This is a genomic window from Catellatospora sichuanensis, assembly GCF_007483665.1.
Classification (GTDB): domain Bacteria; phylum Actinomycetota; class Actinomycetes; order Mycobacteriales; family Micromonosporaceae; genus Catellatospora; species Catellatospora sichuanensis.
The window spans coordinates 282,938-340,608 of sequence record NZ_VIQO01000014.1 but is presented as its reverse complement, the minus strand read 5'-3'; the positions used below and the strand labels follow the sequence as shown (position 1 = coordinate 340,608).

The window sequence follows — 57,671 nt, the reverse complement described above, 5'->3', positions numbered from 1 at the left end:
GACAGGCCGCTACGTGCGCCGCAAACTCAGCGACCAGTGCCGCCGCGACCTGGCCGGGTTCGTCAGTGATCCGCGGCTGCGATACGACTTCTGGCCGGCCCAGGTGGCCGGTGCCGACGACTGGGAGCTCGGCGACCACGGGGTGCGCTGCTTCGTCTGGCTCGGCGAACGCACGGTCACCGGCTCGCTGCATCGTTGACGGTCGGCGCTGTCGCTCCGGATCGTCCGCTGGGATCCCGACGGTGATGCGAAGCTCTGCGCTGCGCCGAGTCGTGGCCGTCACGAGGCGAGGTTGTCGCCGCGCGCGGTGCGCAGATGCAGCACCACGCGTCCGTCGCGCTGCGAGCTCACCAGACACGCGGCCCGCAGCACGTTGAGGTGCTGGGACACCGCGGCCGGCGTGACGTCCAGGCGGGCGGCCAGGTCGCCGGTGGTGGCCGGCTGCGCCAGCGCGACCAGCAGCGCTGCCCGGGTGCGGCCGAGCAGGGCCGCGAGCGCGTCCGGAACCGGTTCGGGCTCGTGCCACAGGGCGGCCACCCCGCGGGCGGGGTAGCGCAGCGTGCCGTCGGCGACCGGCCGGGTGCCGACCGCGACCCGCGGCCAGCAGAACACGCTCGGGCACAGCACCAGGCCGTGCCCGCGCAGCGTGAGCGGCTCCGGGGCGTACGGCGGCCGGCGGTGGTGCACCGACAGCTCCCCATCGGACCAGCGCACCTCGTCGTGCAGGTCGGCGAAGAGCCGCTCCGCGCCGCCCGCCGCGAGCAGGCCCGCGCGGTAGGTGATGTCGGCCTCCAGGACCCGCCGCAGCCGCGTCCAGTGCGGCGCGACCAGTTCGGCGTGGCAGGCGCGCAGCGCCTCGACGACGGCACGCAGGCCGCTGCGGGGATCGGCGGCCAGCTGCCGCAGCGGCCCGAGCCGGGCGCGGTGCAGTCCGGCGATCTCCGCCCGGACCCGGGACGACGGTGTGGAGCCGATACGCCGCAGCTCGTGCTCCAGGTCCGGCAGCCGCGCGTCCGGCGGCGGCAGCAGGAACGACGGCTTGACCGTGTCGTCGTGCAGCAGGTCCATGAGCAGACGGAGGTGCGGAACATCCTCCAGCAGCCATTTCGCCTGGTCGACCCACGGCAGGTGCACCGCGTGCACCCCGGGCCGCAGCAGCGTGTCCAGGGCCATGACCGTCTCGTACACGGGTGACAGCGCGAAGCGCACACGCGCCATCTCCGCGCCACCCATCCTGATCACCGTGGCCACCGGGTGAATGTAGCGGTGGCTTAATCGTGGCCCCAACCCGAATACGGCCCCGACGATGCGCGCATGACCTCCACAACCACTGCCGCGCCGCCGCGCCTGGGCCGCGACTGGCGGCTGCTGCTGGGCGCCGGGACCGTCTCCATGCTCGGCGACGGCGCGTTCCTCGCCGCGCTACCGCTGCTCGCCGCCACGATGACCACCGATCCCGGCCTGATCGCCGGGATCACCGTCTGGGGCAGCCTGCCGTGGTTGCTCGCGGCACTGCCGATGGGCGCGTACGCCGACCGGCACGACGCCCGCCGCACCGTCACCGGGGCACAGCTGGTCCAGGCCGCGCTCGTGGCCGGGCTCGCCGCCATGGTGGCCGCGGGGGCGGGCGGCATCACCGTGGTGTACGCGATCGCGTTCGCGGTCGGGCTGGCGGAGACCCTGGCGCACATCGGCCTCCAGAAACTCGTGCCCGCGGTCGTGCCGGCCGCGCAGCTGGAGGCGGCCAACGGCAGGCAGCAGGCGGCGCTGTCCAGCAGCAAGCAGTTCCTTGGCCCACCGCTCGGCGCGCTGCTGTTCACCGTCGCCGTGACGCTGCCGTTCTGGGTCGACGCGCTCACCTTCGCCGCCTCCGCGGCACTGGTCTGGCGGATCCGCGCCACGACCCGCATCGCGCGCCCCGGGTCGTCGCTGCGGACCGGCATCGGCGAGGGCGTGCGCTGGCTGGCCGGAAACCGGCTGCTGCGCACCCTCGCGCTGCTGTCCGGGGTGGCGAACCTCGCCAACTTCCTGGCCATGGCGACGTTCGTGCTGTTCGCGAAGCAGGTGCTGGGCCTCGGCGACGCCGGGTACGGCGTGGTGCTCGGCCTGATGGCGGTCGGCGGCATCACCGGCGCGCTGGTCAGCGGGCGCGTCGTCCGATACGCGGGCGGTCGGCGTACGGTGACTTTCACCCTGTTCGCCACGCCGCTGGCGATGCTCGCGGTGGGACTGTTCGCCCGGGACGTGGTGACGGTGGCGCTGCTCGCGTTCGTCACGTCGTTCGGCGCGGCGCTGTGGAACGTCGCCGCGGGCTCGCTGCGCCAGCGGACCGTCCCAGGCGAACTGCTCGGCCGGGTGAGCAGCGCCGGCCTGATGGTCACGTGGGGCGCGCAGCCGCTGGGGGCGTACCTCGGCGGCCTGACCGCGACCTGGTGGGGGCTGTCCGCGGTGTGGGTCGTCGCCGCACTGCTGCGCCTGACCGCCGCCACCGCGGCGCTGCCCGCGCTGCGCGAGTGGCGGTGAAGCGTCACGGCCGGATCCGCACACCATGGGGCCCGGCAGGGACGTGCGGCCGTTGCTAGCATCGCGGTTCCACGGGGAGAGGAGCGGCATGGGCCGCATGGTGCGTCGTCTGGTCGCGATGGTGATGGGACTGGCCGTCGCCGGGTGTACACAGAGCGGCTCGCCGGTCGAGTTTCCCGGGCCCTCGCCTTCCCTGGCGCGCCTGACGACGCCCGCCGCCGGAACCTGCCTGGAGCACGACTGGTTCTACCCGTCCTACCAGGGCAACACAGGTGTCATCTCCTGCGATGACGACCACTACATCGAGATCGCTGCCGTGCACGCCGGGCGGGCGATCCCGGACGACCCGGCCGCGATCGCGGCAGCCTTCGCGCAGTGCCGACAGGAGGCCGACGGGTACCTGGGCGAGGCGTGGTGGCGGCAGCGCCTGGCCGTGCGAGTCTCGACACCGGGCGAGGAGGAACGGGCCGCCGGGGCGCGGTGGTATCGCTGCGACCTCCTCGAACAGGCACAGCTGCCGACCTACCGGCAAGAGGCCCTGGTGGTGGGCCGCGACGCGCCGCTGTCCACGCCGGCCGGGCCGGACCACCGACGCCTGCAGTGCGTACAGGTCGGTGGTGACGTGCGCAGCCTGATCGTGTCCACCGCGCACGAGATCGAGTGCGCGCAACCGCACAACGCCGAGCTGGCGGCCTTCGTCGTGGCGCCCGCCGTGATGCAGTTCCCCTCATACACGGACCTGGCCGGACGCGAGATCCGCCGGCAGCTCGGCGAGCAGTGTCGCGCCGCCGCGGGTGACTTCGTCAGCGACCGCCGCCTCGCATACCACTTCTGGGTGGTGCCGACCAGCGGCGCGACAGGGTGGAGCGAGGGCGACCGGGGTGTGCGCTGCTTCGTCTGGCTCGACGGCCGGAACGTCACCGGCTCGCTGCACCGGTAGTCCTCGGTCGTCGCGCTGTCGGTCGGGGGACAGCGCCGGGACCGTCCGCATGGGACCCTGGTCGCGATGCGTACGCTCGTGCTGCTCAGAGTCGCGCTGCCCCTGCTCGCCGTGGCGGCGCCCGTTCTCGTGGTGTCACCTGCCCAGGCCGACGTCGGCCGGCTGTCGGTGCACAGTCGCACCGCCGAGTTCGGTCCGGGTACGACGCTGCGGGGGGTCACGGTTCCCTGCGCACCGGACGAACGCCTGGTCAGCGGTGGTTACGAGGGTGGTGATCCGCAGTTGCGGATCGTCGCCAGCCACCCGTCCGACGACCAGGGCACCCCGGCCGGCGACGGCGCCGGGCTCCGGGCGTGGACGGTCGGTGTGGTCAACACCGGCCAGGCCGTCCACACGCTGCGGGTCTTCGCCACCTGCCTGGCGGGCGGCGACAGCACCGCCGGGGTGTACGAGGGTTTCCAGTCCGAGCCGTCCGACAGGTCCGTCGAGGCGGTCTGCCCGCGGGGCACGGTGCGCACCGGCGGCGGCTACTGGGCGGTCTGGTACGCCCGGCTCGGTGCGGCCAGGATCGACGGCAGCCACCCCATCGGTGAGCGGGGCTGGGCCCTCGACCTCACCGTGCCGGCGAACCTGCCTGCCCGTTCCTCGGTGACCGCCCTCGTGGTCTGCCACACCGGCCCGGTGGTCGCCGTCGCCGCCGAGCCCGCCGAGTTCGACCTCCAGTCGGCCTCACCGTCGTGCGTCGTCGGCGCGGCCGCGAACGTGTGCGTGGTGCCGCGCTCCGGGACCGGGGCCGCGCGCTGTCCCGACGGCAGGCTCCTTACTGGAGGCGGCTACCGGATCGTGTCCGGAGGTCCGCTGGCCGGGCAGGCCACCCTGGTGGACGGACCGGCGTCGGCAGGCGCGTGGAGCGTGGGCCTGAGCGGGACCAGTGCGCAGGCCACCCGCGTGCGGGTGCGAGTGGAACCGGTCTGCCTCGGCAGCATCGCCGGGCCGAGCGAGCCGGTCAGTGATCTTCTCCCGGACCGTGGCGCGCGGCTGAACCGGGCGCTGGCGCTCGGCGGCGGCATGCTCGGGCTGCTGCTGCTGATCCTGCTGGTGGCACTGGCTCTGCGCCGGGCGGGCCGCCGGTCCACGCCACGCGTGCCGGGCATCGAGGTCGTGGTCCGGACGACCCGCTTCCGCTACCGCGACGACCTGTACCGGGAGGACGTGTGACCACCGTCCGGGACATCGTCTTCGGGGAGCTCATCCCCGGCGAGGCCGGCCAGGCGGCCGGGGAGGTCGAGGCGGCCGCCGAACGCCTGGCCGGGGTGGGGCTGGTCGCCGACCAGCCGCAGGCGCCCGCGGCCGCGTCGGCACGGGCGGTGATGGCCAGGATCGCCGAGCTGCTGAACATCGAAGTCGCCGAGGTGCTGGTCGGCGCGTGGCGCACCAGGTCGGCGCTGCTGACCGCGGCCAGGGAGACCCACGCGACGCCCGGCCTGCGGCGGGAGGTGAGCATCCGCAACTTCACCATGCCCTGGGAGTACGAGGCCGACGTGGAGGTGGTCGTCGACGGTTCCGTCGTGACCACGCTGACCGCCGCGGTGACGCTGCGACTCACCGTCACCGCTCTGGCGGCCGTGGTCGAGGCGGGCCGCCTCACCGCGCTCACCGCAGGCGCCGCCCTGGCGTACGGGGAGCTGCGGGTGCGCTGCTCGTTGCCAGAGGCGGAGCACCTGGTCGCCGAGCGCGAGCGCCCCGTCGACCTGCAACGCGAGCTGCGGCTCGGCGGTGGCGGAGTGGTGCTCGTCGACGAAGCCCGCGATGGCACGGCACCGGCGCAGGCGTCACCGGCGGACGCACCCGACGCCGAATCGCCGCTCCGCTAGCCGGTGCCGGCGAAGCCCACCCCTGGCTGATGATGGGCTACGGGCGGATGTTCTGGTTGAGGTGGAACAGGTTGTCCGGGTCGTAGGCGCGCTTGACCTCGACGAGCCGGTCGTAGTTGCCGCGGTAGTTGGCCCGGATCCGGTCCTGGTCGTCGCCGGCCATGAAGTTGATGTACCCGCCCTCCTCCGACAGCGGCGCGGTGGCCGCGTAGTAGTCGCGTACCCAGGCGGTGTTGGCCTCGTTCTCGGCCGGATCGGGCCACATCCCGGCGATGACCACGGCGAAGTTCGCGTCCCGGTAGGCGAACGCCGTCGCGTCGGGCGCGACCCGGTGGCAGGCTCCGTTGATCGGGTAGATGTGCATCGTCGAGTTCACGGCGGGCACCTTCGGCCCGTGCGCCAGATGGGCCTCGATCGCGTCGTCGGTCAGCTCCTTGACGAAGCTGGCCTTCCAGTAGTGCTGCAGCCCCGGCGGGACCAGCCCGTCGAACGCGGTGTTCAGCGCCGCGTACGGCATCGGGCCGATCATCTCGGCGACCGGCGGCGCGACCGCGCGGATCCGGTCGATGATGCGCTGGCCGTCCGCCGTCGACCCGGTCCAGCAGTTCACCATCGCGATGAACGGCTCGCCGTGCCGGTCGGCGGGGATGAACGGCAGCGGCGGCGCGATCTGGAACGCGGGGAAGCCGCCGTACTGCTCGGGCGCGTCGGCGATGAAGTCGCGGAAGAAGCCCAGCACGTCGCGTACGTGTGCCAGCTCGAAGAAGATCGGGCCGCCGTAGATCTCGGCGACCGGGCTCAGCGCGAACTCGAACGAGGTCACCGCGCCGAAGTTGCCGCCGCCGCCGCGCAACGCCCAGAACAGGTCCTCGTGCTCCTTCTCGCTGGCCACGACCGCCCGACCGTCGGCGGTGACGACCTCGGCCGACAGCAGGTTGTCGCAGGACAGCCCCAGGCCGCGGGCGAGGTAGCCGATGCCGCCGCCGAGGGTGAGCCCTCCGACGCCGGTGGTGGAGATGATGCCGCCGGTCGCGGCCAGGCCGTGCGCGCCGGTGGCGGTGTTGAAGTCGCCCCAGGTCGCGCCGCCGCCCGCGTGAGCGGTGCGGGCGTGCGGGTCGACGGTGACGGCGCGCATGCCGGACAGGTCGGCCACGATCCCGTCGTCGACCGTGCCGAAGCCGGGCACGCTGTGCCCGCCGCCGCGTACCGCCAGGTCCAGGCCGTTTTCGCGGGCGAAGTCGACCACCGCCTGCACGTCGGCGGTGCTCGCGCAGCGGACCACCGCCTGGGGCCGCCGGTCGAACATGGCGTTGTGCACGGTGCGCGCCTGGTCGTAGTCCGCGTCCGCCGGTGTGATCACCTGCCCGGACACGCGTGCCCGCAACTGTTCGAGAGTCGATCCGGCCATGGCGCTGCCCCCGTTCCATGATCGCGATGAGGCCGCGCGCCGCTCAGCCGGTGAAGGGGCCACACGCTGCCCTGCCCGCGGCCCGGCGGCCGTGCGCGTCGGCGGGTGGCCGGTGGTCCGCGGCCCTCCCGCTCACGCTACCGGCCGCCCCTGCTTGATCAGGTGGAAACAGCGGGGCAGCCCGAGCCCTGACGCCGGAGGTCGGGGTTCATCGGGCCCAGGGCGGGAGCGGCTTGCACACCCATTGCGGCACGATTTTGCGTGATTCACGGCCGTCGTACGCCTCGGCGAGCCACTCGGCCAGGTTCAGCCCCTGCGGCGTGGGGGCGTGGTCGAGGCAGCAGCCGCTCGTGTCCCATCCCCACATCGGGCCGGACGGGTCGCGGAAGTCGATCAGCCACCAGATCGCGCAACCCACGTCGTACACCGGAACCAGGCCCGGCGGATAGTCGTGGGGCGCTTCGCTGAATCCCCGGAACGTGTCGACGATGTCCACGTCGTCGCTGGTCCACGCGTCCGGCCCGACGCCGATGACACCGTCCCAGGGGCCGAAGCCGCCATTGGCGACCTCGAGATAGATCCGGCGCAGCAGTGGCGGGACGGGTAGGCCCATTACCTGCTCGGCCTCGGCGATCGCCGCAGGCGTGGCGCGCCGGACCGGGGTGCCACGCCAGGAGCGAGATGTCGCCAAGCGGGCTCGGATGAGGAAGAGCAGTTCGTCCTCGGTCATGCCGGGGTCCTCCGTGCGTCTGTGTATCGGCCATCGATGCGGTCGAGGGTCGCGTTTCCCGCCGCCGTGTCGGTGTCACGTCGCCAACTGCGGCGGCCCCTCGATCCAGAGCCGGAACTCGTGCAGGGCCTCGCCCAGATTCAGCGGCCCGCAGGCGATCTCGAAGCGGTCGTCGACGACCCACAGGTTGACCCAGTCGTGCTCACTGCGGTGAATCTCGATGTGGTCCAGGATGCGTCCGCTCGCCTCGGTGTCCGCCAGGTCGATCCGGACAGTCCACCCGGGATTGTCCAGCGTGCCGATGGATATACCCGCCCCGTGCTCCCAGTCGCCGTCGCACTGGGTCGCGTACCAGGCCTGCAGCCAGGTGAGAGTGCCCGGCGCGTGATCGTCGAACTGGTCGTACATCGGTAGGTATCGGCGCTGCACCATCCGGCCATCATGCCGGACGGCCGTGATGGCCTCGGGCCTGTTCCCCTTCCGGCGCGCGCTGCGTCATCATGATCAGCGTGACCGAGTTGAATTCGCGACCTGAGACCAGAGTGGGTGCGGTGTTCGTGCCGCAGTTGCCGCCGGAGCGGCTGCGGTCGGTGGCCCTGGCCGCCGAGCAGGCCGGGCTGGACGAACTGTGGCTGTGGGAGGACTGCTTCCTGGAGAGCGGCATCACCACCGCCGTCGCGGCACTGGCCTGGACCGAACGTCTCACTGTCGGGGTCGGGCTGCTGCCGGTGCCGCTGCGCAACGTCGCGATCACCGCGATGGAGCTGGCGACCCTGCACCGGCTGTTCCCCGGCCGGGCCCGGGTCGGGGTCGGCCACGGTGTGCAGGACTGGATGGGCCAGGTCGGTGCGCGGGTCGAGTCGCCGATGGCGCTGCTGCGCGAGCACCTGACCGCGCTGCGGGCGCTGCTGTCCGGCGAGCGGGTCACCGCCGAGGGCCGCTACGTGCGGCTGGACGGGGTGGCCCTGGACTGGCCGCCGCCGCAGCGGCCCGAACTGCTGTCCGGCGCGACCGGCGACCGTACGCTGCGGCTGACCGGTGAGGTCGCCGACGGCACCATCCTCACCGGCGGCACCACCGTCGCGCAGGTGCGCCGGGCGCGGGGGCTGATCGACGAGGGCCGGGCGAAGGCGGGGCGTACCGGGCACCACCAGGTCGTGGTCTACCTGCACGCGGCGACCGGCCCGGACGCGGCGGCGCGGCTGGAGGCGGAGCGGGTGCACTGGGGTTACGACACCATGGACGGCCATGGTGTCGCCGGGGGCGCGGAGGCGGTCGCCGAGGCGGTGCGCGCCTGGGCGGCGGCAGGGGCGGACACGGTGGTGCTGCAGCCCACGCCCGACGACCCCGACCCGGAGGGTTTCATGGCGTTCGCCGCGCAGGAGGTCGCCCCGCTCGTGCGGAACTGACCGCGCCGCGGCCTGATCCGCGCGACGCTGAGGGGATGAGCGAGCGGATCCGGCGGCGTGCACCCGGTGGCGGGGCGGGAGCGCGGCCGCACGCCGTGACGGTGGCCGCGGCCGGGGAGGCGGCCGCGTGAGCTGGTGGCGTGCGCTGTGGTCGCCCGCGGCCGCGATCCGGGCGGTGCGGGCCGCCGTGCTCGTCCCGGCGCTGTTCGCGTTCGCATTGCTGGTGATCAAGTCGCCGCAGGTGGCCACGTTCACGGCGTTCGGCGGCTTCGCGAGCCTGGTGCTGGCGTCGTTCGGCGGCACGCGCCGGGACCGGGCCGTGGCGCACGCCATGCTCACCGCCGTGGGCGCGGTGCTGATCATCATCGGCACCCTGGTCAGCCATTCCGTCGTGGCCGCCGCGATCGCCACCGCCGTGGTCGCGTTCACCTCGTACTTCGCCGCCGTCATCGGGCCCAACGACGCCTCCGGTGCGGCGGCGGCGATGCTGCCGTACATGCTGGCGGCGTCGGCGGCCGCCCCGGCCGGTGTCATCGGCGACCGGGTCGCAGGCTGGGTGCTCGCGACCGGGGTCGGCGGCCTGGCGGTGGTGCTGATGGCGCCCCGTTCGGCGGGTGCGGAGCTGCGCCGGGCCACTGCCACACTGGCCACCGGGCTGGCCGACCTGCTGGAGGCGGGGGCGCGCCGGGCGGCGCTGCCGGAGCTGCGGGCCGCCGTCACCGACGCGACGCACAAGATGATGGCGCTGTTCGTGTCGGCACCGTACCGGCCGAGCGGGCTCGTCATCGCCGACCAGGCCATGGCCGGGGCGGTCAACCAGCTGGAATGGTGCAAGGGCCTGGTCGGCGACGGCATCGACCGGGTCGGCGACCTGCGCGACGCCCCGCTGACGGTGCGGGCCCCGCTGGAGGCGTCGGCGAAGGTGCTGCGGGAGGCTGCCGCGGTGCTGGGCGGCGCACGGCTCGATCCGGACCTGGAGGTGCTGGAGCAGGCCCGCGCCGACAGCGTGGCCCGGCTGACCAGCCCGGGACGGCCCGACGCGGACGGCATGGAGCTGGTCGTCGCCTTCTACGGCCAGACCACGGCCAACTGCGTGCGCGCGTTCGCCACGGACGTGCTCATCGCCACCCGCGGGGCCGATCCGCTGACCGCCGCCAGCAGTGTGCGCCGCTGGTACGGCCTGTCCCGGCCGGACCGGCCGCCGCTGCGCAGGCTGGTGACGCCGGCCGGGGTCGCCGGGATCGTGCTGCGCAACGCGAGCCTGCGCTCGGTGTGGTTCGTCAACGCGCTGCGCGGCGCGCTGGCGCTGTCCGCCGCGGTGGTGATCGTGCAGTCGAGCGGGGTGCGCAGCGGGTTCTGGGTGCTGCTGGGGGCGCTGTCGGTGCTGCGGACCAGCGCAGCGTCGACCGGCACGCAGGCCGTCAAGGCGATCGTCGGCACGGCCGCCGGAGTCGCGGTCGGCGCGGCGCTGCTGCCGCTGCTGGGGCCGTCGCCCTGGGCGAGCTGGGGCGCGCTGGCGGTCGCGGTGTTCGTGGTGGCGTACGGCCCGGGAAAGCTGCCCGACATCGCGAGCCAGGCGGCGTTCACCGTGGTCATCCTGGTGCTCTACAACATCCTCGCCCCGACCGGCTGGACGCTGGGCCTGGTGCGGCTGCAGGACGTCGCCATCGGCTGCCTGGTCAGCCTGGTCGCCGGCCTGCTGGTCTGGCCGCGCGGGGCCGGTGACCTGGTGCGCGACGACGTCGCCGAGATGTTCCGCGACGGCGGCGTGCACCTGACCGAGGCGGTGGCGTGGGCGCTGGGGCGGCGGGCGCAGCCGCCCGATCTGGAGGTCCGCGCGGCCGCGTCGGCGTTCCGGCTGGAGGACGCGCTGCGCGGCTACCTCGCCGAACCCGGTTCGAAGCGGATGGACCGGCAGGACCTGTGGCGGCTGGTCATCTCCGGGGTGCGGCTGCGCCAGACCGCGAACGCGCTCGACGACCTGACCCCGCGCGACGCCTCCCCGGACCCGCGCTGCGACGCGCTGCTGCGCCACGCGGACGCGCTCGCGGCCTTCTACGCGGCGCTCGCCGAGCAGATCGGCAAGCCGTCGGGGCCGGTCCCGCCGCCGCTGGCACCGCCGAGCCCGCCGGACGACGAGATCGTCGGCGCGGGCGGCGAAGGCATGCCCGCGCAGCGGTTGCGCCGCCGCTGGGTCGGTGAGCACCTGCGCCATCTGGAACTGCATCTGGCCGACCTGGTCGCCCCGGCGCACGCGCTGGCCGACCAGCGCCGCCGCCCGTGGTGGCGCTGAGCGGCCCACCCGCGGCCATGATCGCTGTCTCGTGTCAAGATCTGCGGCTCACCCTCAGGTTTTGACACGAGACAGCGATCATCGGCGGTGGGCGGAGTCAGCCGAGGGCGGCGGGGGACTCGGCTCCGTCGAGCAGCTTGGTCGGGGAGCCCGTGCCGTCGGCGGGCGTCGACCAGATCGACGGGGTGCCGTCGGGGGCGCGCAGGGTGTATGCGACGGTGCGCTCGTCGAGCCAGGCGGCCTGGTCGTCGACGCTGTCCGGCTCGGCCAGGTTCGTCACCGCCATGGTGGACAGGTCGAGCACGGACAGCCGCCAGCCGCGTTGCGGGTCGCCGCCGATCGCCTGCTTGAACGCGATCCGGCTGCCGTCGGGTGACAGCGACGGGCATTCCACGTTGTCCGTGAGCGTGCGTACGGTCCGGGCCGCGAAGTCGCCGCGGATCAGGTAGCGCTTGCCGGCGGTGGACATGGTGGCGTAGAACGTGTTGTCGTCGGCGGTGAAGGTGACGCCCCAGAAGTTGACGTCGACGTTGCGGTAGGGCCTGCCCTCGCGGGTGACCCTGAACTCCTCGAGCGTGCCGGCCATCGTGCCGGTGCGGGTGTCCAGGATGCCGGTGCGGGTGGAGAAGCCGCCGGAGCTGTAGGAGTCGCCGCCGACGAAGGTGGTCCAGGCGACCATCCGGCCGCTGGCCGACACCCGGGCGCGGTTGGGCAGGCCGGGCACGGCGAACGTGTGCGTCGGGCGCAGCTGCCGGTCCAGTACCGACAGCTGGTACGACCAGGCGGTGTCGGGGTGGATGCACACCCCGGTGCCGGCGGCGGCGTAGACGCGCACGCACTCCAGGCCGGACACCAGCCGGGGCCCGGACGGGTCGTCACGGGACACGGTGGCGGCTCGGCGGTCGGCGACGACCAGCAGCCGTGGCCCCGGGTCCAGGGCGACCTCCGCGGACGGCGCGGTCTCGGCCGTGGCGGCCTTGCCCTTGGCCAGCTGGATGTAGCCGACGGCGACGGCGGCCAGCAGCACGGTGACGGCGGCCGCGACGGCTACCCGGGCGCGGGTGGTGAGTTCGCTCATCGGCCGGCCTCCGGGTCTCCCGCTGCGCTGTCCGCGCTCGTTCGTGACCTGGGCGGTCCGTCCGGCCGCGCGCCGCCGGCATGGGCCGGGTCGGTCGGGGCGTCGGGCTCGGGGTGGGCGGCGTCGGCGGGAGCCGCCGGGCCGGGCACGGCGGGCGGCGCGGAGCCCGCGGACGCGGCCGAGGCGCGCCCGCGGGGCGCCAGCAGCAGCACCGTGACGGCGACGGCGACGACCACGGCGAGCGCGGCGACGCGGGACGCGGTGGCCGGTCCCCAGGTCTGCCAGGCGAGCCCGAACAGGACCGAGGAGAGCAGGTAGGCCAGGGCCTGGCCGGTCTGGATCAGCGCGATGCCGGTGGTGCGCAGCCGGTCCGGCAGCACCGGCCCGGCCAGCGCCATCAGGATCCCATCGGTCGCGGCGTAGAACAGCCCGTACAGGCCGAGCGTCACCACCAGCAGCGCCGTGCCGCCCAGCGGCCCGAACAGCAGCAGGTACGCGGCGGTCAGCGCGACGTATCCGCCGAGCATCACCGGCAGGCGGCCGATCCGGTCGGCGAGCACGCCCAGCGGGGCGGCCAGCAGCAGGTAGCCGAGGCTGGTCCCGGCGGCCAGCAGCGGGAACCAGACGGTGCTCAGCTCCTCGCGCCGCTGCAGCAGCAGGTAGACGAAGCCGTCGCCGATGGTGGCCAGGCCGAGCAGGCAGGCGGCGAGCACGAGCCGGCGCACCGGGGCGTCGCGCAGCAGCGTGGCGGCTTCGCGTACGGACACCTTCGCCGTGGCGGGCACCGCTTCGCGGCGGTCGCGGACGAACAGCACCAGCACCATCACACCCAGCGCGGCGACGCAGAAGCTGACCACGAAGACGGCGTCGAACGAGTTCGCGGCCAGCGCCAGCACGCCGAGCGCGACCAGCGGGCCGAGGAACGCACCGACGCTGTCCATGGCGCGGTGCACGCCGAACGCGCGACCCAGCGCCTCCGGCGGCGTCGACAGCGTGATCATGGCGTCGCGGGGCGCGGCCCGCAGGCCCTTGCCGGTGCGGTCGGCGGCGATGACCAGCCCGATAGCGGGCACCGAGCGGCCCGCAGCCAGCAGTGCCAGTTTCGCCACCGCGGACAGCGCGTAGCCGAATCCGGCCACGGTCTTGCGGCGACGGGTGCGGTCGGCGACGTACCCGCCGACGAGCCGCAGCAGGGCGGTCGCTCCGGTGTAGACCCCGTCGATCATTCCGTACGCCAGCGGGCTGAGCTGCAGCCCCAGCACCAGATACAGGGGCAGCACGGCGGTGACCATCTCGGACGACACGTCGGTGATCAGGCTGACCGTGCCCAGTGCGAACACGTTCGCGCCGACCTTGGCGAACCGGCGTCGTCCGGATCGCTGCGCCGGGGGTGTGGCGGTCGGACTGGTGACGGTGGACAGGTACACGCGGTGACGCTCCTCCCGCGGCATGGCGTCCGCGACGACGGGTTGGCCGACGCGGACCGCCCGGCGGCCGCCGCGTTCAGGCACGCCGCGGGCACCCCGCGTCGGGCACATCCTGAGCCGCCCGCGGTACGCAGGGCCCTCGCGCACGCCACCACGGGGCGTGCTTGCGATGAACAGACGGTGTCACAGCGGCCGGTCGGCTGTGGACGCTCATCCGACTCACCCATGCCGTTCACCCGAACGTGTGCCGCCGGTTCCCGTGCCTCCCTACATTCCTCGCACGGCTGTGCCGACCGTGCAGCCGTACACCCCCAGAAGGGCTCGAGTCATGGGAATCCGCAAGGGCCGCCTGGCCGTGACGGCAGGTACGGCGTTCGTGCTCACCGCCGCCACGGTCGCGACCGTGCTGACGGTGTCGGCGCAGACCGCCGCCGCCGCGACGACCACGTTCACGCCGGTGGCCGACACCTACGTGCAGGCCGACACGGCGTCGACCAACTACGGCACCTCCGCCCAGATCACCGTCGACAGCTCACCGCAGCGCCAGATGTTCCTGCGCTTCACGGTCAGCGGCGTCAGCGGCGCGGTGACCAGCGCGAAGCTGCGGCTGCGCCACATCAGCGGCAACGACGGCAGCGCCAACGGCGGCGCCTTCCGGGCGATGTCGAATACGTCCTGGTCGGAGACCGGCACGACGTGGAACAACAAGCCCGCCCTCGACGGGGCGACGCTGGGCAGCCTCGGCTCCGTCGTCGCGAACGGGTGGTACGAGGTCGACGTGACCTCGTACGTCACCGGCAACGGCACGTTCAGCATCGGCGCGAGTTCGTCGAGCAGCGACGGCGCCTACTACGACACCCGGGAGACCGGCGCCGACTCGCCGCAGTTGGTGGTCACCACCGGCACGACGCCGTCGCCGAGCCCGTCCACCCCACCGCCGTCGGGTGACCCGGTGCTGGTCGGCGCGGGCGACATCGCCGACTCCGGCTCGGGCGACACCGCTACCGCGGCGCTGCTCGACGGGATCTCCGGCACGGTCTTCACCACCGGCGACAACGTCTACACCAACGGCACCGCGTCGGAGTTCAGCAGCTACTACAACCCGACCTGGGGCCGCCACAAGGCGCGCACCCGCCCCGCACCCGGCAACCACGACTACAACACCTCGGGTGCGACCGGCTACTACAACTACTTCGGCTCGGTCGCCGGCCCGTCGGGCCAGGGCTACTACTCCTATGACCTGGGCAACTGGCACGTCGTGTCGCTGAACTCGAACATCAGCATGTCGGCGGGCTCGGCGCAGGAGACCTGGCTGCGCAACGACCTGGCCACCAGCGGCAAGCCGTGCACGATCGCGTACTGGCACCACCCGCTGTTCACCTCGGGCGCCAACCACGCCCCGTCCACCTCGACCCGCCCGCTGTACCAGGCGCTGTACGACTACAACGCCGACGTCGTGGTGTGGGGCCACAACCACCAGTACGAGCGCTTCGCGCCGATGAACCCCAGCGGCGCGGCGGACGGCTCCCGCGGCCTGCGCTCGTTCGTCGCGGGCATGGGCGGCGCCGGCGCCTACGGCTTCGGCACCATCCAGCCCAACAGCCAGGCCCGCAACACCGGCACCTGGGGCGTCCTCAAGTTCACCCTGCACGCGAACAGCTACGACTGGCAGTTCGTCCCCGTAACCGGCAAAACCTACACCGACACCGGCACCGGCACCTGCCACTGAGTGAAAGGAAGGGCACCTTCACATCGCTATGCGTAGAGGAAGGTGCCCTTCTTAACATCGCACGCCAGCGGATCAGCAGTTGTCCGCGTCCCGGCCGTGCGAGGAGCAGAACGGCCGTTTAGGGTGGCACGATGTCGATTCACCGCAGATCCCTCCTGACCGGACTGATCGCCATCCCCGCCCTGGGCGCGGCCGGCGCCCTGATCGGCGCCGCCCCAGCCGCCGCCGCCCCCGCCTCGATCGACCGGACCGCGTTCAAGCTGCGCCGCCGCGCCGGCTCCTATGCCACGGCGATCGCCGGGCTGGACGCGGCCCTGCCGAACGTGAGCGTCCAGCACGTGCTCGACGACGGCAACCGCGCCGCCACGCGGATCACCGCGGGCGAGGGCGCAGGCCTGGTCACCAACTTCGCCGCCGGATTCCACTTCGAGAGCGGCGACGACAACACCGCCGAATGGATCCCGCAGGGCATCACCACCAGCTCCGACGCGCTCGACGCCGGGGTGTACGAGGACCGCAAGGCCGTGCTCGTCTCCTGGTACTCCACCGGCGTCGACGGCCAGAAGGGCGTGCGGGTCAGCTTCGTCAACCGCACCGACCCGCTCGCCCCGGTGTACCGGCACGTGCTGCTCGTGGAGCCGTACACCTCCGGCGGGGTGCACAGCTACCGCCCCGTCGTCATCCACGCGGGCGGCATCGCCTGGTACGGCCACCACCTCTATGTCGTGGACACCAGCAACGGCCTGCGCATCTTCGACCTGAACCACCTGTGGCAGGTGTCCAGTTCGGTGTCGACGGCGTGCGGCCGCCAGTCCGACGGCAGCTACCAGGCCTTCGGCTACAAGTACGTGCTGCCGCAGTCGCTGGCGTACGACCAGGTCGGCTCGGCAGCCCTGCGCTTCTCGTTCATCTCCCTGGACCGCACCACCACGCCCGACAGCTTCCTGGTGGGGGAGTACGGCAACCCCGGCGCGGGGACCCGGCTGGTCCGCTGGGGCGTGGACTACACCGACCGCGAGCTGGTCCACGACAGCGGCTCGACCACCGACGCGACCGCGAGCTGGGCCTACCGCGTGGACGTGACCTCGATGCAGGGCGCGCTGAGCCTCAACGGCAAGTACTTCCTGTCCACCAGCGACGGCGACGGCAACGACGGCGACCTGGGCACCTGGATCCCCGGCGGCAGCGTCGTCATGCACTACGACACGCTGCCCGTCGGCACCGAGGACTTCACCTACCGCAGCAACACCGACGAGCTCTGGACCGTGTCCGAGTACGCGGGCCGTCGCATGGCCATCTCCGTCAAGGCGGGCGCGTTCTAGCGCTCGAGTGAAGAAGATCTCGCGCGAGCTGCGGGTATGCCCCGGCAGCTCGCGCGAGATCGTGCAAATGTGCGGTGCTTCGGTTACACCGGGTGCCCCGTGTTCCCGGTGTTGGGGTCGCGACGCGTCAGGGGCGCTGGAAGTGCCAGATGACGGCGGCCGGGGTGGCCTCGTAAACGGCCGCGGCGGCGTCGGGGCACCACTGCTTGGCCTGCGGGCCGCCGGCCCAGGGGTTGACGGGCCATCGGGGTTCTTCGCAGCGGACCAGGCGCAGGCCCAGACCGACGGCGGGGTTGAGGTAGTCGCCGGCGAGGTAGCGGCTGGCGGGCATCAGGTCCGGCCGTCCGTCCGGGCCCGCCGCGTGGGCGACCCCGCCCAGGTAGAGCGACATCACGTGGATGTCGGACAGCACCAGGTTCCCGCCCGGTCGCAGCACCCGGGTGAACTCCGCCAGCACCGGCGCCAGGTCCGGGACGTGCGTCAGCGCGAGCGCGCAGACGACGAGGTCGACGGACCCGTCCGGTAGCGGCAGCGCGTGCAGATCACCGGTGTGGAAATCGCCGTCGGGCACCCGCTTGCGGGCCAGGTCGAGCATGTCGGTCGAGCTGTCCACGCCGATGACCTGGTGCCCCCGCGCCGCCAGGTATGCCGCGTGCCGTCCGGTGCCGCAGGCCGCGTCCAGGGCGACCCCGGCGGGCAGCCCGTCGAGGATGCGGCGGACCACCGGCTCCTCGACGTCGATCAGCGGGTTGCCTGGTTCGTCGTAGGTCTGCGACCACATGCGGTAGCCGTCGACGGTGTTCGTCCGTCCGGTCTCGACGCCGTCGCCGAGTTCCGGGGCGGCCTCGTCGAGCAGCCGCCGGACCTCGGCGAACCGGGCCTCGACGAAGACACGGTCGAAGCCCTCGTCGCCGGCGTGCGCCCGCAGCAGCGCGACGCCCTCCAGTCCGAGCAGGAAGGCCAGTGGATGTTGATAGGTCATGAGACGAACGCTAGGACCGCCGCGCAAACCTGTCGATGCGATTTCTCCGTCCGCGGAGCCTCCCGCGGCGCGGCTCGCGGCGTACTCCTATGAGGACGGCACCGAAGCCGGACGACTCCCGCGTTGTGTTACAGGTTCTGTTTCATCTGTGCAGCATTATGTTCCAGCAACCCATTGACACCGGTATGCGACAGGTGTTGGCTGACGGACGCCGTCGTGGCGATGAGGGCACTCGCGGCAGCACGTCCACACCATGCCGCGACGCCTCAGGAAGGCATCATGACCACGACCGTCACCGCCCCGCCGGCCGCGCCCCTGCCGCCGCCGTCCCGCCGCCGCGGCCGCCTGATCGCCGCGGGCCTCGTGCTCCTGCTGGCGGCCGCGGCCGCCGTGTACTGGCTGACCCGCGACACAGACGACGGCGGATACGACCCCGACGCGCCCTATCTCGACGCGTCGCGCCCGGTGGCCGAGCGGGTCGACGACCTGCTCGGCCGGATGACCCTCGACGAGAAGATCGGCCAGATGACGCAGGCCGAGCGCCGCGAGGTGACTGCGGGCGACGTCACCACGTACGCCCTCGGGTCGCTGCTGTCCGGCGGCGGTTCGGTGCCTGTCGACAACACCCCGCAGGGCTGGGCCGACATGTACGACGGCTTCCAGACCGAGGCCGTGGCCACCCGCCTGCGCATCCCGATGATCTACGGCGTGGACGCCGTGCACGGCCACAACAACGTGAACGGGGCGACGATCTTCCCGCACAACATCGGCCTCGGCGCGACCCGCGACCCGCAGCTGGTGCGCAGGATCGGCGAGGCCGTCGCCACCGAGGTCACCGCGACCGGGCTGGACTGGAACTTCGCCCCGTGCCTGTGCGTGGCCCGGGACATCCGCTGGGGCCGCACCTACGAGTCCTTCGGCGAGGACCCCGAGATCGCCTCCTCGATGACCACGATCGTGACCGGACTGCAGGGCGAGAAACTGGGCGGACCGAACTCGGTGCTGGCCACCGCCAAGCACTACGTCGGCGACGGCGCCACCCTGGGCGGCAAGGACCAGGGCGACGCGCAGGTGTCCGAGGAGGAGCTGCGCAAGATCCACCTGCCGCCGTTCCAGGCGGCCGTCAAAGCCGGCGTCGGCTCGGTGATGATCTCCTTCAGCTCGTTCAACGGCGAGAAGCTGCACGGCCACCGGTACCTCGTCACCGACGTGCTCAAGGGCGAGCTGGGCTTCACCGGCTTCGTGGTCTCCGACTGGAACGCCATCGACCAGATCGACGGTATCCGGGACGCGTTCACCCCGGCCGAGGTCAGTGCCGCGATCAACGCGGGTATCGACATGGTGATGGTGCCGGAGCGCTGGCGCGAGTTCATCGGGGTGCTGCGGGACGAGGTCAACGCGGGCACCGTGCCGATGAGCCGGATCGACGACGCCAACCGCCGCATCCTGGCCAAGAAGTTCGAGCTCGGCATGTTCGAGCACCCGATGGCCGACCGCTCGCAGTTCGACAAGGTCGGGTCCGCGGCGCACCGGGAACTGGCCCGCCAGGCCGTACGCCAGTCGCAGGTGCTGCTGAAGAACACCGGCGGTGTGCTGCCTCTGAAGCCGAAGACGGGCAAGGTCTTCGTGGCCGGGCGCAATGCCGATGACATCGGTAACCAGTCCGGCGGCTGGACGATGACCTGGCAGGGCGGCTCGGGGCCGATCACCGAGGGCACCACGATCCTGCAGGGCATCAAGGAGGCCGTCGAGCCCGGCGGCACGGTGACCTACAGCGCCGACGGCTCCGGGGTGAACCGCGGCTACGACGTGGCGATCGCCGTGCTCGGCGAGACGCCGTACGCCGAGTACGAGGGCGACCGCCCGGACGGGGTCAAACTTGACAAGGTCGACCTGGACACCCTCGCCACCCTGCGCAAGGCGGGCGTGCCCGTGGTGGTGGTCCTGGTCTCCGGCCGCCCCGTGGACCTCGGTGCACAGCTGCCGCAGGTGCAGGCGCTGCTGGCCGCGTGGCTGCCCGGCACCGAGGGCGCGGGCGTCGCCGACGTCCTGTTCGGTGCGTACGCGCCGACCGGCAAACTGCCCATGTCCTGGCCCGCCACCGCCGCCCAGGAGCCGGTCAACACCGGCGACGAGAAGACGCCCCTGTTCGGCTACGGATTCGGGCTGGGCTACTGACCCGCCCCGGCGATCTCGCGCGAACCGCGGGCACGGTGTGCCTCAATCGGGCGCGTCGGCCACGAGACGTGCGAGATCGCCGGGACCGTCGTCACCGTCGGGTCCCTCGCCGTCCTCCGCGAGGTCGGCACCACCGCCGTCCCGGCGCGAGCGCATGAGCTGGACCGTGTGCTGGATGATGGCGGCGGCGGGGGCGGCCAGCATGACGCCGAGGATCCCGGCGACCAGGCCGCCGACGACCGTGGCCAGCAGGATCGTCAGCGGGCGCATGCGCAGCGCGGCGCCGTACGCGAACGGCTGGAGCATGGTCTGCAGTGTGCCGTTGGCCAGGAACACCACGACCATCATGATCAGCGCCGTCTGCACGCCGCCCGACGCGAGCGCGATGAGCACGGCGTACGCCCCGGCGACCCAGGCTCCCAGATAGGGCACGTAGTTGCCGAGCAAGGTGATGATCACGAGCGTGGCGATCAGAGGCACGCCGAGGAACAGCGCGCCCAGCCCGACCACCGTCGCGTTGAACGCCCCGAGCAGGGTCAGCCCGACCACGTACCCCCGGATGATCCGGCCGACCTGGTCCATCCAGGGCCTGCCCAGCGGCATCCAGGGCTCGGCGGCCCGGGCCATCGACGGCCCGTCCTTGAGCATGAAGAACGTGGTGAACAGGAAGACGAACGTGCCGATGAAGAGGCTGGCGGTGGTGCCGGCCAGGTTGCCCAGCGCCGGAATGATCCCGGACACCAGCGTCGAGCTGTGACTCTTGAGCGAATCCCGCGCCGATTCCGCGTTGGAGCCCAGCATGCCCAGCGAGACGAGCGTCTCGTGCAGCCGCTGCACCGCCTTGTCCAGCGCCACGCTGAGCTCGCTCCACTGGCTGGCCAGGCCCGCCACCACCAGGAAGGTCACCCCGGCGCCCAGTGCGAGCAGAAACAGGACCCCGAGGATGGCGCACAGTCCGCGACGCAGGCCGCGACGCGCCAGGGCCTCCACCGCCGGCGACAGCGCGAGCGAGACGATCAGCGCCCCGATCAGGGCGATGACCAACGGTTTGAGCAGGATGACCAGGAACACGAAGACGGCGGCGGCCAGGGCGATGCCGACGATCGCCCACGCCTTGGAGCCGACTGTCCGGAGCGCGTCCACCTGATCCGCCTTAATCCCTATGATCCGTTTTCATGTTAGATGACGGATGTGTGCTCGCTCGGGGCTTTGCGAATAAGCAGGTGCCCGCTTGAGCGCCGCGCACTACCGTCCCGGACATGCCCGCCGTCTTCGAACCGCCGCTGTCGCTACGCCTGCGGGACGCGAAACACGTCCTGATCGCGGGCGCGGGCGGCGGCTTCGACGTGTACGCCGGACTTCCCCTGGCGCTCGCCCTGCGCAACGCGGGCACCCGGGTCACCCTGGCCAGCTACGCGGTCAGCGAGCTCGGCGCGCTGAGCCGGTCGTCCTGGGTACGCACCGGCCTGGCCGAGGTCCGCCCCGACAGTGCCGGCAACGACCGCTACTTCCCCGAGCGCACCCTGGCCCGCTGGCTGGCCGAGCAGGGCCACGACCCCGTCGTGTACGCCTTCGAACGCACCGGCGTGCGCCCGCTGCGCGCCGCGTACCGCAAGCTCATCGACCTGCTCGGCATCGACGCGGTCGTGCTCGCCGACGGCGGCACCGACATCCTGATGCGCGGCGACGAGGCCGGACTGGGCACGCCCGAGGAGGACATGACCAGCCTTGCCGCGGTCGCCGGGCTGCCCGTGCCGCAGAAACTGGTGGTCAGCCTCGGCTTCGGCATCGACTCCCACCACGGCATCTGCCACGCGCACGTGCTGGAGAACCTGGCCGCGCTGCAGCGCGAGGGGGCGTTCCTGGGCGCGTTCTCGATCCCGCCGGGCAGCGCCGAGGCCGCCGCCTACTGTGACGCCGTCGCGCACGCCGCGCAGACCGCGCCGCTGTCCGCCAGCATCGTCAACACACAGGTGGCTTCGGCGGTGCGCGGCGACTTCGGCGACGTGCACACCCTGGCCCGCACCGAGGGCACGGAGCTGTTCGTCAACCCGCTCATGGCGATGTACTTCACCGTGGACCTCGACGGGCTGGCCAGGCACGTGCACTACCTGCCGCGGCTGGAGCACACCCGCACCCGGACCGAGGTCGCCCTGGCCATCGAGGAGTACCGCGAAGGCCTGGACCGCACCCGGCCGCGCCGGCCTATCCCGCACTGATCCTGCTGGCCCGTGCCCGCAGTACAGCCGCCGTATCGCGAACGTACTACGGGCATTCGCGCGCGCCACATTGGACGCCCTGGCGTCGGAGTCCGTTCAGGGTAGGACCCAAGCTAGCGCGCTGGTCGTAGCGTGGCGAGCCCGGCATCGCAGCCGCGAACGCGGCCGGGTGTACCGCGCGGCGGCGCCATACAGCTGCGGTAGATCCACACCGCTACGGGCGATTGGCGCAGCGGGACCGCGCTTCCTTCACACGGAAACCTTCGCGTCACGGACAGTGGTCACTACCGCAGAGGTCCCCATCCCGGGCTGCTGCCGACGCCCACCGCGGCCTGGCAGAGGTGTCGGACGCACTACATGCGCAACCTGCTCATCCGGGTCCCGAAGTCGGCGCAGCCGAGGCTGGCTACGATGGTCCGCGCGATCTTCGACCGGCTCGACGCCGCCGAAGTCGCCGCCCAGTACGCCAATGTCGGCGTCGCGATCGCCACGAAGTACCCGGCAGCGGCCACTCACCTCGAGGGGGCCGGTGATGACCTCCTGGCGTACCGCGTTCCTGAAGGAGCTGCGGCGACAGGTGTGACACTGTTGGCGATGCCTGAGGGCCGTAGCGCTGGTGAACCGTAGTCTGTCCTGTCGCTATTGGAGTGATCGTCAGGGAGACATGGTGTCGCTACAACCGGGTCAGAACAGCACAACGCACGCGCGTGGCGCGAGTCTGGTCTCGCTGAAGGGTTCACCGGCCGGATGCACACCGGCGGGTACGCCTACACCGCCTATACCAGCACCGGCCTCATGGTCCCGAAACCCCGCAGCGGCCCCGACCACCTGCTCAGCCAGCACACCCGCGTTCAACATGGCGATCGCATCCCGCCGCGCCTGCGTAGAGCGCGTCGATGATCGGGCGGTCGCAACCCTCACGCATCCGGTCAGCACAGGATAGGAACTGGCATTGCCCTACTCGCGTAGGTGAATCCCGGTACAACAGTCGCCGCGAGAGTTCATATCGGTGGTTTCTCACTTTCGACAACGTCCGCTGTGCAGAACGCTGAACGCGATGGCCATAAACGCTATCTGCATCGATTTGTGGCTCGGTCGAAGGCCCACATGACATACGTAAGCATAAAATTCAACTAACAACGTAGCCGAGTGCAGACGCAACCGCCCGACCGGTTACTTCAGCATTCAAGTACCTCAAAGCGCTATGAAATGAGCCGCCATTATCGATCTCCCAGTCAGTGATCTTGCCATGAAAGTGGTCTCCTAACTTCTTCCTTAGTGCCACGAAATCGTTCGTGGCTGCGATATTGGTCCACTCCCTGATCTGAGGAGGCCGCTTTCCCCGAATTGGCGGACCGGCATCAGGCGACGGCTGAAGTCGATTGAGGATCAGGTTGGGCACGGCAAGAGGTGAACCTAGCGTTACCAGGGCCGGGATGCTCCACTCCGGATGTGCAAATAGGGATTCGTACGCAATTACAGAACCCAATGAGTGGGCAACGATAACTTGAGTATCTGGTTGAATCGCGTCAGCAAAACGAGAAAGAATCTTATCGCGCAAGTCGGGCATAGTGAAGTATGACCGTACCTGCCCTAGGCCGAAAATTAAAGCGCTATCTGCTCGCTTGCCAACAAAACTCGACCCGGCTAGTGCGATCAGCGCCCTTCGGATTATGTCTGAACCAGCCAGTGTGCGCTCGTCTGGAGAAACAACCGAACCATGAGCGGCCGCGGCGCGCCACCAAGACATAAGAAGGTCCACTTCAAAGGGATCGGTGACCAGCCCCGGACCTAACATGCTAGCTGGCTTCCGGAAAACATCACCATAGAATACACATTCAACTTCCGCATCAGCTAGAAGTTTTTGCGATCGTACGCCTATCGCGCTATAAATTCCTCCTAAGAGGTGGTTGGCCCATTCGTGTCGCATGTCGAACTTACTGCTGTACTGATGCCAAATTCCATGCACAGCTACAACCCGAGCCACGTATCATCACCCACATCAGCCTGGCTATACAGAAGTAGCTTGAGTATCCCAGTAAACGTATCTCTACACATCACCGCAACGGCCGTTGACGCGGAGAGGGTCGTCGTGTCTGCTAACCTTGTCCTGCTTTCCATCCTGCGTCAGGAACCTAGTGGAGAGTTTCGTGGAAACCACCGCGCAGCCACACAATCCGGCAGTTTGGCGTCGACCTACTCGGATTCTAATCACTGTTGCTACCACCAACTATCCCGGCCGTGACGACGCAGACCAAAGGCCGGAACTGATACATGACCTGCAGCGGATCGAACGAACCCTCGCAGCCCCGGAGTTTGGCTACACCCGGATGCCTCTCCTTGACGACCGCTCGGGCCAAGACGTGAGCATAAACCCGAGCCGTGAACAATTGCGGTCGGGATTGCGTCAGCTCGTATCAGATCCGTCGCGTCACCCTGATGACATGGTGGTGATCTATTACGCCGGCCACGGCGACTGCATCGATCCGAACGACTACCGGTTGTTGCTAAATGCAAGTGACCAGGCAGATCCTGAACCCACAGCCTCAGGCGCGGACCTTGCAGAATGGTTGACGAAAGATAGCAATATCAATAATCTCATGCTGATACTGGATACATGTTACTCAGGAGCGGGCGCTTCAGAGATCGTCGCACGTATGTCGAGACACAACGCGGCAAGCGTCACGGTGTGTGCCGCACGAGCATTTGAAGAAGCCTCGACCGGCTTCTTCAGCAAGGCCTTCTGTCGCGCACTAAAGGCGCAATCCATCGCTGGATACGGTCCAAGGATGCTACCGATCGAAGAGATCATCCGTGTCATCAATGCAGATCCCGAACGTCCACGCTGGCAGACTGCCATAGTACATATGGTCGGTATGTCATCGGGCCAACCGTCATTCTTCCCTAACCCTAGACACGTCGAGAATACGGCGATTTCAACGGAACGAGCGACATGGTACGAAGGACTGCGTCAGCACGTCGTATCTGGCCATGTCATTCCGCGAGCTCGCGGGATTCACCCGGAAGATGTATGGTTGTTCACTGGTCGCCACAACGCATTGAGCCTGTTGTGTAATTGGCTTAGTGATCCATTGCAGGGACCGGCGATAGTGGTAACAGGAGATCCCGGCTCCGGGAAGTCCGCTGTTCTAGCACGTTTATATGCGCTTAGTGATCGAGACCTACGTGCGCAAATTCCGGGTATAGCCAATCTTCCGCCAACCACCGTGCCAGCGATCGGAGCTATAACCGATTTCGTGCTTGCAAGCGGAATGAGCTCGCGAAATCTACTGCATGCGATATCCGCGGCGTGCAAGATCACCGATGCGGACAGTGCCGACGAGCTGATCGAGCGGATCTGGAGTCGCTCGATCGCCTGTACTGTCGTGATCGATGCTCTCGATGAGCTGTCGGCCACTGGCACGTCAGGGGAGCCGGGGGAGGACTATCTAGCGCTTCATAGCCTGCTGCTGCCGTTGATTCGAGCGAGTCAAAGAGGCCTTCCTCTTCGACTCCTAATCGGAATGCGAAAACGTGTTCCTTCGGCTCTCTCTGACATCACCACTATGGTGGATCTGGATGACGACGCTGAGCGAGTAGCAAGCCGGGCTGATATCACTGAGTATGCGCGTCTGTGTCTTCTGCACATTTCTGAATGCTCACCGTACAGAGGCAGACAAGCTAGTTATATAGATGACATCTGCGCTGCCATTAGCCATGCAGCTGGCAATTCGTTCCTTGTCGCACAAATTGTTGCGCGCACGTTGGCTAATCAGTCGACATCGGCTGATCCGAACGACAATGCTTGGCGTGAAAGTTTGCCTCGAGTCGCGTCCGAAGCAATGCGTATGGACTTGCAGTCACGGTTAGGGGACAGTGCCGACACGGCAGAGCGACTACTTTTGCCGCTTGCCTACGCCGAAGGTCGCGGATTACCTTGGGAAGCTATTTGGCCTGCTTTGTCCAACGCGATGTCCGGATCTAGCTATCGAAGCGAGGACCTTCGTTGGCTGATGGACAAAGTCGGGTATTACGTGAGCGAATACTGCCCTGATGAGACTCATTCATACTATCGGATATACCATACCTCTTTAGCGGAGTATCTTCGCCGGGATCGAGACAAGACTGCGGATCAAAGGTTGGTTGTCAATACGGCGCTCGCGACGGTTGTGCCCGGACTGAACGGAGGTTGGGAGCACGCCCATCCCTATTGGTTGAGCTACCTTGCGCGTCATGCCGTTGCCGGAGGGGTTCTTGATGACTTGCTAGAGAACGCCGGCTATCTTTCGTCCGCCGATCCGGGGGAACTGTCGACAACGTTGCATCACGCAAAATCGGCTCACGCTAGGGATATACGAACTGTGTATCTTGCGTCACTCCAATATCATCGGACGACGAATGTGGAGTCGCGACGTCGAATCTTAGCAATTGATGCCGCAAAGGTCGGTCAGGTGGCTTTGCTTCGGAACCTCAACGAAGGCCTGGCTTGGAAGATTAGATGGGCTGTTGGCTCTGCTTTGTCCGCATCACGGCATTCGGTCATTCGCGCCTCTGGCGTGGCCGCTTGTGCACAACTGGACAGCAGGCCGGTAGTTGTGTCCTGCGGTGGCATGGGCGAACTTCACCAAGGCCTGGAGGTATGGGACCTCGAGTCTTCGACCCGAGTTCTGGCCTTTCCACGCACCGGCGCTGGAATGGTAACAAACGACGTCGCTGTTGCGCAGGTCAATGGGGCTTCCTTAGTGGCAGCAGTAACGGGAGACTATTTATATGAGTTGCCCGGATTTCTATGGCTATATGACTTGGGCCAGCGTGAAATGCGCAGGATCGCCGGTATGGAAGACGCGTTCATGCTGTCAGTCGCTATGACTGACATCACAGGCGAGTCTCTAGTTTTGGTCGGAGACAGCGTCGGACGACTTTCTGTGCGAAAAGCTCAAGGCGACGAATTACTCTTCGTACTCTTTAATGACGAGGCGGTGATGGGTATAGCATGTGGATATGTTGGCCAGACGCCAGTGGCAGTGACTGTCGGGGGACCGGCTGGCAAAATATCCGTGTGGAACCTCAGGCAGGGTAAGCGCTGGTTTACTCTACGATCCGGCATCCCGCTACACAGTGTTGCTCTAGAGGTTCATCAAGGCGAGACATTTTTGGTGACCGGTGGCAAGAGTGGATCTGTAAAGCTGTGGAACTTGACCACGCGAAAGCTAATTAGGAACTTCTCGATTCATGATGATCTAGAAGTTCAGTCAATAGCGTTGTTCGTTAGGGAGCCTAAACTCTACGCCTTGGCTGGGACCGGTAAAAGGTGGGATATCGGCAATCTGATGCACGACGTCAAGGGCGAGTTGACTCTGCTGGACCTTGAGAGCGGCGCGGTGATCCAGCGTTATCCGGCTGAGGAGCTCGGAGTAGCGTCTGTTGCCTTAGGTAAAATTCATGACACTCTGATCGCGGTTGTTGGCACGCCTGCGACGTCAGATATTGTCACGTGGAAGATCGACATCGACGTGCTCCGGCCGCGGGAACTGGGGTTGTCTACCCGGCGGGCTATCTGCGATGTCGTTCCACTAGTGACAAATTCTGAAGCGCTTGTCGCGTGCCTGGACCTTGACGGACAGGTGGACATTCGGCAGGCGGAATCTGGGCGGCTGGTCTGGAGCCCGCGCACGAATGCAGCAGTGCGTGCTATTGCCTCGTCACGTTTTGGTGACTCGGAGATTCTGGTAACCGGCGACGCCTCGGGATATTTGTGTTTTTGGGATCCTTGGCGCCAGGCAATGCTTGCGAAGGTTCGCGGTCACCGAGCGTCAATTGACAACATTAAAACGGTGCAATTTAACCTAGGCCCGGCAGTCGTCAGTGCTAGTAGCAGTGGCGGCAATGAAGTTAAGGTCTGGCTTACTGCGGATGTCATACGGCGGTCTCTGTCGGCAGCGCGTCCACGATGGGCGACTAGAATGAAGCATTCGGTTGGGGTGCTCGCGGCAGGTGAGGAGAACGGTCGGATCTGCGTCGTAGTCGGCACGAAAGGGTCGTTTCCGTGGCAGCGGGCAATAATGGCGATATGGCATCCAGAGTCCGGTCGAGTTTCGGCATGTGAAGTCGGTGGGTACGGAGTGGAGCTGTTGGCGGTGGGTCGGCGTGAAGGGGAGCTGTTCGCCATATTGACCACAAATCTCGGCGGCGATGAAGCTGGCGACCTTGCGTTGATAGATTTGGAAACGCCATCAGTTGTGTGGGATTCGATGTTGCCCTTGAACCGGGATGCTCCTAGTGTAATGGCGCTCACGAGGGTCGGCGCTCAGCCCGTAACGCGAATGGGGCAGGGCAGATACATTGTGACATTTGAACTAACGGCGGGAAAGGTTGTTTCGGAGCACGCCTTCGCTCGAAATGTTGACGCTCTAGCCATGGCTGGTCAAGGGCAAATGGTTGTCGCACTTGGATTTGATTTGGTTTTCGTGGACTCGACAGGTGCCTCAGCTCATTCAGAATGATCTTGCGCTGTACTCAATATCGATCCAGAGTGCAGAATGTCAGTAGGCCCGTATTTCTTGGCCAACCAGCGTGGTATTCCCTACTGAGTTGAAGTCCGAGCGGGATTGGTGAACTTGACCCGGCGATCATGGCACCGATCTGCGGCGTTCACGATAAGCGTTTGATCCGGTCTTTGCGGCTTCGAGGTGCGTGATCGCCAGGTTTAGTAGTCCAGCCCTGGAACGTTACGTAGGCGTGGATCGATTCTCTCTGTTGCCTCGGGTTCTGTTGTGGCTGGTGCTGGCACGTGCTTGGTGGAGACGTCGTCCGGTGCGGTTGGTCGAGATCGACACCGCGGCGAACTCGCTGCACACGTGGATCTACGGGCCGTACAACAACCAGACCTTCACCGAGTACGACCGCACCGTCACGGGCCTCGGCCTGGTCCGCTGACCGCTACCGGCCGATCCCCGCGTCCGCCCGCGCCACGGCACCGGCGCCCGGACCGGGGATCGGCCCCTGCGGACCTTGACCTCAAGCGCACTTGAACAGGCAGGCTGGCGGCACCCGACCGCACAGGAGCCGCGATGACCAGCGACCCGCAGGCGCAGCTGCGCCTGGCCCGACCCTGCCGCGACCTCGCCGCCGCGGAACGTTTCTACGTCGGCGGACTCGGCCTGCACGTCCTGCATCGGGGCCGCGCCGACGGCCCCGGCGAGCACGATCTGCTGATGGTCGGCTGGCCCGAGGCGTCCTGGCACCTGGAACTGGTCGCGGGGGCCAACCTCGCCGTCCCGCCCGCGCCCACCGCCGAGGACCTGCTCGTGCTCTACCTGGCCGGGCCGGTCGACGACGCGCTTGTGGCACGTCTCGCCGCTGCCGGGGGCATCCGGGTTCCGCAGGGGCCGTACTGGGACCGCTGGGGTGTCACCATCGCCGACCCCGACGGCTACCGGCTGGTCCTGAGCACCCGGTCCTGGTCCAACTCGGCCGGCTGAGTCCGGTCCGCCGGATCACCGTCGGCAGGGGAGATCACGACCGGGCGCTGCGTGTCGCTGCCTCAAGGTAACCCCACCAAGTGCATTTGCTCTGCACCCAAAGCCTTGCTCTGCACCCATCGACGCAACGGGCACGCGCCTGTTGCGTATGCGGGTGCAGAGCAAGCGAATGGGTGCAGAGCAAATGCACTGGAGGGTGATACCCCCGACCGGGCCGGGATGCGGGCTTCCCGCGCGTGACTCGTGTGAAGGCCTCGGCGGCGGCATACCGGCGTCGGTGGCCGTCGCCACCGCCTACCGGCCGAGCCGGTGCAGCTCGACGCCGGTGAGCCTGCCGTCCGCGACCTCCGCGGTGACGTAGGTGGCGTAGGGCTGGCGGCGGCGGTCGGTCGGCGAACCCGGATTGAGCAGGCGCAGCCCGGACGGGGCGGTGCTGTCCCACGGGATGTGCGAGTGGCCGAAGAACAACACATCACTGTCGGGGAACAGGGCGGCGCAGCGATGTTCGCGGCCGGTCGCCGGGCCGGTCTCGTGGATCACGGAGATCCGCAGGCCGGCCAGTTCGGCGTGGGCCGTCTCCGGCAGCCGGGCCCGCAGGGCGGGACCGTCGTTGTTGCCATACACGGCGATCAGCTGTCTCGCCCGCTGTTCCAGCGCGTCGAGCAGCGGCACGTCGACCCAGTCGCCGGCGTGCACCACGACGTCCGCGCCGTCCACCGCGTCCCACAGCGCAGCGGGCAGGTCCCGCGCCCGCTTCGGCACATGCGTGTCCGCCATGACCACCAATCGCACCTGCCCACCCTAGGCGGTGCGCCGCTGCTGGTCCCGCCGCGAAAGCAGGTGTGCCCCGAGTGACTGATGGGCCGAGAGAGATCCGGTGGGCGGCACAGATCACGCAACGCCGGGTCGGGTCGCCGCGGCCGGGCATAGCCTGGCGCATGAACGCGCAGGCTGACTGCCCGGCCCGGATACGCGCGCTGCGGACCGATGGCCGAGCAGCCTCTGCCGGTCGCCATGGCCGAAGGAGCCGCACATGAGCACGTTCGCCAGCGCCAGATCGCTGCAGGGACCGCCCGCGGCGGGGCTGTTCCAGGGACGCCGCATCGTGGTGGTCAGCGACGCCGACGCGGTGCCGTCCGCGCCGCTGCAGGCGAGCCTCGGCCCGCGCGAGGCCGGACAGGAGGACACGCTCACCGTCATCGAGCTGCCCCTGGCGTTCGACGGCACCCCGCCGACGATCGGCACGATCGCCGCGTCGAACTCGGTGACCCCGCCCCCGAGCGTGCTCGCGGTCGACGCCGAAGGCGCCCACGCGTACGTCGTGGAGACCCTCGGCCAGCGCGGCCCGGACGCGCACCTGCTGACCGACCTCGATGCCGGCAGCACGGTCCGGGCGTACGACATCAGGGACGCGGCGAAGCCGCAGCTGCTGTTCGCCTACCCGGCCGGGCACATGCCGCAGGCCGTGTCGCTGCACCCGCGCGGCGGACTGCTCGCGCTCGCGTGCGGCGACGTCTTCGCGATCCTCGGCCCCGAGCCCCACCCGTCGCTGCGCCTGGTCCCGGTCGGGCCGAACGGGTTCGGCGACGGCGCCGTACTGGAGCCGCGCGGGGAGGACGGCGAGCCGATGGTGCCGTCCCACGTGGAATGGCATCCGGGCGGCGAGTTGTTCGCGGCCTGTTTCCCCTGGCGGGACGAGGTGCGCCTGTATGCCGCGCACCGTACGCCGGAGCTGTGGATCGAGCCGCTCGGGCCGGCGATCAGGACCGGGAGGTTCCCCTTCACGGGCCGCTTCACTCCGGACGGGCGCCACTTCCTCACCACGGACGTGCTGTGGGGCCGCGGCGGCGCAGGGGTGGACGGCGAACCGGCCGACGGACGGCTGTCGGTCCTGCGCATCGATCCGGACACGGGCACCGTGGAGAAGATCGGCGAGGCGGTCGTGGGCCGCAATCCCGGCGGTCTGGCCGTCAGCCGCGACGGCCGCCACGTGGTGACCTCGAACCTGCGGATGAGTCATCTCGCCTGGGGCGATCCGCAGCTCGACCGGCAGAGCTCGCTGAGCCTGCTCACCTTCGACCCGGTGAGCGGCCGGCTGGAGACCGTGGGCGAGGAGCTGTTCGACGGTCTGCGGCCCGAGGGCGTCGCCTTCGACGCGGACGGCAAGTTCGTCGTGGTGACCGTGTTCGACCATCTCGATCTCGTCCACCGTCGCGGCGAGCTGCGCTTCTTCGAGGTGATCGAGGAGGACGGGGCGCCGCGGTTGCGTCCGACGTACTACTCGATCGAGGTCATGCGCGGCCCACACACCGTCGTCGTCGTGTGAGTGGTGGGCAGGGGCGCCTTCTGCAACGCAGTTGGGTCAGTGCTTGAGGATCATGCGCGGCTGGCGAGGAATGCGGCGGTGGCGGTGCGGATGGCGGCCACGCACGCGGCCACGGCCGGATGGTCGCCGGAGCCGCGCCGGTAGGCGATCCGGGTGCGCCGCCGCGAGGTCAGCGGCGCCAGCCGCACCCCCGGCGGCGGCTGGACCGCGCCGAGTTGCGGCACCAGGGCGACGCCCTGCCCGGCCGCGACCAGTGCCAGTACGGCCGTGAAGTCGTCGGCGTGGTGACGGGCTCGTAGCGGGTGCCCCGCGGCCTGGCAGATCCGGATCGCCACGGTGTGGCACAGCGTGCCCGGCGTGCCCACGATCCAGTCGGCGTCGCGGGCCGCACGCACCGGGTCGTCGTCCACGGGGAACGCCTCGGGCACGGCGAGGAACACCGTCTCGTCGAGCAGCGGCGTCGAGTCGACGGTCGGATCGGGCGCAACGGGCGCGAGGTCGTAGTCGTGCAGCAGGGCCACGTCGAGGCTGCGGTCGCGCAGCGCGTCTGGCATGGCGACCGGGTCCAGTTCGGTGACCATCAGGTCCAGGGCGGGATGGTCGCGGGCGAGCGCGACCAGCGCCGCGGGCAGCAGCGTGCGGACCGCGGTCGGGAACGCACCGATGCGCACCGTGCCGTGTAGGCCCGTGCGGGCCGCGGCCAGCGTCGCCGACGCGGCCTCCAGCGCGGCGAGCACGGTCTCGGTGTGCCCCACCAGCGCGGCGCCCGCGGCGGTGAGGGTGACACCGCGGCCGGTGCGCTCGATCAGTGGCACGCCCGCCTCCCGCTGTAGGGCGGCGAGCTGCTGTGACACCGCTGAAGGGGAGTAGGTGTGGGCCTGCGCGACGGCGGCGATGGTGCCCAGCCGGGCCAGGTCGCGCAGCAGCCGCAGGCGGCGCACGTCAAGCATCAGCTCAGCTTACGGGTTGCGTCAGGAATCGGAACTGGTCCTTCCGGAACGGCTTCGGCAACATAAGGGCATGACATTGCACGGTCTGTACATTCCCCTGATCACCCCGTTCGGCACCGACGGCGCGGTCGCCCTCGACGCGCTGGAGCGGCTCGCCCACCAGATGCTCGACGACGGGGCGACCGGCCTCGTCGCGCTCGGCACCACCGGCGAGCCCGGCTCGCTCACCGAACCCGAGAAGCAGTCCGTCGTGCAGACTGTCACCCGGGTGTGCCGGGAGCGATCGGCGCCGCTGATCGTCGGCGCGGCCACCCCCGAAGCACTCGCCGGGCTGGCCGCGTTTCCCGAGGCGGTCGCGGCGCTGACCGTGGTGCCGCCGTTCGTGCGGCCCGGCGAGGCAGGCGTGATCGCGCACTTCACCCGGCTGGCCGCCGCGAGCCCGGTGCCGCTGGTCGTCTACGACATCCCCTACCGCACCGGGCAGTACCTGACCGCGGACGCGCTGCGCCGGCTGGCAGTGATCCCGAACGTGGCCGGGGTCAAGTACGCCGGCGGCGGGATCAACGAGGACACCGTCGCGCTGATGGCCGACCCCCCGGAAGGCTTCGCCGTGCTCGGCGGCGACGACACGTTCATCTCGCCGCTGCTCGCGCTCGGGGCGCACGGCGGGATCCTGTCCTCGGCGCACCTGGCCACCGCGCAGTTCGCCGAACTGATCCGGCTGTGGCAGTCCGGTGACGCGATCGGCGCCCGCGCGCTGGGCCACCGGCTCGCACCGCTGTCCAAGGCGCTGTTCGCCGAACCCAACCCGACGGTGGTCAAGGCCGCGCTGCACGCGCAGGGCCGCATCCCGACCCGGGGCGTACGCCTGCCGCTGCTCGACGCCCACCCGGACAGCACCGCCGCGGCCCTGAAGCAGCTCGCCGAGGTCGGCGGCTGACCTATTACCGGTCGCGCCGGAAGGGGGCGCCGGGATCCGAAGATCCGCCGGGCGCTCCACCGGCCGGCGACCAGCCTTTGACAGCTCTCCGTCAGGCCGTGCCGAACTGCCACTCCATGCCGGGGATCTGCTCGCCGGCCTCCGCCATGATCGTTTCGACGATCTCGCGGCCCGCCGCGGTCGGCACGGTGGCGACGGCGAACTGCCGCTCCGCCGGGGCCTCGACGTAGCCGCCGACGGTTTCGAAGGCCTTGGCCAGCCACGCCATCGCGTGCTCGTCGAGCGGCGGGTCGGCGTACACCTGCACGGTGTTGTTTGGGCCGCGGCGCACCACGTGGAAGCCGTCCGCCCGCAGGACCAGCACGTCGCCCGCGGCGGCACCCGTCACCAGGCCGGGACTGCCCAGCAGTTCCACCAGCCCGCCCGGCAGCGCCTTCGCGGGCAGCACCTCGGTGATGAACTGGCCGTCGGGCTCCACGGTGGTGAGCCGGACGTGGCCGTACTGGTCGGAGTCGGGTCCCTCGGTCATGGCGAGGATCATGCCAGCCGCTCGGTCCCCCGGGTAACCCCCGATCGCTGCAGCTTCCTGCACCCGTGCGGACCTGCCGCACAACCCTTCCGCAACCGCGTGACAGCCGCGCCCGCGTACCCCTGTGGCCATTGGCTGACAGGGAAGGGAAGGTCGTCATGAGACGGGTCTCCATGGCACTCGCGGCGGTGCTGCTGTGCGGCAGCGCCGTGGCGCTGACCGCTCCGGCGCAGGCCGCCGGATCACCCGAGGACGCGGCGATCGCCCGCGCACAGGAACTGATCAGGCTCAACCCGGCGGCGGTACGGGCCGCCGAGGGTGACCGCTACGAGGTGTTCCGGGCCGCGGTCACCCGGACCGGCTCCGCCCACGTCCGGTTCACCCGGCTGTTCCAGGGCCTGCCGGTGGTGGGCGGGGACTTCGTGGTGCACGTGGCACCGGACGGAGCCCTCGACGGGGTCTCCGTGTCGCTGGACCGGCCGGTCGCCGTGGGCACCGAGCCCCGGGTCACTGCCGGCCAGGCCGCGGCCACGGCCCGGGACGCCCTGCGGGCGACCGGGGTCGGCACCCCGCAGCTGATCGTCGACGGGGTCGGCGGCACGGGGCGGCTGGCCTGGCGGTTGCCGGTGACGATGGCTACCGGCGAGACGGAGGCGGTCGTCGACGCCGTCGAGCCTCGCGTGCTGCGTACCAACCCGCTGGAGCACACGGCCATTGGCACCGGGCACAGCATCTACGGTGGCCAGGTGTCGCTGAGCACCACGCAGACGATCTTCGACTACCGGACGATCGACCCGCTGCGCGGCAACTCGAAGACCTGCGACATGCAGCACACCGTCGCAGGCCCGTGCGTGACGTTCACCGACGCCGACAACATCTGGGGCGACGGCAACCCGGCGACCAACCAGAGCGCGGCCGTGGACGTGCACTACGGCTCGGCCAACACCTGGGACTTCTACCTCGACGTGCTCGGCCGGCACGGCATCTTCGACGACGGCGTCGGCACCACCTCGCAGGTGCACCGCGACGTGAACTGGGCCAACGCCAGCTGGAGCGCGACGCAGAAGGTGATGCGCTACGGCGACGGCAGCAACGGGCTGCGGCCGCTGGTGTCGCTGGACGTGGTCGCGCACGAGATGTCGCACGGCGTGACCCAGGCCGTCGGCGGCCTGATCTATGCGGGGGAGTCGGGCGGCCTCAACGAGGGCACCAGCGACATCCTCGGCACGATGGCCGAGTTCTACGCGAACAACGCCGTGGACACGCCGGACTACCTGCTCGGCGAGGAGATCGACATCTGGGGCACCGGCGACCCGCTGCGCTACCTGTACCAGCCGTCGCTGGACGGGATCTCCAAGGACTGCTGGTACAACGGCATCGGCAACCTCGACCCGCACTTCTCCTCGGGTGTCGCCAACCACTTCTTCTTCCTGGCCGCCGAGGGCAGTGGGGCCACCCCGTACGGCACCAGCCCCACCTGCAACGGCTCGTCCGTCGTCGGCATCGGCCGAGATCGCGCCACCCAGATCTGGTACCACGCGCTGACCAACTACTTCACCAGCGACGAGACGTTCGCCGAGGCCCGCGCCGACACCCTCGCCGCCACCGCGGACCTCTACGGCAGGTGCGGCAGCACCTACCGGACCGTGGCGATGGCGTGGGCGGCCGTCGGCGTCGGCACCTACAGCTACCCGTGGAAGCTGTGCACCCCCAAGTGGAACCTGGTCTGGGAGGAGTGGCCGCAGCCCCCGATCCTGGACCCGGGCCCGATCAAGTGGATCACCAAGGTCCAGGAGCGGGGCACCCTCGAGGTCGCCGAGGTGGCCGTCAACCTCACCCACCCGCGCCGCGGTGACCTGCGCCTGGAGCTGGTCTCCCCGGCCGGCCGGACCCACCTGCTCAAGGCCCCCGACGCCGAGGACCGCGCCGCCGACCTGACCGAGGTCTACCAGGTGCGCCTGGGCGGGGTCGCCGAGGTGGGCGAGTGGACGCTGGTCGTCGAGGACGTCGTCAAGGGCGAGCAGAGCCACCTGCGCGGCTGGAGCCTGCTCCACTAGGCCCGGTCCGTGCCTGGCCGCCGGTCGCAGGGCCGGTGGCCAGGCACACAACCTTTCCACAACCCGGCCTGCCTACCGTGCGGGCCATGACTCGTATCGCACGCCGGCTCAGCGCCTCAGCCCTGGTTCTCCTCGCGATGATCGTGCTGCTGCCGCAGCCCGCGTCCGCCGCCGGCAACCTTCCGTGCGGACCGGACTGCCTGGCACAGAGCCTGGACGCGGTCTGCTGGGAGAAGGAATGGTGCGCCGTTCAGATCGTGGTCAAGGGCAACGTGCCGACGTCCGGGCTGGTGCTGCAGTACCGCACCGCCGACGGGACCGCGTCGGCGCCCGGCGACTACGTCGAGGTGCCCTCCGGGGAGCTGTCACTGACCGCGGAGGGTGTCAACCAGCTGAGGGTGTTCGTCGCGGGTGACGCCGCGCGGGAGCGGGACGAGATGTTCGCCGTGGAGTTCGTCGACGGGGAAGGCCGCACCCTGGCCACGTCCACCGTCACCGTCCGCGACGCCGCGGGGCGCTAGCCCGCCTGCGCGGCGACGCCCGCGTCCCGCACCCCGCTTGACGTAGACGCCGGCCTATCTCATCGACTTCGATCACGACTTTTTCGATGAGATAGGCCAACGTCTACGCGAGACCCGGTCGGGTGAGAGTGGCGGCGAGCGCGTCGGCTTCGGCGGCTGCGTTGGCTTTGCGGAACAGGTCCACGGCAAGCTGCCAAAGCTCTCGGGCCTCGGCCTGATCGCCTGCGCGCCGGGCGAGTTCGCCGAGGTCGCGGGCGATGCAGGCGGATTCGAAGTCGTCGGGTGCGCGGCTGCGCAGGGTCTGCGCCAGGCGCAGGTAGCCGGCGGCGGCCACCGGGTCGTCCCGCTCCAGATGGGTGCGGCCGAGGTTTGCCAGTGCGGCCGCCTCCAGGTGCCGGTCGGCGATCTCCCGGCTGAGCGTCAGCGCTCGGCCGAACTCGTCCAGCGCCGCCCGGTGGTCGCCGCGGCACAGGTGCGTCATGCCGATGGTGTTGCGGGTGTCGGCCTCGTGGCGGCGGTCGCCGCGGTGCCGGCGTACGGCCAGGGCCTGTCGGAGGTGGTCCAGCGCGGCGTCGAGGTCGCCCAGGGCCGCGTGGGCCTGGCCCAGGCCGCTCAGCGCCGCCGCCTCCAGCCGGGCATTGCCCAGCTCCTGCGCCGCGGGCAGGGCCCGGTTCAGGTACTCCAGGCTCAGCTCGGCCCGTCCCATCCGGACGTACGCGTCGCCGATGTTGTTGAGCCCCATCGCGACCCCGAGCGCGTTGCCGATCGACGTGTGCAGGGCCAGGGCGTGCTGGTACGCCTCCACGGCCTCGTCGTGGCGGCGCAGCCCCGCGTTGGCCACGGCGATGTTGTTGTGCACGTGCCCCTCGCCGCGCGCGTCGCCGCACCGGCGGGTCAGCGTCAGTGCCGACTGGAGCACGTCCAGCGCCTCGTCGAAGCGCCGCGTCATGATCAGGGCGACGCCCAGCCCGCTGCGCATCAGCCCCTCCGCGGCCGGGTCCCCGCAGCGGGCCGCGGCGGTGACGCCCCAGCGGCACAGCTCGACCCGCTCCGCCCAGTGCCCGCGCGAGTCGAAGAACCCTGTCAGCAGGTAGGTGAGCTGCCACGCTGCGGCGTAGTGCCCGTGCTCGGCGGCATATCGGACGACCGCCTGCATGCCGGCCCGCTCGCCGTCGAGGAAGGCCAGCGCGTCGGCTGCGTCGTCGGGGAACGGCAGTTGCGCCGGCGGGAACGTGGGCGCGGCCCGGACCCGGTCACGACCCGGGTCGACGAGCCGGTTCGCGGCGTCGGCGACGGCGAGGTGCCAGTCGAGGAGGCGGGCGACGGTCTCGTCGCGGGCCGGGCCGGTCTCGTCGGCGGCCGCGCACTCCTTGGCGTACATGCGCAGCAGGTCGTGGCAGCGGTAGCGGTCCGGGGCCACCTCGGCGACCAGGTGCGCGGACACCAGCTCGGCGAGCACGCGGCGCGCCGCGGGCAGGGTCAGGGCAGCGGCCGCGGCGGCCAGGTGGCCGGTGAACGTGGCACCCGGGTGCAGGCCGAGCAGCCGGAACAGCCGGGCCGCCGGGACGGGCAGAGCCCGGTACGCCGAGCCGAACACGGTGCGCACGCTGCGGCTGTCGCCGGGCACCGACAGCTCGTCGAGCCGGTCGTCGTGGACCAGCTCCGCGGTCAGTTCGGCCAGCAGGCGGCCGGGGCGGGCGGCGAGTTTCGCGGCGGCGATGCGCAGCGCCAGCGGCATGCCTGCGCACAGCTCGGTCAGCTCGACCGCGGCGGCGGGCTCGCGGTCCACCCTGGCCTGGCCTAGCACCTGCGCCAGCAACGCGACCGCGGCGTGCCGGTCGAGAGCGTCCAACGCGACCGCGTGCACCGCGTGGTGCACGGCCAGCGCGGTCGGGCGGCTGCGGCTGGTGACCAGCAGCAGGCTCGCCACGGTCGGCGGCACGAGCGGCAGCACCTGGTCCGGCCCGGCCGCGTTGTCGAGTACCACCAGCATCCGGCGCTCGCTCAGCAGCGTGCGGTAGAGCGCGGACCGGGCGGGCAGCTCGGCGGGGATGCGTCCGGCCGGCACGCCCAGGCTGGCCAGCACCTGTGCCAGCGCCTGCGTGGGCGGCAGGGCGGTGGCCGGGTCGTGCCCGCCGAGGTCGACGTACAGCTGGCCGTCCGGGAAGCGGGGCACGATGGTGTGCGCCCACCGGACGGCGAGCGCCGTCTTGCCCATGCCGCCCGGACCCGCCACGAAAGCGATGCGCGGCTGCGGCCCCTGCTGCTCCAGCAGCCGGTCCAGCGCGGACAGCTCCTCGTCGCGGCCGATGAAGTGACCCGCGGGCGCGGGCAGCTCGGCAGGCACCGGCTCGGTGCCCGATGCCCCTGCGGGTGCCGGGGCCTGGCCCGGCAGCGGGGACGGCACGGGCGGGGTCCGGCCCGGCGGCGTGAACCATTGCAGTGGAGCCTCGCCCGGCGGGGGCGGAGCCTGTCCTGGCCGCGCGGAGTTCATCGGTGGACCCTGCGCAGGGAGCGTGGCCGGGTGCAGCGCCGGGTCCTCGCGCAGCATCGCGGTGTGCAGCCGCTGCAGGTCGGGTCCCGGATCGGTGCCGAGCTCGTCGGTGAGGTGGGCGCGCAGGCGCCGGAATGCGTCCAGGGCCTCCGCCGGCCGCCCGCACCGGTACAGCGCCAGCATGGACAGCCCGACCAGGCGCTCGCGGTGCGGATGCGTCACCAGCAGCCGCTCCAGCTCGCCGACGGCGGCGCGATGCCGACCCAGCCGCAGCTCGGCCTCCCACAGGTCCTCCTCGGCGCACAGCCGCACCTCGTTGAGCCGGGCCGCCTCGGCGGCCGCCCAGCCGGTGGGCTCGCCGTCGGCCAGCGCGTCGCCGCGCCACAGCGCAAGTCCCTCGCGCAGTTCACGGGCCGCGGTCTCGGGCACGCTGTCACCCAGGTGGCGGCGGGCCGAGGCCACGATGGACTCGAACAGGTGGGCGTCGACCTCGAGCGCGGGGATGTCGAGCAGGTAGCCGGCGTGGCGGGTGTGCAGGGCTGCGGGCAGGCCGCAGGCGTCCAGTGCCTGGCGCACCCGGGCGATGTGGCTGTGCAGCGTCTTGACCGCGGTGCGGGGCGGGTCCCAGCCCCAGAGCGCGTCGATGAGGCGGGACTGGTGCACGACGGTGCCGGCGTGTACGGCCAGCACCGCGAGCAGGGCCCGCTGGCGCGCACCGGAGAGCATGGCCGGGCCGTCGAGACCGGCCGCCTCGATGGGCCCGAGGATGCGCACCCCGGCGTTCCGCGCGAGCGGGGCTATGGTCGCCGGGCGGGCGCCGGTGGCGTTCATGGCCGACTCCCTTCCGATGCGACGCCGTCCGGGCACGGCGACGTCACGTCGCCCCCAGGTTGGCAAAGCATTCGCCGGATGGGCTCCGGTCTGTCGCCATACCGTCGGTTGTGGAACGGATCGGAACCTTGTCGGCGGTGTCGGCCGCGCCGGTCAGGCGCCGGGCCGACCCGGTGCGTCGAGGGCTGTCAGGGGGTCCAGCCGAGCCAGGCTTCGCCGGCGCTGAGCACCGCGAACCACACTGCCAGCGCCGCGACCGGGACCAGGGGCACGAGGAACGGCCGGGTGCGCCACAGCCTGATCGCGACCACCAGCAGCCCGGTCCAGATCACCATCAGGAGGATCAGCCCCCACAGCGGCGCGACCAGGCCGCTGGAGAGGTAGAAGGGCAGCAGGACGATCTGCGCGAGGATGCCGAGCGCCCCCACGATCTTCGCTATGACCGAGGGCGAGTCCGCCATGGTGACCTCCACGATGGCCGCGGACCTGTGCCGCGGGTACGGGCAGCGTCGCAGAACGCGGTATCGGTGTACATCCGCCACCCGGCGGGCGGCCGGCTTTCGCGCCGGGTCCGCCATCCGGCGGACGTCGTGGCGCTCAGCCCGGCGGCGGCTCGTCGGAGTCGCGGGCGACGTGGTCGAGGCCCTCCAGGGGCTGTGCCGCCGTCACGAAACCGTCGACGTCGGCGCCCGCGGCGAGCGTGACCGCGAAGGATTCGGGCAGGTCGGCGGCGTTGAGCGAGCCGACCAGGTCGGCCGAGTCGCGGTAGGCCGCCCGGAACCTGGCCAGTGCCTGCTCGCGGTTCTCGAACGTGAACGAGACGACCTCGGGTCTGGTCCGCAGCCAGGATTCGAGCGCGGTGCGCTGCGGCGCGGTCGCGTCCATGGCCAGCTCCAGCCGGACCGTGACGGTCTGCGGCGCGGGGCGCGGCTCCGGGGTCTGTGCTGCGGGCGCGCCGCAGCCTGCCACCGCCAGCAGGGCGGCGACGATGAGCGCTACCCAGCGCGGTCCCATCGGCGCAGTCTACGGCCCGGGAACCGTCCACATCGACCTGTCTCACTAATTCGTGCGCGCTGAGCGGGGTCCCGCTCGCGTTGCCCGGCACCGCCGCCAGGACCGCAGGCCCGGGCTCGCGTCGCATGCCACCGGGGCAGGACGGCGGACCCGGACCCGCCGTGACCGGTCACGGCGGGTCCGGACCCGCTCCTCGTCAGATCGCGAGGTCGCCGTGGTGCAGCACGGTCAGGCGCTGGGTGGGGCGGGTCAGCGCGACGTACAGGTCGCTGTGCCCGCGCGGGGACTCGGCCACGATGGCACCCGGGTCGGCGATCACCACCGCGTCGAACTCCAGCCCCTTGGCCTGGCGCACGGTCAGCACCACGATCGGGTCGGTCAGCTCGGTCTGCTGCCCGACCCGCGCCTGCGGCAGCGCCGCGGTGACCACCGCGCCCAGCTCGTCGATCCGGCCGGCGGGCACGAGCACGCCGAGCGTGCCGTCGCCCAGCGCGGCGACCTCCCGGCGCACCTCCTCGGCCAGCCGGGCCGCCAGCTCGTCCGGGCCGACCTCGGTCAACTGCGGGGCCTGGCCGGTGTGGCGCACCGAGCGCGGCGGCTCCAGCCCCGGGTCGATGGACTTGAGCACCTGCCCGGCCAGGTCCATGATCTCCGCGGGCGTGCGGTAGTTGACGGTGAGCTGCGACAGCCGCCACCGGTCCGCCACGTACGGGTGCAGCACCGCGTCCCAGGAGGAGGTGCCGGCCGGGTCGCCGGTCTGCGCTACGTCCCCGACGATGGTCATCGACCGGCTCGGGCACCGGCGCATCAGCAGCCGCCAGGCCATCGGCGACAGTTCCTGCGCCTCGTCCACGATGACGTGCCCGAACGCCCAGCGGCGGTCGGCGGCGGCCCGCTCCGCGGCGGTCAGCCGCCGCGCGTCCTCCTGCCGCTCGCCGAGTTCCAGCGCGCCGAGCACGTCGGCGGCCGTCAGGATCTCCGGGTCGAGCTCGTCCTCCAGGTCGATGGAGCGGGAGCCGTGCAGGATCTCCAGCGCGCCCTCGGCGTAGGCCAGCCGCTGCCGCCGCCGGCGCTCGGCCAGCTCCTCGACGTCGCGGTCGTCCTCGCCCAGCAGCTCGGCGGCCTCATCGAGCAGCGGCGCGTCGGCCGGGGTCCATCCGGCGTCGCGGCTGCGGCGCAGCAGGGCCTGCTCGGCGTCGGTGAGCATGGTCGCGGCCGTGGCGATGCGCGCCTCGCTCGCGTACAGGTCGGCCAGCAGCCGCTGCGGGGTCAGCACCGGCCACAGCCAGTCCAGCACCGTCTGCACGTTCGGGTCGGCCTGCAGCTCCCGCCGCAGCTCGGCGAGGTCGGCCTCGTCGAGCAGCTGCGGGTCGCCGGGGGCGTCCTCGCCGCCGAGCGGGTCGTCGGCGTACGGGTCCGTGCCGATCCGGTCGGCGAGCTGCCTCGACAGCGCGTGGATGAGCTCGACGTCGAACAGCGGCCGGGCCAGGTTGTGCGGCTTGCCGCTGCGCCGGGCCACCTCGCGGGCGGCTTCGCAGGCGGCCCGGTCCAGTACGAGCGGCTCCTGGTCGAACTCGACCTCCACCGTGTCGTCGGGCACCCGCTGCCGGTCGCGCACCGCCGCGGCGAGCACGTCGGCCATCACGGCGCGGCCCTTGACCTCGGCGGTCTCGTCGGTCTCGACACCGGTGGCGGTGACGCCGGGGAACAACCCGCCCACGGTGCGCAGCACCACACCGGTCTCGGCCAGCGACGGCAGGACCTGGGAGATGTACTTCAGGAACGTGGTGTTCGGGCCGACCACCAGCACCGCCCGGGTCGACAGCTCCTTGCGGTACGTGTACAGCAGGTAGGCCGCGCGGTGCAGCGCGACGGCGGTCTTGCCGGTGCCGGGGCCGCCCTGCACCACCATGATCCCGCCCAGGTCGGCGCGGATGATGTGGTCCTGCTCGGCCTGGATCGTCTCGACGATGTCGCGCATACGGCCGGTGCGGCCCGCGTCCATCGCCGCGAACAGTGCGGCCTCGCTGGTCAGCCCCTCGTGGTGAGGTGCGGTCGCGGCGGCGTCGGCCAGGTCGAGCACCTCGTCGTCGAGTGAGGTGACGGTGCGCTCGGCGGTGCGGATGTGCCGGCGGCGGCGTACGCCCTGCGGCGAGGCTGCCGTGGCCAGGTAGAACGGCCGGGACGCGGGGGCGCGCCAGTCCACCAGCAGCGGCTCGTAATCGGCGGACTCGTCGAAGATGCCGAGGCGCCCGATGTAGCGGGCCCCGTCCTCGACCAGGTCCAGCCGCCCGAAGCAGAGCCCGTTCTCGACCGCGCCCAGCGATGCCCGCTGATCGGCGTAGAGGGCGATCGTCGACTCGCGCTGCGAGCGTTCCTGGTGAGTGCCGCCCGTCTGCAGCAGCGCCTGCGACAGCCGGCGTTCCGCCTGCTCGCGCAGGCCGTCGAGGCGGCGGTACAGGTCGGAGACGTACTCCTGCTCGCGGTGAATCTCGTCGGCGGCGTCGCTTGACAAACCTGGCTCCTTCGTGTCTATACTGAAGCCCGAACGGACGCTTTCAGCGTGCCGTTCTTTTTTGTGCTCGAATCGCCAAAGATACCGCACCGGCGGGCCACGGCGCAGCCGGGTGATCACTTTCCGGGCAGGCCGCCCGTCTTCGGGTCGCGCGCGGTCAGGCAGTAGACGCCCCCGGCCGGGTCGCTCATGACGACCCAGCGCGCGCCGTCGGCCACGTGGGTCGCCCCGCACTTGACGTGCCAGGCCCGCACGCCCTCGACATCCGAGCAGGCCAGGTCCAGGTGCGCCGAGGTCGGCCGCTCCTGCTGGAGCCGCTGGAGCAGGATGCGCACCGGCAGTTCGGCAGGCGGCGCGACGACGTGGAACTCCGGCCGCGAGCCGAACGAGGAGTCCCAGCCGGTCATCTCACCCCAGAAGGCGACCTCGGCGTCGTAGGCGGCCGGGCCGACGTCGATGCAGACCTGGTCGAGGCGGCTGAGCGCGCCGTCGGGCGTGGTGTGCGCCATCGGGCGGCGGAACTCGTCGTGCCACGGCACCGCGCAGAACAGCAGCCCGCCCGGCGAGCGCAGCACCTGGTGGCCTAGGTCGGCGAGGTGCGTCGCACCCAGCTCCACCGCACGCCTCGCCAGCGCGCCCGGGTCGTCGACACTCAGATCGAGGTGCGCGCCGCCGCCCTCGTGCACCGCCTGCAGTTTCACGCAGGGGTCGGCCCCGATCGGCAGCAGCGTCGCGAACTCGGCGTGCTCGCCCCGGCGCGCGGTCAGATGCGTGCCGGTCACCCGTGACCAGAACGACGCGGCCTCGGTGAACGCGTCAGCGGGCCGGTCGATGAACGCGTACGTCCAGCGGATCACTTCGTCTCCTCGCCGTGTCGATCTGCCGAGCGTATAGGCGCAGCAGGCTGCGGGAGCCGCACGACGCGGCGGAGTCCGTCACGAGCACCCGCGTCGATGGTAAGGTGGCGCCGGGCACCGGGATCGGCCAGGTCACCCGGCCGCGGGGGCGTTTAGGTGTTGTTCTCGACGGTCTGCTGCACCGCTCCGCCGACCTCGGCGGCCCAGCCGCCCGGATCGTCGAACCACCCGCCGGACGGCTCCATGATCGGCTGGTACACCGCCGACCCGATGGCCCACGTCACGGCCCCGACCAGACCGGCCAGCCCGCCCACGGCGGTACGCCAGGAGATACGCATCGTCACATCGTGGACCATCCGGCGGTGGATGGAAACCGCCGCAGGCATGGACGACCGTGCCGGTGGGGACGGGCGGGCTGCCCGCCGCCACCGGCACGGTCGAGGGGTTAGCTCAGCACGCCGATCACCTGGAAGTCCGACAGCTGCGCCGCGGGCCAGCCGGTGTTCGCGGTGAAGGTCAGCCGGACGTGGCGGGCGGTCGTGTTCGCGGGCAGGGTGATGGTCACGGTGTTGCCGGACGGGTTGAACTGGTACGCCGCCGAGCCCGTGATCGTGGTGTACGTGGACCCGTTGGCGCTGCCCAGCACCGACAGCGTCTGGGAACGCGCGCCCCAGGCTGACGGCAGCTTCAGCACGATCGAGCTGAGCGACGCGCTGCCGCCCAGGTCGACGGTGATCGACTGTGGGAAGGCGTTGTTGGGGCTCTCCCAGTACGAGCCGGCGTCACCGTCGACCGCGTTGCCGGGCACGTAGTTCTGCACGTGCCCCGCGGTGACCGGCTTGCCCAGCGCCAGATTGGAGCTGGTCGCCGTGGTGCCGGTGCCGGTCAGCCCGACCGCCAGCGACGGGTTGGACGCGCTGCTGGCCACGGTCAGGGTGCCGGTCTTCGCGCCTGCGGTGGCAGGCGTGAAGGCGACGGTGACCATGCAGTTCGCCCCCGGTGCCAGGGCCGAGCCGCAGCCGTTGGCCGACAGGCTGAACCCGATGCCGGAGACAGTCACCGACGAGATCGAGGCGGTGGTGCCACCGGTGTTGCTGATCTGCGTCGTACGGGTGATCGTGCTTCCGACGGTGGTGTTCGGGAACGCGATGCTCGTCGGGTTGGCCGAAAGCGTCGCCGGGGTCTGCACCGTGGTGCCGGTGCCGGTCAGGCTGACGGTCAGGGACGGGTTGGTGGCGTTGCTGGCCACCGTCAGCGTGCCGGTCTTCGCTCCGGCCGAGGTCGGGCTGAAGGTGACCGTGACCGTGCAGCTGGCTCCGGCGACTAGCGTGCCGACGCAGCCGCTCGCGGCGAACTGGCTCGACGCGGATACCGCCGAGATGCTCGCCGCGGCGGTGCCCGTGTTGGTGATCGTCACCGTGCGGCCGCTGCTGGTGGTGCCCACGTTCTGGTTGCCGAACGCGACCGAGGTGGGGTTCGCGGCCAGGGTCGCCGCGGCGGGCGGGTTGCCGCCGCCGAAGATCTGCAGCTCGGCGAGCTGACCGGCGGGCCAGCCGGTGTTCGCGGTGATGGTCACCCGCAGGTGGCGCACCGACGCCGCGGTGAAGGTCGCGGTGGCGGTGTTGCCGGTGGCCGGGTCGAACAGGTAACCCGCCGACGCCTTCAGCGTGCTGAAGTTGGTGCCGTCGGTGCTGCCGCTGATCGACAGCGTCTGGGTGCGGGCGCCCCACGCCGACGGCGGCGGCAGCTTGAGCGTCACCGAGCTGACCTGCTTGGCGCTGCCCAGATCGGCCTGCAGCCACTGCGGGAAGGCGTTGTTGTCGGACTCCCAGTAGCTGCCGGTGTTGTCGTCGTTGGCGGCCGAGGCGGGGAAGCCGCCGTTGCTGGTGCTGGCCGACATCGCCGCGCCGATGGCGAGGTTGGTGGTGCTGCTGACGCCGGTGCCGGTGAGCGAGACCGTCAGCGGCGACGCGGTGGTCGAGTTGGCCACCGACAGCGTGCCGTTCTGCGTACCGGCCGAGGTGGGGGCGAAGCGCACGCTCAGGGTGCAGGACGCCCCGGCGGCCAGCGAGCTGCCGCAGGTGTTCGTCTGCGTGTACTGGCCGCTGGCGGTGATCGAGCTGATGCTCGCCGCCGCCGTGCCAGGGTTGGTCACCGTGACGGCCTGCGCCGCCGTGGTGGTGCCGACGTTCGCCGAGCCGAAGGCCAGGCTGCCGGGCGTGACCTGCAGCTGCGACCCGTCGGCCACACCCTGGCCGAGGAAGTCGACCCAGTTCACGTTGAAGATCGAACCCTGGCCGGTGTCGCCGGCCGGGTTCTTCGCGACCAGGAACAGCGGGCCGGTGGTGGTGCTCGCGGACAGGGTGGCGGTGGCGTCGGCGTAGGTCTGCCAGCCGCCGGTGCCGCCGAAGGTGGCGGTGCCGACCAGCGGGCCGTTGGGCGCGCCGGTGCGGACCTCGATCCGGCCGCCGCTGCCGGGCGAGGCCACCCGGAAGCGCGCGGAGGTGATGTTGCGCAGGTTCACCGGGGTGTACGACCAGTAGTCGCCGTCCTCGATGAAGCCGATGTTCTGGAAGCCGCCCGCGGTGTCGGCGGTCGCCTCCCGCTGCACGCCCGGGTCGCCGCCGCCGATCGCGCCCGGTGCGCGGCCGGTGCTGTTGAAGAACTCGGCCTGCTTGTGCTTGGGCTGCAGCTTGATCGTCGCCCGGCCGGTCTGCGGCGCGGCGCCGCCTCCGCCGAGGTCGGTGTAGCTGGCCTCGATCACGGCGAAGATGTCCGCGTCGTCACCGTGGCCGGTGCCCATGGAGGTCTGGATCACTCCGGTGCACCCGGTGTACCCCTGCAGGGGGTGCGCATGCGCGTCGTGACCCAGGTAGTACTGCACGTTGACCCGCGAGCAGTTGATCGTGCCGTCCTCGGGGTCGGTCACCGTGATCGTGAAGCGCACCTGGTCGCCCCAGGCGAAGAAGCCGCCGTCGGCGGGCGCGGTCAGCGTGACGGTCGGCGCGGTGTTGCCCACGGTGATCGGCACGTTGGCCACCGCGGTACGCCCGCCGGGGTCGCGCACGGTGAGCTGGGCGTTGAAGTTGCCCGCGGTCGCGTACGTGTGCGACGGGTTGGCCGCGGTCGAGGTGCCGCCGTCGCCGAACGTCCATGCGTACGTGATCGGCTGCCCGGCCGGGTCGCGCGAGCCGGCGCTGGAGAACTGCACCGTCAGCGGCACGCCGCCCGAGGTCGGGTTGCCCGAGGCGACCGCGATCGGGTTCTGGTCCCCGGCGATGTAGTCGATCCGGTAGACCCCGGAGTCGGCGTTGTTGCCGCCGAAGCCGGTGCCCCACTCGATCAGGTACATCGCGCCGTCCGGCCCGAACTCCAGGTCCATCGGCCGCAGGAAGCTCATCGAGCCGAACAGCTGGTTGATGTCGACCAGCGACCTGCCGTTCGGGGTGACCTGCATCGTGTAGAGCTTGTTCTGGTTCCACTCGCCGAAGATCGCCTTGCCGTCGAAGTACTGCGGCCACTTGCGGTCCGACGTCGACGCGGCGTTGTACCGGTAGACCGGCCCGCCCATCGGCGCGCCACCGCCCCCGATCTCCGGGAACAGCGGGTTGCCACCGTAGTCGTAGTCGACCGTGGCGGGCTGCGCGGCCGGCAGGTTGGTCAGGCCGGTGTTGTTCGGCGAGTTGTTCACCGGCGCGGCGCAGTTGTACTTGGCGCCGGAAGGCCCGGACGGGAACGTGTAGTCGTTGTACGCGTAGTTCGCGCCGACGCAGTACGGCCAGCCGTAGTTGCCCGCCTGCCCGACGATGTTCCACTCGACGGTGCCCTCGGGGCCCCGGTTGGGGTCGGTGGCGCCCGCGTCGGGGCCGTAGTCGGCGACGTACAGCGTGTTGGTCGCCGGGTCGGTGCCGATCCGGAACGGGTTGCGGAAGCCCATCGCGTAGATCTCGGGCCGGGTGAGCGCCGTGCCCGGCGCGAACAGGTTACCCGCCGGGATCGTAAAGGTCCCGTCGGCCTGCGGCTTGATCCGCAGCACCTTGCCGCGCAGGTCGTTGGTGTTGCCGGAGCTCTTCTGCGAGTCGAAGTCCGACCGGCCCGCCCGCTCGTCCAGGGGCGCGAAGCCGCTGGACTCGAACGGGTTGGTGTTGTCGCCGGTGGCCAGGTAGAGGTTGCCCGCCGCGTCGAAGGTCATCGAGCCGCCCGCGTGGCAGCAGGTGTTGCGCTGCGTGGCGACCTGGACCAGCACCTTCTCGGTGGACGTGTTGATCGTGTCACCGGAGACGGTGAACCGTGACAACTGGTTGCGGGCAGCGCCGGTGGTGGGGGAGTAGTACAGGTAGATGAACCCGTTGTTCGCGAAGCCCGGGTCCAGGCGCATGCCGAGCAGGCCGTCCTCGTTGCCGGTGAACACCGGCAGGGTCAGCGCGGTCACCGTGGTGCCGGTGCTCGGCTTGACGATCTGCACCCGGCCGTCGCGCTCGATGTAGAAGACGCGGCCGTCGGCGGCCACGTCGAGTTCCATCGGGTTGCTGGTGTTGCTGTCCAGGGCGACCTTCTGGAAGCTCGCCGTGCTGGTCGCGGTGCAGTCGCCCGCGACCTGGCCCGCGGCCGTGCGGATGCCGCCGAGCAGGTGGTTGAGGAAGTTCGTGTCGCTGTACGCCGCCGCGGTGTGCCCGAGCGCGGTGTACCAGGACCGGCCGCCGTCGTACGGCTTGCACCAGGCGACGGGGTGGTCGGCGCCCATCGCGGACGAGCCGGGGGCGTAGCTGCGCTCGTCGAGGCTCGCCAGCACGTGCGCATTCGTCCGAGGATTCGTCTGGAAGGAGTACCACTCGTCGAACCGGGACCACAGCGGCGGCAGGCCCGCCGTCGACGGGTGCGCCGGGTCCTCGACCTTGACCGTGGCCGTCTGCTCGGCCGGGTGGCTGGAGAAGTACGCGCCGACCAGGCTGCCGTACCAGGACCAGCCGTATTCGGTGTCGGACGCGGCGTGCACGCCCGCGAACCCGCCTCCCGCCCGGATGTAGCGCTCGAACGCGGCCTGCTGGGTCGCGTCGAGCACGTCGCCGGTGGTGGACAGGAACACCACCGCGGCGTATTTGGCCAGGTTGGTGTCGTTGAACGCGGTGGCGTCCTCGGTGGCGTCGACGGTGAAGCCGTTGGCGGTGCCGAGGTTGCGGATGGCGGTGACGCCGGTCGGGATCGAGTCGTGGCGGAACCCGGCGGTCTTGGAGAAGACCAGCACCGAGAACGGCGCCGCGTCGGCGCGCTGCGGCACGGCGAGCAGGCCGCCGGCCGCGGCCAGCACGGCGACGGCCAGCAGGCGCAGCAGCCTGAACAGGGGCGGATGCAGGGACGATGACGCGAGGGGCATGGACGGTCTCCTCGTCGGGGACGGACGGGGGAACCCCCTGGCGCGGGTGAGCGGCCCCGGAGGGGAGCGGTGCGGCGGAGCAGGGTTCGGCAGTGCCGTTGCGGCACATGGATTGCACCGATGTTTCGAGGCAGTCACAAATTTGCACCCATGACGCTGATGCTGTCAACGCATCACGCAAAATTTGCACGTGCCATGTCGAGATCCTGGAGAGTGCGCTGCGCGCCGACCGGCCTGGCAGGTCCGGGCTAGCACGAAAGAGGCGTCCCCCCGCCGGGAGGACGCCTCGAACGATCAGTCGGGTCAGCGGCCGGGCAGCAGCCCGGAGTAGACGCTCTCGAGCACTTCGGCCTGGGCCCGCCAGGTCCAGCCGTCGAGCAGGCCGGGCTTGTCGTAGACGGCCCGGTAGCGCTCCGGGTCGGCGAGCACGGCCTGCGCCGCCCGCACGAAGTCGGCCACGTCGTCGGCGCGGAACACCTCGCCCTGGCCGGTGCTGCGTACGGTCGCGGCGAGCGTGCGCACGTCGCTGCCCACGATCGGCAGCCGGGCGTGGGAGTACTCGAAGAACTTCGTGGCCAGCGACATCTCGTGGTTGAGGTGGTGCCGGATCGGCATGACGCCGAGGTCGGCCGTGGCCAGCAGCGGCACGACCCGGTCGTGCTGGACGTAGCTCATCAGGTGGATCCGGTCGGCGACGCCCAGCGCGGCGGCCCGCTCCTGCAGCGTCGTCGCGTACGGCCCGTCCGGCTGATTGATGATCATCGCGACGTGCAGGCCCGGCAGCTGCGGTAGGCCCTCGACCACCAGGCCCAGGCCGCGCTGCGGCGAAGCCGCCCCGCTGTAGACCATCAGCGGCACGTCCGGCCCGATGCCGCACAGCTCGCGCAGCGTCGGGGCGTCGGCCGGGCCGGGATCGTGGCTGACCTCGGGCGCGTTGAGCACCACCGCCGGGGTGACCGGCAGCCGGTGGTCACGCTGCAACCGGGCCGCGATCTCGTCGGACACGGTGATCACCGCGTCGGCGACCGGGGCGTACTCGCGCTCGTAGGCCAGGTGCGCGGGCAGCCAGCGGGCGTGATCGCGATACGGGATCACGCCGGGCAGGTACTCGTGCGCGTCCCAGACGAGCTTGACGTCGCGTCCCCGGGCCCGGCCGCGCTGCACGGCGCGGGCGCCCACGCCCAGCATCCGGAAGTCGTTCGCGTGCACGATGTCGGGGTCGAGCTCGTCGATGGCCTTGCCGAACGCGACCTCGAAGCTCCACAGGTCCGGCTCCAGGCGCCGCCAGGACTTGTCGCCGAGCTTGCGCTGCCAGTACCAGACCAGCGCGAGATCGACCGGGCGGCGGGCCTGCTTCACCGCACCGGGCATGGCCGTCCGCACGCGCCGCAGCGCCGCCTTGGCGCCGCTGCCTCCGGCACCCCCGGCGCCGGAGCCGCCGCCGACCACGAGCAGCCGCACGTCCGCGCCGCCGAGCTGCCACTGCTGGGGCTCGTTGGTCGGCGAGCGGCCGATCAGGGTCACGTCCCAGCCGGCCTCCGCCGCGGAGATCGCCTGTTTCTGCACCCGCGAGTCGCCGTGGACCCCGGTGTCGACGATCATGACCACACGACCACGGCCGCGACGTTCGACTCCCATGGTCCGCCTCTCTGGGTGATACCGGTACGGGGCGGACGCAGCCTACGGGACTGCCGCCGCGCGTCCGCTCCTGATCTACGCGTGCTGCCGGCTTATTGTTACCGTAGTCGCCAGCAAGCTGCACCCGGGTGTCTCCACGCCGACCCCGGCACCCCTGCCGAACGCTGGAGGCGAATACGTGACCCCTGTCGACGTGAGTGTCATCGTCCCGGTGTACAACACGATGCCGTACCTGCGGCGCTGCATGGACTCGCTGGTGGGGCAGACCCTCGGGCTGAACCGCCTGGAGATCATCGCGGTGGACGACGGCTCGACCGACGGCAGCGCCGCGGAACTGGCCCGGTTCGCCGACCGTTACCCCGGCAGCGTCAAGGTGGTCCGCCAGCCCAACTCCGGCGGCCCGGCCAGCCCCTGCAACCACGGTCTCCGCCTGGCCACCGGCCGGTTCGTCTTCTTCGTCGGCGCCGACGACTACCTAGGCCCCGAGGCGCTGGAGCGGATGGTCGACGCGGCCGACCGCCACGGCTCCGAGGTCGTGCTCGGCAAGACCGTCGGCGTCAACAGCCGCTTCATCTACCAGCAGGTCTTCGCCCGCAACGAGGCGGACATCAGCTTCGCCGGTTCGGGGCTGCCCTGGTCGCTGGCCAACATCAAGCTCTTCTCCCGCGACCTGATCGAGCGGCACGCCATCCGCTACCCCGAGGACATGCCGATCGGCAGCGACTTCCCGTTCACGCTGGAGGCCTGCCACCGGGCCGCGCGGATCTCGGTCGTCGCCGACTACGACTGCTACTACGCCGTACGCCGGCTCAACGCCCAGAACGTCACCCACCTGAGCAACGCCGCCGACCGGCTGTACTGCATGCGTCGCCTGATGGAGTTCACCGTCGGGCTGATGCCGCCCGGCAAGGACCGCGAGGCCGTGCTGTCCCGGCTGTTCGCGCTCGAGGTCGCCGTCGTGCTGCGCGACGACCTGCTCAAGGTCGAGCGTTCCGTGCAGGAGGCGGTGCATGCCTGCGTACGTGAGCTCGCCGACCGCTACCTCACCGCCGAGACCGGCGCGGAGATGGAGGTCGAGACCCGGCTGCGCGTCGCCGTCGTGCAGGCCGGGGACGTCGACGACCTGCTCGCCGTCATCCGCCAGGACGTGCAGCGGGGCGTCGCCCCGATCGTCGTCGAGGGCGAGCGCTGGTATGTCGCGTACCCCGGGTTCCGTACCCCCGGCTCGTCGCTGCCGGACGAGATCTTCGAGGTCACCGCGCACGCGGCCGGTTGGGCCGCGAAGCTCGACGCCACCCAGGCGGTGTGGCGTCGCCGCGCGGACGGCGCGACGGTGCTGGCCATCTCGGCCCGCAGCCCGCTGCCGGACCTGGCCGCGCAGGGCGAGATCCGTTTCCAGGCCGAGGACCTGACCGCACCGGTCCAGGTCACCGAGAGCCGTCCGGCGACCGTGGTGCAGGCCGAGTTCTCCGTCGCCGATGTCGTCGACGCCAGCGCCGTCAGCGGGCAGCGCCGCTCGGTGCGGGTGAGCGTGCACGCCCGCGGCCAGGAGGGCTCCGCGCCGCTGCGCGCCGCCGGCCTGCGGCTGCCGCGACCTGTCATCTGGCGTCGCGGCCTGCGGGTGTACGCGGTCACCCCGGCCAAGGACCCGTCCGGCCGCCTCATGATCTCCGTTGTCCCGATGACCCCCGGCCGCATCCTGGCCCGCCTCGCCCGCCGCCGCTGATCACGCCGGCGGGGTAATCGGTTGCGGGGGGCGCGTGTGCGACCGATGATCACGTGGTGGTGGAGGGTGAAGAGGCGCTGGTCGGGAACGTGACCGCGGGTGTGGTGCGGGTGGGCGACACCGTGCGGCGGCCTGCGGGGCCTTGGACGGAGGGCGTGGACGCGTTCCTGCGGCACCTGCACGGGAGCGGGTTCACCGGCGCACCCCAGCCGCTCGGTCGCGACGAGCAGGGCCGCCAGGTGCTGGAGTACGTGTCCGGCGAGATCGGCGACGCGACGGGGACATACGCCCTGACCGAACTGGCTGAAATCGGCCGGATGCAACGCAGCCTGCACGATGCCGCAGTGAACTTCGTCCCCGAGGTCGGGACCCGGTGGGAGACGCCGATCCCGCCCGACCGCGCCGAGCTGGTCTGCCACAACGACGTAGCGCCATGGAACCTGGTGCACGCCGAGCGGGGCTGGGTCCTGATCGACTGGGACGGCGCGGCGCCGAGCTCACGCCTGTGGGACCTGGCCTATGCGGCGCAGAGCATGGCCGGGATGAGCCCGCGCCGCGACCCGGCGGAGTCGGCCGTCCGGCTGCGCGCCTTCACCGATGGCTACGGCCTGGACCCGGACCGGGGTCCGGAGCTGGCGGCGCTGCTCGGCCGCCGGGCGCGGGCCATGTACGACCTGCTGGAGACCGGGTTCAGCGAGAACCGGCAGCCCTGGGCGCGGATCTTCACCGAGGACGGCCCGTACTGGCGCGACACCGCCGCCTACCTGGACCGGCACACCGCAGTCTGGGCCGCCGCGCTCGCCTGAGCGGTCATACTCGGACGGCTCGGGTGTGGTCAGCCCTGACCGATGCCGCGCAGCAGCGTCGCCTCCCGCTCCGCGCCCAGACCGTCGGCCGGCAGTGGTCCCGGCGTCGAGGCCAGCCAGGCCCAGGTGTCGGCGACGGTCTGCTCGACCGGGCGGCAGCGCAGGCCGGCCGCATGTGCGCGCTCGGCGTCGGTCTCGTGCAGGCCGCGTACGGCACTGCCCGCCGGCACCCAGATCGGCAGCTCGGACCAGGGCTGCACACCTGCCGCGGTGACCGCGGCGGTCGGCACCCAGCGCAGCCGGGCACCGGAGACGGTCGCCTCGGCGCATGCCGACAGCAGCGCCCCCATGGTGGTGTGGCCGGGCCGGCTCACCACGTTGTAGGTCCCGCCGAGGCCGGCGTGTGCGGCGTCGAGCAGCCAGCGGGCGAGATCCCGCACGTCGATGTACTGCAGTCCCAGGTCCGGCGGTCCGGGGACCGGCACGTCGCCGCCGCGGGCCAGCCGGCGCAGCCACCAGACGAGCCGTTCGGGCTGCTCGTGCGGGCCGAGGATGAGGCCGGGCCGGGCGACCAGCGCCCGATCCCCGAACGTGTCGCGCACGGCCTGCTCGGCGGCCGCCTTGACCGTGCCCAGCGACGGTCCCTCGGTGTGCACCAGTGGCGACTTCTCCGTGAGGCCGCGGGTCGACAGATCGCGGTAGACCGAGCGGCTCGACACGTGCACGTACCGGCCGCAGGCCGGTGCCAGAGCGGCCGCGGCGAGGGCGGCGACCTGCGGCGCACCGTCCCAGGTGTCCACCACCGCGTCCCAGGTCGGGTGGGTGAGCGGGGCGAGGTCGGCCGCCCGCGTCCGGTCGCCGCGCACGGAGGCGACTCCGTCCGGCGGAGCGCCGGAAACGCCGCGGTGGAACGCCGTCACCTGCCAGCCGCGGCGGACGGCGTCGCCGGCGATCGCCCGGCCGAGGAAGCGGGTGCCACCGAGGATCAGTAGTCGCATACCCGGCACGGTAGCGGGTGGCGACGGGTGGCGCGGCCCGTGCTCGGATGCGTATACTCGTAAACGAGTAATCAAGAGCGGAGTAAGAAGAGCGGGCGGCAGACGTGGCGAAGCGGCGCAAGGTGGGCAATCTGATGGCGCTGGCAGTGCTGTCCGCGCTCGTCCAGCGACCCATGCACCCGTACCAGATGGCCTCGGTCCTGCGCGAGCACGGCAAGGACCAGAACATGAAGATCAAGTGGGGCTCGCTCTACACGGTCGTGCAGAACCTGGAGAAGCACGGCCTGGTCGAGGCCACCGAGAGCGTGCGCCAGGGCGGCCGCCCGGAGCGGACCGTCTACGGCATCACCGAGGCGGGCCGCGCCGAGCTGACCGACTGGGTGCGTGAGCTGCTGTCCACACCCGAGCAGGAGCAGTCACGGTTCACGGCCGCGCTGTCGGTCATGGCCGTGTTGTCGCCCGCCGAAGCGGCAGACCTGCTGGCACGGCGGCTCACCGCACTGGAGGACAAGCTCGCCGCACGGCGCGCGGCCCTGGCCGAAGCCGCCCGCGAGGTCCCGCGGCTGTTCCTGGTCGAGGAGGAGTACGAGCTGGCCGTGGCCGACGCCGAGGTCGGCTTCGTGCGCGGCCTGCTCGGCGAGCTGACCTCCGGCACGTTCCCCGGCCTGGCGGACTGGCAGGTCTTCAGCGAGACCGGGGTCGTTCCGCCGGAGCTGGCCGAGCTGATGGAGAGGGGGCTGCACCCGCAGCAACCCTGACGAACGGTCCCCGGCGGCGTGCGCCAACACGCCACCGGAGACCTCAACCCTCGCACCGCACCGCAGGGGCCCGGCCACGAGAGGTGGCAACCGCAAGGATAGCCGGGCTCCCCTGCCGGTTCGGTGTGCACCGATCCGAACCCGAGCCGGTCGAGCGACCGGCCGGCTACCCCTGGGGAGCAGACAGTCATGACGAAGGTGAAGACCGCCTTGATCGTGGGCGGCGGCATCGCCGGCCCGGTGGCCGCGATGGCCCTGCAGCAGGCGGGCATCGAGGCACGCCTGTACGAGGCGTACGGCAGCACGGCGGAGAACGTCGGCGGAGGCCTGAGCATCGCGCCCAACGGCCTGGCCGCGCTGCAGGTGATCGGCGCGGACGACGTGGTGCGCGCGATCGGCCTGCCCATGTCGAGCATCGTCATCCACAGCTGGACCGGCAAGCGGCTGGCCTCGTTCGGCGGCCCGAGCGGTATGGAGCCGCAGCGCTTCGTGATGCGGCCCGACCTCTACCGGGCCCTCTACGGCGAGGCCGCACGCCGCGGCATCGCCGTGGCGCACGGCAAGCGCCTGGTCTCCGCCGAGCACCTGGGCTCGCCGCACGCGCCGTCGGGCGTGCGGGCCCATTTCGCGGACGGCACCGCCGCGGAGGCGGACGTCCTGATCGGCGCTGACGGCATCCGTTCCACGGTGCGTACGGTCATCGACCCGGCCGCGCCCCTGCCCCGCTACACCGGCCTGCTCGGCTTCGGCGGCTGGTCGACCGGCACGGGCCTGCCGAGCACCGGCGACGCGATGTACATGATGTTCGGCAAGCGCGCCTTCTTCGGCTACCAGGTGTTCGACGACGGCCGCTGCGGCTGGTTCGCCAACCTGCCGCACCCGCAGCCGATGACGTGGTCGCAAGCGAACAAGACCGGTGCGCGGGAGTGGACACGGCTGCTGACGGAGGCGTTCGCCGACGACCGGATGCCGGTGCTCGACATCCTGCGCACCTCCGAGGAGCCCGAGTTCGTCGCGGTCGGCGGCATGGAGGACATCCCGCGTGTGCCGAACTGGCACCGGGGCCGGATGGTGCTGGTCGGCGACGCCGCGCACGCCACGTCGCCGTCGTCGGGCCAGGGCGCCTCCCTGGCCGCGGAGAGCGCGGTGCAGCTCGCCCGCTGCCTGCGCGACCTGCCCGCGGAGCAGGCGTTCACAGCGTACGAAGGGCTGCGCCGGGAACGGGTCGAGCGCATCATCGCCGTGGCGGCACGTACCAACAGCGACAAGGCGGCGGGCCCGATCGCCCGGGTGCTGCGCGACGCGCTGCTGCCCACGGCGATGAAGCTGCTGGCCAAGCCCGAGAAGATGGCCTGGCAGTTCGACCACCGCATCGACTGGGCGGCCCGCGTCACCGCATGATCGGTGATTGACATCGACCCAGCAGCCTAGGACACCTTGGCGACGGTGTGCCAGCGCACCGGCCGTTCCGTGGGAGCGGTCGGTGCCCTGGCGTGCCCCGTTCATGCACGGCGGCTAGGGTTTCGGCTCGTGGACGAGACCTCGCAGCGGCAACCGGGCAGGCACGTGCGGCGCGACAGCCGGAAGCTGTGGCTGGCGGTGGCACTGACCGTCGCAGTCCTGATCGGAGGGTCGTTCGCGGCCGTGCGGCTGTGGAGTGACGGTCCGGGCGCGCAGGCGGCCGGCCCGGGGGAGCCCGCGGCGGTGACGCAGGGCGCGGTGGATCCGGCGGCATCCGAAACGG

Annotated in this window: 44 protein-coding genes and 1 pseudogene (2 of these 45 running past the window's edge); 24 read left to right on the top strand and 21 right to left on the bottom strand. The window is 70.8% G+C overall.

Features of this window, described 5'->3' with window-relative positions; genetic code table 11:
* Nucleotides 1–199 carry the end of a septum formation family protein gene (locus FLL47_RS28150; protein ID WP_144123970.1) on the top strand. 635 nt of this gene lie to the left of the window's left edge, so only the last 199 of its 834 coding nucleotides appear in the window; its start codon lies off the left edge, out of view; it ends in the stop codon at nt 197–199.
* An 80-nt stretch (nt 200–279) separates the two neighbouring features.
* On the opposite strand, the gene FLL47_RS28145 is transcribed toward FLL47_RS28150, so the two are convergent.
* The gene (locus FLL47_RS28145) at nt 280–1,251 is read right to left on the bottom strand and encodes an ArsR/SmtB family transcription factor (protein ID WP_144123968.1); all 972 of its coding nucleotides are present in this window, start codon (nt 1,249–1,251) and stop codon (nt 280–282) included.
* Between the two features lie 63 nt (nt 1,252–1,314).
* On the opposite strand from FLL47_RS28145, the gene FLL47_RS28140 reads away from it, so the two are divergent.
* The 4 genes from FLL47_RS28140 to FLL47_RS28125 all read left to right on the top strand — a co-directional run bounded on the left by FLL47_RS28140 (nt 1,315) and on the right by FLL47_RS28125 (nt 5,337).
* Nucleotides 1,315–2,523: an MFS transporter gene (locus FLL47_RS28140; protein ID WP_144123966.1), complete on the top strand. Its 1,209-nt coding sequence runs from the start codon at nt 1,315–1,317 to the stop codon at nt 2,521–2,523.
* Nucleotides 2,524–2,611: 88 nt separating this feature from the next.
* Entirely contained in the window at nt 2,612–3,463 is an 852-nt protein-coding gene (locus FLL47_RS28135; RefSeq protein ID WP_186315948.1) for a septum formation family protein, read from the top strand.
* 66 nt (nt 3,464–3,529) lie between these two features.
* Nucleotides 3,530–4,681, top strand: coding sequence for a hypothetical protein (locus tag FLL47_RS28130; protein ID WP_144123962.1), 1,152 nt, complete (start codon nt 3,530–3,532; stop codon nt 4,679–4,681).
* Nucleotides 4,678–5,337, top strand: coding sequence for a hypothetical protein (locus FLL47_RS28125; protein WP_144123961.1), 660 nt, complete (start codon nt 4,678–4,680; stop codon nt 5,335–5,337). Before FLL47_RS28130 ends, FLL47_RS28125 begins: the two co-directional genes overlap by 4 nt.
* Before the next feature lie 37 nt (nt 5,338–5,374).
* Here FLL47_RS28125 and FLL47_RS28120 read toward each other — a convergent pair whose 3' ends face one another.
* The 3 genes from FLL47_RS28120 to FLL47_RS28110 all read right to left on the bottom strand — a co-directional run bounded on the left by FLL47_RS28120 (nt 5,375) and on the right by FLL47_RS28110 (nt 7,907).
* The gene (locus FLL47_RS28120) at nt 5,375–6,745 is read right to left on the bottom strand and encodes an FAD-binding oxidoreductase (protein WP_144123959.1); all 1,371 of its coding nucleotides are present in this window, start codon (nt 6,743–6,745) and stop codon (nt 5,375–5,377) included.
* 208 nt (nt 6,746–6,953) lie between these two features.
* Entirely contained in the window at nt 6,954–7,475 is a 522-nt protein-coding gene (locus FLL47_RS28115; RefSeq protein ID WP_144123957.1) for an SMI1/KNR4 family protein, read from the bottom strand.
* Between the two features lie 75 nt (nt 7,476–7,550).
* The gene (locus FLL47_RS28110) at nt 7,551–7,907 is read right to left on the bottom strand and encodes an immunity 53 family protein (protein ID WP_144123955.1); all 357 of its coding nucleotides are present in this window, start codon (nt 7,905–7,907) and stop codon (nt 7,551–7,553) included.
* Nucleotides 7,908–7,984: 77 nt separating this feature from the next.
* Here FLL47_RS28110 and FLL47_RS28105 point away from each other — a divergent pair, with 77 nt between their 5' ends.
* Both FLL47_RS28105 and FLL47_RS28100 read left to right on the top strand, forming a co-directional pair.
* Nucleotides 7,985–8,884, top strand: a complete 900-nt coding sequence (locus tag FLL47_RS28105) for an LLM class flavin-dependent oxidoreductase (protein ID WP_281286750.1) — start codon at nt 7,985–7,987, stop codon at nt 8,882–8,884.
* A gap of 127 nt (nt 8,885–9,011) precedes the next feature.
* Nucleotides 9,012–11,177: an FUSC family protein gene (locus tag FLL47_RS28100; protein WP_144123951.1), complete on the top strand. Its 2,166-nt coding sequence runs from the start codon at nt 9,012–9,014 to the stop codon at nt 11,175–11,177.
* A 97-nt stretch (nt 11,178–11,274) separates the two neighbouring features.
* Here the strand turns inward: FLL47_RS28100 and FLL47_RS28095 are convergent, their stop codons facing one another.
* Nucleotides 11,275–12,255, bottom strand: a complete 981-nt coding sequence (locus FLL47_RS28095) for a TolB-like translocation protein (RefSeq protein WP_144123949.1) — start codon at nt 12,253–12,255, stop codon at nt 11,275–11,277.
* Nucleotides 12,252–13,766, bottom strand: coding sequence for an MFS transporter (locus tag FLL47_RS28090; RefSeq protein WP_281286749.1), 1,515 nt, complete (start codon nt 13,764–13,766; stop codon nt 12,252–12,254). Before FLL47_RS28090 ends, FLL47_RS28095 begins: the two co-directional genes overlap by 4 nt.
* A 244-nt stretch (nt 13,767–14,010) precedes the next feature.
* Between FLL47_RS28090 and FLL47_RS28085 the strand changes: the two genes are divergently transcribed.
* Nucleotides 14,011–15,411, top strand: a complete 1,401-nt coding sequence (locus FLL47_RS28085; RefSeq protein WP_144123947.1) for a CBM96 family carbohydrate-binding protein — start codon at nt 14,011–14,013, stop codon at nt 15,409–15,411.
* A gap of 131 nt (nt 15,412–15,542) precedes the next feature.
* Nucleotides 15,543–16,733, top strand: coding sequence for an LVIVD repeat-containing protein (locus FLL47_RS28080; RefSeq protein WP_144123945.1), 1,191 nt, complete (start codon nt 15,543–15,545; stop codon nt 16,731–16,733).
* A 127-nt stretch (nt 16,734–16,860) separates the two neighbouring features.
* Here the strand turns inward: FLL47_RS28080 and FLL47_RS28075 are convergent, their stop codons facing one another.
* A complete protein-coding gene (locus FLL47_RS28075) occupies nt 16,861–17,715 on the bottom strand; it encodes a class I SAM-dependent methyltransferase (RefSeq protein WP_144123943.1) in 855 nt (284 codons plus the stop codon).
* A 279-nt stretch (nt 17,716–17,994) separates the two neighbouring features.
* Between FLL47_RS28075 and FLL47_RS28070 the strand changes: the two genes are divergently transcribed.
* Nucleotides 17,995–19,893, top strand: a complete 1,899-nt coding sequence (locus tag FLL47_RS28070; RefSeq protein WP_144123941.1) for a glycoside hydrolase family 3 protein — start codon at nt 17,995–17,997, stop codon at nt 19,891–19,893.
* 42 nt (nt 19,894–19,935) lie between these two features.
* On the opposite strand, the gene FLL47_RS28065 is transcribed toward FLL47_RS28070, so the two are convergent.
* On the bottom strand, nt 19,936–21,036 hold the full coding sequence (locus tag FLL47_RS28065; protein WP_186315947.1) for an AI-2E family transporter: 1,101 nt from the start codon (nt 21,034–21,036) through the stop codon (nt 19,936–19,938).
* A gap of 116 nt (nt 21,037–21,152) precedes the next feature.
* Here FLL47_RS28065 and FLL47_RS28060 point away from each other — a divergent pair, with 116 nt between their 5' ends.
* Both FLL47_RS28060 and FLL47_RS28055 read left to right on the top strand, forming a co-directional pair.
* A complete protein-coding gene (locus FLL47_RS28060) occupies nt 21,153–22,112 on the top strand; it encodes a DUF1152 domain-containing protein (RefSeq protein WP_144123937.1) in 960 nt (319 codons plus the stop codon).
* Between the two features lie 321 nt (nt 22,113–22,433).
* Nucleotides 22,434–22,661: pseudogene (locus FLL47_RS28055) on the top strand (transposase); the annotation flags it as partial.
* 580 nt (nt 22,662–23,241) lie between these two features.
* Here FLL47_RS28055 and FLL47_RS28050 read toward each other — a convergent pair.
* A complete protein-coding gene (locus FLL47_RS28050) occupies nt 23,242–24,099 on the bottom strand; it encodes a hypothetical protein (protein WP_144123933.1) in 858 nt (285 codons plus the stop codon).
* A 163-nt stretch (nt 24,100–24,262) separates the two neighbouring features.
* Between FLL47_RS28050 and FLL47_RS28045 the strand changes: the two genes are divergently transcribed.
* From FLL47_RS28045 to FLL47_RS28040, 3 genes are all read left to right on the top strand, one after another.
* Nucleotides 24,263–28,615, top strand: coding sequence for a caspase family protein (locus tag FLL47_RS28045; protein WP_186315946.1), 4,353 nt, complete (start codon nt 24,263–24,265; stop codon nt 28,613–28,615).
* 310 nt (nt 28,616–28,925) lie between these two features.
* A complete protein-coding gene (locus FLL47_RS44820; protein WP_281286748.1) occupies nt 28,926–29,048 on the top strand; it encodes a hypothetical protein in 123 nt (40 codons plus the stop codon).
* 134 nt (nt 29,049–29,182) lie between these two features.
* Nucleotides 29,183–29,593, top strand: coding sequence for a VOC family protein (locus FLL47_RS28040; protein WP_144123929.1), 411 nt, complete (start codon nt 29,183–29,185; stop codon nt 29,591–29,593).
* Between the two features lie 294 nt (nt 29,594–29,887).
* Here FLL47_RS28040 and FLL47_RS28035 read toward each other — a convergent pair whose 3' ends face one another.
* On the bottom strand, nt 29,888–30,385 hold the full coding sequence (locus tag FLL47_RS28035) for a metallophosphoesterase family protein (protein WP_144123927.1): 498 nt from the start codon (nt 30,383–30,385) through the stop codon (nt 29,888–29,890).
* Between the two features lie 241 nt (nt 30,386–30,626).
* Here FLL47_RS28035 and FLL47_RS28030 point away from each other — a divergent pair, with 241 nt between their 5' ends.
* The gene (locus FLL47_RS28030; RefSeq protein ID WP_144123925.1) at nt 30,627–31,919 is read left to right on the top strand and encodes a beta-propeller fold lactonase family protein; all 1,293 of its coding nucleotides are present in this window, start codon (nt 30,627–30,629) and stop codon (nt 31,917–31,919) included.
* A gap of 50 nt (nt 31,920–31,969) precedes the next feature.
* Here FLL47_RS28030 and FLL47_RS28025 read toward each other — a convergent pair whose 3' ends face one another.
* Complete coding sequence (locus FLL47_RS28025) at nt 31,970–32,869, bottom strand: LysR family transcriptional regulator (protein ID WP_144123923.1); 900 nt, start codon at nt 32,867–32,869, stop codon at nt 31,970–31,972.
* Between the two features lie 70 nt (nt 32,870–32,939).
* Between FLL47_RS28025 and FLL47_RS28020 the strand changes: the two genes are divergently transcribed.
* Nucleotides 32,940–33,809, top strand: coding sequence for a 4-hydroxy-tetrahydrodipicolinate synthase family protein (locus FLL47_RS28020; protein WP_144123921.1), 870 nt, complete (start codon nt 32,940–32,942; stop codon nt 33,807–33,809).
* 91 nt (nt 33,810–33,900) lie between these two features.
* Here FLL47_RS28020 and FLL47_RS28015 read toward each other — a convergent pair whose 3' ends face one another.
* Nucleotides 33,901–34,338 (bottom strand): DUF4265 domain-containing protein, encoded by a 438-nt coding sequence (locus FLL47_RS28015; RefSeq protein ID WP_186315945.1) that lies wholly within the window; start codon nt 34,336–34,338, stop codon nt 33,901–33,903.
* 158 nt (nt 34,339–34,496) lie between these two features.
* Here FLL47_RS28015 and FLL47_RS28010 point away from each other — a divergent pair, with 158 nt between their 5' ends.
* Together FLL47_RS28010 and FLL47_RS28005 are read left to right on the top strand one after the other, a co-directional pair.
* Entirely contained in the window at nt 34,497–36,395 is a 1,899-nt protein-coding gene (locus FLL47_RS28010; RefSeq protein ID WP_144123917.1) for a M4 family metallopeptidase, read from the top strand.
* A gap of 86 nt (nt 36,396–36,481) precedes the next feature.
* Nucleotides 36,482–36,916, top strand: coding sequence for a Calx-beta domain-containing protein (locus FLL47_RS28005; protein WP_144123915.1), 435 nt, complete (start codon nt 36,482–36,484; stop codon nt 36,914–36,916).
* A 103-nt stretch (nt 36,917–37,019) separates the two neighbouring features.
* Here the strand turns inward: FLL47_RS28005 and FLL47_RS28000 are convergent, their stop codons facing one another.
* The 8 genes from FLL47_RS28000 to FLL47_RS27965 all read right to left on the bottom strand — a co-directional run bounded on the left by FLL47_RS28000 (nt 37,020) and on the right by FLL47_RS27965 (nt 51,603).
* A complete protein-coding gene (locus FLL47_RS28000) occupies nt 37,020–40,241 on the bottom strand; it encodes an AfsR/SARP family transcriptional regulator (RefSeq protein WP_144123913.1) in 3,222 nt (1,073 codons plus the stop codon).
* Nucleotides 40,242–40,429: 188 nt separating this feature from the next.
* A complete protein-coding gene (locus FLL47_RS27995) occupies nt 40,430–40,702 on the bottom strand; it encodes a hypothetical protein (protein ID WP_144123911.1) in 273 nt (90 codons plus the stop codon).
* 136 nt (nt 40,703–40,838) lie between these two features.
* A complete protein-coding gene (locus FLL47_RS27990) occupies nt 40,839–41,255 on the bottom strand; it encodes a permease-like cell division protein FtsX (RefSeq protein ID WP_144123909.1) in 417 nt (138 codons plus the stop codon).
* A 196-nt stretch (nt 41,256–41,451) separates the two neighbouring features.
* Entirely contained in the window at nt 41,452–43,770 is a 2,319-nt protein-coding gene (locus FLL47_RS27985; RefSeq protein WP_144123907.1) for a HelD family protein, read from the bottom strand.
* Nucleotides 43,771–43,886: 116 nt separating this feature from the next.
* Nucleotides 43,887–44,627 carry a VOC family protein gene (locus FLL47_RS27980; protein WP_144123905.1) on the bottom strand — a complete coding sequence of 247 codons (741 nt, stop codon included), beginning with the start codon at nt 44,625–44,627 and terminating at the stop codon, nt 43,887–43,889.
* A 152-nt stretch (nt 44,628–44,779) separates the two neighbouring features.
* A complete protein-coding gene (locus tag FLL47_RS27975) occupies nt 44,780–44,965 on the bottom strand; it encodes a hypothetical protein (RefSeq protein WP_144123903.1) in 186 nt (61 codons plus the stop codon).
* 107 nt (nt 44,966–45,072) lie between these two features.
* Entirely contained in the window at nt 45,073–50,001 is a 4,929-nt protein-coding gene (locus FLL47_RS27970; RefSeq protein ID WP_144123901.1) for a ThuA domain-containing protein, read from the bottom strand.
* Between the two features lie 303 nt (nt 50,002–50,304).
* Nucleotides 50,305–51,603 carry a glycosyltransferase family 4 protein gene (locus tag FLL47_RS27965; protein WP_144123899.1) on the bottom strand — a complete coding sequence of 433 codons (1,299 nt, stop codon included), beginning with the start codon at nt 51,601–51,603 and terminating at the stop codon, nt 50,305–50,307.
* Between the two features lie 214 nt (nt 51,604–51,817).
* Here FLL47_RS27965 and FLL47_RS27960 point away from each other — a divergent pair, with 214 nt between their 5' ends.
* Nucleotides 51,818–53,365: a glycosyltransferase family 2 protein gene (locus FLL47_RS27960; protein WP_144123897.1), complete on the top strand. Its 1,548-nt coding sequence runs from the start codon at nt 51,818–51,820 to the stop codon at nt 53,363–53,365.
* A 56-nt stretch (nt 53,366–53,421) separates the two neighbouring features.
* A complete protein-coding gene (locus FLL47_RS27955; protein WP_144123895.1) occupies nt 53,422–54,171 on the top strand; it encodes a phosphotransferase in 750 nt (249 codons plus the stop codon).
* A 29-nt stretch (nt 54,172–54,200) separates the two neighbouring features.
* On the opposite strand, the gene FLL47_RS27950 is transcribed toward FLL47_RS27955, so the two are convergent.
* Nucleotides 54,201–55,169, bottom strand: coding sequence for an NAD-dependent epimerase/dehydratase family protein (locus FLL47_RS27950; RefSeq protein WP_144123893.1), 969 nt, complete (start codon nt 55,167–55,169; stop codon nt 54,201–54,203).
* A 134-nt stretch (nt 55,170–55,303) separates the two neighbouring features.
* On the opposite strand from FLL47_RS27950, the gene FLL47_RS27945 reads away from it, so the two are divergent.
* From FLL47_RS27945 to FLL47_RS27935, 3 genes are all read left to right on the top strand, one after another.
* Entirely contained in the window at nt 55,304–55,927 is a 624-nt protein-coding gene (locus FLL47_RS27945; protein WP_246158724.1) for a PadR family transcriptional regulator, read from the top strand.
* Between the two features lie 189 nt (nt 55,928–56,116).
* Nucleotides 56,117–57,328: an FAD-dependent oxidoreductase gene (locus FLL47_RS27940; protein ID WP_144123889.1), complete on the top strand. Its 1,212-nt coding sequence runs from the start codon at nt 56,117–56,119 to the stop codon at nt 57,326–57,328.
* A gap of 129 nt (nt 57,329–57,457) precedes the next feature.
* Nucleotides 57,458–57,671 carry the 5' end (the start) of a glycoside hydrolase family protein gene (locus FLL47_RS27935; RefSeq protein ID WP_246158721.1) on the top strand. Its footprint extends 827 nt past the window's final position, so only the first 214 of its 1,041 coding nucleotides appear in the window; it begins with the start codon at nt 57,458–57,460; the stop codon falls past the right edge of the window.

Excerpts from the sequence above, each read along its gene's own strand:
- FLL47_RS28140 (WP_144123966.1), top strand. The coding sequence starts at position 1,315 with ATGACCTCCACAACCACTGCCGCGCCGCCGCGCCTGGGCCGCGACTGG.
- FLL47_RS28135 (WP_186315948.1), top strand. The coding sequence starts at position 2,612 with ATGGGCCGCATGGTGCGTCGTCTGGTCGCGATGGTGATGGGACTGGCC.
- FLL47_RS28130 (WP_144123962.1), top strand. The coding sequence starts at position 3,530 with ATGCGTACGCTCGTGCTGCTCAGAGTCGCGCTGCCCCTGCTCGCCGTG.
- FLL47_RS28120 (WP_144123959.1), bottom strand. The coding sequence starts at position 6,745 with ATGGCCGGATCGACTCTCGAACAGTTGCGGGCACGCGTGTCCGGGCAG.
- FLL47_RS28115 (WP_144123957.1), bottom strand. The coding sequence starts at position 7,475 with ATGACCGAGGACGAACTGCTCTTCCTCATCCGAGCCCGCTTGGCGACA.
- FLL47_RS28110 (WP_144123955.1), bottom strand. The coding sequence starts at position 7,907 with ATGGTGCAGCGCCGATACCTACCGATGTACGACCAGTTCGACGATCAC.
- FLL47_RS28095 (WP_144123949.1), bottom strand. The coding sequence starts at position 12,255 with ATGAGCGAACTCACCACCCGCGCCCGGGTAGCCGTCGCGGCCGCCGTC.
- FLL47_RS28085 (WP_144123947.1), top strand. The coding sequence starts at position 14,011 with ATGGGAATCCGCAAGGGCCGCCTGGCCGTGACGGCAGGTACGGCGTTC.
- FLL47_RS28080 (WP_144123945.1), top strand. The coding sequence starts at position 15,543 with ATGTCGATTCACCGCAGATCCCTCCTGACCGGACTGATCGCCATCCCC.
- FLL47_RS28075 (WP_144123943.1), bottom strand. The coding sequence starts at position 17,715 with ATGACCTATCAACATCCACTGGCCTTCCTGCTCGGACTGGAGGGCGTC.
- FLL47_RS28070 (WP_144123941.1), top strand. The coding sequence starts at position 17,995 with ATGACCACGACCGTCACCGCCCCGCCGGCCGCGCCCCTGCCGCCGCCG.
- FLL47_RS28060 (WP_144123937.1), top strand. The coding sequence starts at position 21,153 with ATGCCCGCCGTCTTCGAACCGCCGCTGTCGCTACGCCTGCGGGACGCG.
- FLL47_RS28040 (WP_144123929.1), top strand. The coding sequence starts at position 29,183 with ATGACCAGCGACCCGCAGGCGCAGCTGCGCCTGGCCCGACCCTGCCGC.
- FLL47_RS28030 (WP_144123925.1), top strand. The coding sequence starts at position 30,627 with ATGAGCACGTTCGCCAGCGCCAGATCGCTGCAGGGACCGCCCGCGGCG.
- FLL47_RS28025 (WP_144123923.1), bottom strand. The coding sequence starts at position 32,869 with ATGCTTGACGTGCGCCGCCTGCGGCTGCTGCGCGACCTGGCCCGGCTG.
- FLL47_RS28020 (WP_144123921.1), top strand. The coding sequence starts at position 32,940 with ATGACATTGCACGGTCTGTACATTCCCCTGATCACCCCGTTCGGCACC.
- FLL47_RS28015 (WP_186315945.1), bottom strand. The coding sequence starts at position 34,338 with ATGACCGAGGGACCCGACTCCGACCAGTACGGCCACGTCCGGCTCACC.
- FLL47_RS28010 (WP_144123917.1), top strand. The coding sequence starts at position 34,497 with ATGAGACGGGTCTCCATGGCACTCGCGGCGGTGCTGCTGTGCGGCAGC.
- FLL47_RS28005 (WP_144123915.1), top strand. The coding sequence starts at position 36,482 with ATGACTCGTATCGCACGCCGGCTCAGCGCCTCAGCCCTGGTTCTCCTC.
- FLL47_RS28000 (WP_144123913.1), bottom strand. The coding sequence starts at position 40,241 with ATGAACGCCACCGGCGCCCGCCCGGCGACCATAGCCCCGCTCGCGCGG.
- FLL47_RS27995 (WP_144123911.1), bottom strand. The coding sequence starts at position 40,702 with ATGGCGGACTCGCCCTCGGTCATAGCGAAGATCGTGGGGGCGCTCGGC.
- FLL47_RS27990 (WP_144123909.1), bottom strand. The coding sequence starts at position 41,255 with ATGGGACCGCGCTGGGTAGCGCTCATCGTCGCCGCCCTGCTGGCGGTG.
- FLL47_RS27975 (WP_144123903.1), bottom strand. The coding sequence starts at position 44,965 with ATGCGTATCTCCTGGCGTACCGCCGTGGGCGGGCTGGCCGGTCTGGTC.
- FLL47_RS27970 (WP_144123901.1), bottom strand. The coding sequence starts at position 50,001 with ATGCCCCTCGCGTCATCGTCCCTGCATCCGCCCCTGTTCAGGCTGCTG.
- FLL47_RS27965 (WP_144123899.1), bottom strand. The coding sequence starts at position 51,603 with ATGATCGTCGACACCGGGGTCCACGGCGACTCGCGGGTGCAGAAACAG.
- FLL47_RS27950 (WP_144123893.1), bottom strand. The coding sequence starts at position 55,169 with ATGCGACTACTGATCCTCGGTGGCACCCGCTTCCTCGGCCGGGCGATC.
- FLL47_RS27945 (WP_246158724.1), top strand. The coding sequence starts at position 55,304 with ATGGCGCTGGCAGTGCTGTCCGCGCTCGTCCAGCGACCCATGCACCCG.
- FLL47_RS27940 (WP_144123889.1), top strand. The coding sequence starts at position 56,117 with ATGACGAAGGTGAAGACCGCCTTGATCGTGGGCGGCGGCATCGCCGGC.